We start from the raw sequence: 56,211 nt of genomic DNA, 5'->3' as shown, positions 1-56,211 counted from the left end.
GACGATGGCGCCCGGCACCGACGTAAAGCCGCCGAGGATCAGCACGGGCAGCGCTTTCAGGGCGATGAAGGTGAGGGCGAACTGCACCCCGTTGCGCGCACCCCACAGCAAGCCGGCTACCATGGCCACCAGGCCCGCCACGCCCCACACGACGGCCCAGATGCGCTGCAGCGGGATGCCCACGGCCAGCGCCGCCTGGTGGTCGTCGGCGACGGCGCGCAAGGCGCGGCCCACCTTGGTTTTCGAGAACAGCAAGGCCAGGCAGATCACCAGCAGCGCGCAGATGCCGGCCGCCACCACGTCGAACTGCGAGACGATGATATTGAAATGGTCCATCAGGAAGGGCATCGGCACGTCTTCGATGGGCAGGTCCAGCTTGTGCACCTGCGAGCCCCACATCAGCTGCGCCAGGCCTTCGATGAAAAAGGTCAGGCCGATGGTGGCCATGAACAGCGTGATTTCGGGCTGGTTGACGAGGGGCCGCAAGACGACTTTTTCAATCGCCATGCCCAGCACGATCATCGTCACCATCGTCAGCGGGATGGCCAGCCACAGCGACAGGCCGAACTTGTCCATGATGCCGACGCAGGTGAGGGCGGCGAAAAACACCATCGCTCCCTGCGCAAAATTGAACACGCCCGACGCCTTGTAGATCAGCACGAAGCCGATCGCCACCAGCGCGTACATGACGCCCGACAGCAGGCCGCCGATCAGCACTTCAAAGAAAAAATTGATATTCATGAGGGTTCCAATGGGTTGCGCGTAGCCCTGCCCGATTACGGGCAGGTCGTTTCGCCGGCCGGCAGCGTGCTGCCTGAATTCCCGGCTACACTGCCGAGATAGGCGTTGATGACATCCTGGTTGCTGCGCACCTCGTCGGGCGTGCCGTCGCCGATCTTCTTGCCGTAATCGAGCACCACCACGCGGTCGGAGATATCCATCACCACGCCCATGTCGTGCTCGATCAGCACGATGGTCGTGCCCAGCTGGTCGTTGACGTCGAGGATGAAGCGGCACATGTCCTGCTTTTCTTCCACGTTCATGCCGGCCATCGGTTCGTCCAGCAGCAAAATTTCAGGTTCGGCCACCAGCGCGCGGCCCAGTTCCACGCGCTTTTGCAAGCCGTAGGGCAGGCGCCCCACGGGCGTCTTGCGGATGGCCTGGATTTCCAGGAAGTCGATGATCTCTTCGGCCTTCTTGCGGTGCTCGATTTCCTCGCGCCGCGCCGGGCCCCAGTACAGGGCTTGCAGCAGGAAATTCGACTTCATCTTGAGGTTACGCCCCGTCATGATGTTGTCCAGGACCGTCATGCCTTTGAAGAGAGCGATGTTCTGGAAGGTGCGCGCGATGCCGGACTTGGCGGCCGCATAGCAATCCATGCCGCGCCGGTGCTCGCCCCGGTAGATGATCTCGCCCTGCTGCGGGCGGTACACGCCATTGATCACGTTCAGCATCGAGCTTTTGCCGGCGCCGTTCGGGCCGATGATGGCGCGGATTTCATGCTGCTTGACGTCGAAGGAGATGTCCGTCAGCGCTTTCACGCCGCCGAACGACAGCGAGATGTTCTTCAGGTCGAGGATCACGGGGCCCGTCTTGCGGGCCGTGCCGAAATGGGCGTCGGGTTCGTTCATTTGCATCGTGCTGTGCTCCATCATGCGGCCAGGCCCTGGGGCCGGTACGTTTTGCTGTCCCAGATCTGCAAGTCGGCGCTGGTCGAACCGGTGCGGCCATCCTCGAATTTCACCTGGGTCTCGATGTATTGCGTTGTCTTGCCTTCATACAGGGCGGAAATGAGCACCGCGTACTTTTCGGCGATGAATTTGCGGCGTACCTTGCGCGTGCGCGTCAGCTCGTCGTCGTCCGGATCGAGTTCCTTGTGCAGCACGAGGAAGCGGTGCACCTGCGTGCGGTCCATCAAGGGGTCGGCCGCCAGTTCCGCGTTGACTTGCTCGATGCAGTCGCGGATTAGGCCATAGGTTTCGGCGCGCGCCGCCAGGTCCGTGTAGCCGGAGTAGGCGATGCCGCGCCGCTCGGACCAGTTGCCCACCGCTTCGATGTCGATGTTGATGAAGGCGCACACCTGGTCGCGCGCATGGCCGAAGGCCACCACTTCCTTGATGAAGGGGAAGAACTTGAGCTTGTTTTCGATGTAGTTGGGCGCGAACATGGCGCCGCAATTCATCTTGCCCACGTCGGCCGCGCGGTCGATGATTTTCAGATGGCCTTCGCTGTCGAACACGCCCGCGTCGCCCGTATGGAAGTAGCCGTGATCGTCGATCACTTCGGCCGTGGCGTCGGGACGCTTGAAGTAGCCGCTCATGGTGGCGGGCGACTTGACCAGCACTTCGCCATTGGCCGCCAGCTTGACTTCCACGCCCGGCGCGGGCAAACCGACGCTGTCGAACTTGATATTGCCGTCCGGTTGCAGACACACATAGGCGCAGGTTTCGGTCGAGCCGTACAGCTGCTTGAGATTGACGCCGATGGAGCGGTAGAAGCGGAACAGGTCGGGGCCGATGGCGGCGCCGGCCGTGTAGGCGACGCGCACGCGCGACAGTCCCAGCACGTTTTTCAGGGGGCCGTAGACGAGCAGCTCGCCCAGCTTGTAGCTGATGCGGTCTGCCAGCGGCACGGGCTTGCCGTCCAATATCTGAGCGCCGCAGCGCTTGGCCACGTCCATGAAATGGCTGAACATGTGGCGCTTGATGCTGCTCGCGTCTTCCATGCGTATCATCACGCTGGTGAGCATGTTCTCGAACACGCGCGGCGGCGCAAAGTAGCAGGTGGGGCCGATTTCGCGCATGTCGATCATCACCGTGTCGCCCGATTCGGGGCAGTTGACGGTGAAGCCCGCCACCATGGCTTGCGCCAGCGAGAACAGGCAGTCGCCTACCCACGCCATGGGCAGGTAGGACAGGATGTCTTCATTGTCGGTGAGCTTGTCGAAGGCGACGCCGCCTTCGCCGGCTGCCAGCAGCGCCGTATGGCTCTGGCACACGCCCTTCGGCTTGCCCGTGGTGCCCGAGGTGTACAGGATCACGGCCGAGTCGCTGCCTTGGCCCGCTGCCACGGCGGCGTCGAAAAAGCCCGGATGTTCGCGGTCGTAAGCCCGGCCCAGCACCTGCAGGGCGGCAAAGGACGTCAGCTCCGGCTGGCGGTAATGGCGCATGCCCCGTTCATCGTCATAGGCGATGTGGGCGACGTGCGGATACAGGGCCTTGAGTTCGAGCAGCTTGTCGACCTGCTCCTGGTCTTCGACGATGGCGTAGCGGATTTCCGCATCCTGCAGCACGTAGGCCATGTCGGCGGCCGGCGCGTCCTGGTACAGTGGCACGGGCACGCCGCCCAGGCTTTGCGCGGCCAGCATGGCCCAGTACAGGCGGGGACGGTTGTCGCCGATGATGGCCAGGTTCATGCCGCTCTGGAAGCCGATGGCGGCCAGGCCGCAGGCCAGCGCGCGCACTTCCTCGTTCACCTCGGACCAGGTCCAGGTTTGCCAGATGCCCAGGTATTTTTCGCGAAATGCGGGCTTGTCGGATCGTACTGTCCCGTGTTGCAATAAGCGCCGCGGAAAAGTCGGCATTGCTGCTGTGGTATTCGTTTGCACCAGTGTCTCCCTGTTGCTTGTCTCAGGCCCCACCTCGTTGGATGGCGCTCTGTGTTTTTTATGTGTAAGGCGTTTGTGCAATGATAGTAGCCTGCGTTAGTTTGCCAAGTTGTCTTTTCGGGGACATTTACCCACTTTTCGATGGTGCATCGCACAATGATCAATCCTGATATCAGCCTCAAGGATGCCGTGCGCGCGGCCCACTGGGCGCAGCTGCTCGATCCCGTGCAAATGGCCCGGGTCGAGGCCGATGTGTTCGAGACTTTCGTGCCGAAAGGCGGCTTTGTCTGCCGCAAGGGCGAGCCGGTGGACAACTGGATCGGCGTCATCAGCGGCATGGTCAAGATGAATAATTTTTCCGCTTCCGGCAAGGCCATGACGTTTACGGGCTTGTCACCGGGCAGCTGGTTCGGCGAAGGTTCGCTGCTCAAGCGCGAGATGCGCAAATACGACACCATCGCCGTGCGCGATACGCGCGTGGCGCGCTTGCCTGCCACCACCTTCCACTGGCTGCTGGAAACGAGCCTGCCATTTACGCGCTTCCTGCTGATGCAGCTCAATGAGCGCCTGGGCCAGTTCATCGGCATGGTGGAAAACGAACGCCTGCTGGACCTGAACACGCGCGTGGCGCGCTGCCTGGCGTCGATGTTCCACTCGCACCTGTACCCGAGCGTGGACACCCTGGTGCAACTGTCGCAGGAAGAAATCGGCCTGCTGTCCGGTTCCTCGCGCCAGCGCGCCAACCAGGCCTTGCAGGTGCTGGAAAAAAAGGGTTTATTGCGCCTTGATTACGGCGGCATCCGCGTGCTGGACCTGGAAGGCTTGCGCCGCTACGAGGCCGATGATGCAGAATGAGGTCGCGCTGCCGGAGCACTCTGCAAGTGCCTGGCTAATCGCGGTATCATAGACACTTCCCAGCACGCACCTTCTCGCCGCCATGCAGACATCCGTTCAGAGTACTCCCGCCTCCCGTTTGACCGAGCTGCGTGCCGCCATGCGCGCGCAGCGGATCGATGCGCTGATCGTGCCATCGGCCGACCCGCATTTGTCCGAGTACCTGCCGGCGCGCTGGCAGGGTCGCGAATGGCTGTCGGGCTTTACGGGTTCCGTCGGCACCCTGGTCGTGACGCAGGATTTTGCCGGCGTGTGGACCGATGGCCGCTACTGGGAGCAGGCGGAAGAGGAACTGGCCGGCAGCGGCATCGTCCTGAAGAAAATCCCGTCCGGCGCCAGCGTGCTGTATATCGACTGGCTGGGCGAAACCATGCAGCCGGGGCAGACGGTGGCCGTCGACGGCGCCGTGCTGGGCCTGGCCAATACGCGATTGCTGCAGCAGGCGCTGGGCGGGCAAGTGACCCTGCGCACGGACACCGACGTGCTGCAAGCCGTGTGGCCGGAACGCCCGGCCATGCCGGCCGCGCCCGTGCTTGAGCATGCAGCCGCCTATCCATCGCTGTCGCGCACGCAGAAACTGGCCGCCCTGCGCGCCGGCATGGCCGCGCACGGCGCCAGCCACCACGTCATTTCCACGCTCGACGACATCGCGTATCTGTTCAACCTGCGCGGCGCCGACGTCAGTTACAACCCCGTCTTCCTCGCGCATGCGCTGGTGGGACCGGAGCGCGCCACCCTCTTCGTCGCCGACGGAAAAGTAGCCTCCGCCCTGCGCGCCACCCTGGAAAGCGAAGGCGTGGACGTGGCCGCGTATGACCGCGCGGCGGCCGCGCTGGCCGCCTTGCCTGCCGGCGCCACCTTGCTGCTCGATCCGCGCCGCATCACGTTCGGCACGCGCCAGGCCGTGGCCGAGGGCATACGGGTGGTCGAAGCCATCAACCCGACCACCCTGACCAAGTCGCGCAAGACGGACGGCGAAGCGGCGCACGTGCGCGCCGCCATGGAGCAGGACGGCGCCGCCCTGTGCGAATTTTTCAGCTGGCTGGACGCCACCCTGGCCGATCCGCAGCGCGCGCCGTTGACGGAAATTGGTATCGACGAGCACCTGACGGCCGCCCGCGCCCGCCGCGCGCACTTTGTCAGCCCCAGTTTCGGCACCATCGCCGGCTTCAATGCGCATGGCGCCATCATGCATTACCACGCGCATGCGGATACGGCAGCGACCATCGAAGGCGATGGCTTGCTGCTGATCGACTCGGGCGGCCAGTATTGGGGCGGCACGACGGACATCACGCGCGTCGTCCCCGTCGGCACGATCACTGCCGAGCACAAGCGCGATTTCACCCTGGTCTTGCGCAGCATGATCGCCCTGTCGCGCGCGCAGTTCCCGCGCGGCGTGAAGTCGCCCATGCTCGACGCGATTGCCCGCGCACCGCTGTGGGCCGAGGGTATAGACTTTGGGCATGGCACGGGCCACGGCGTGGGCTTTTTCCTCAACGTGCATGAAGGGCCACAATCGATTTCCCAGTCCGCCATGCCGGAGCCGCAGACGGCCATGGAACCGGGCATGATCACTTCCATCGAGCCGGGCATCTACCGGCCGGGACAGTGGGGCATCCGCATCGAGAACCTGGTGCTCAACGTACCCGCAGGGACGACGCAGTTCGGTGAATTCCTCCGTTTCGAAACATTGACCCTGTGCCCGATCGATACGCGCTGCGTGGAACGCTCGCTGTTGCGCGACGACGAGGCGGCCTGGCTCAACGAGTATCACGCCACCGTGCGTGCGCGCCTGGCGCCGCTGTTGTCCGGCGATGCGCTGGCGTGGCTGGAACAGCGCACGGGAGCCATCTGATGCGCTCGACCCGCGCCACGTCCGCCATCGAGCGGCTCAAGGAACGCACCGGCAACCGCCTCTACACGATGGCGCGCACGGGCGATGAACTGTTTTTCCTCACCGAAGGCCCCGGCTTGCCGCCTCTGTGCCCGCCGCTGGAACTCGACGCCTTTGTCGCCTTCGTCAATGGCCTGGGACCGCAAAAGGCGCGCCGCGTCAGCAAGCTCGATGTGGCGTTTGAAAAGCAGCTGACGAAAAAGCCCCAGGATTAAATGCCGACCATCGACTTCCTGCGCGCCTACTGGTCGCCGGCCGAGCTGGCGACGAATGGCGTGATCCTGCTGAACCTGCTTGGCGCGCTGCTGCTGGGCCTGCTGGTGGGTTACGAGCGCTCGTATCACGGGCGTGCGGCAGGCATGCGCACCTACAGCCTGGTCTGCATGGCCTCGGCCGCGCTGACGGTGCTGGGCGGCTATCCCGAGTTCTGGTACGGCGGCCATGGCGCCATCGTCGGCAGCGATCCCACGCGCGTGATCCAGGGCATCGTCACGGGCGTGGGTTTCCTTGGCGCCGGCGTCATCATGCGCGAGGGTTTCAATATCAGCGGCCTGACGACGGCCGCCTCGATCTGGGCCTCGTCCGTGATCGGCATCATGGTCGGCATCGGCTTTTATCTGTCGGCCATGGGCCTGGCCTTCCTGTGCGCAATGGCGATGATTTTTCTGTCAAAATTGGAGAACTGGCTGCCGTCGCGCCACGCGGTGGCCATCACCATGCGCTTCCGCCAGGGGTTCATTCCCCGCGAAGATGCGCTGCGGCGCATGGCCGCCAAGCGCGGCTACGACATCGCCGGCGGCTCGCTGACCATCGGCAGCAACGAAGGCATGCAGGAATGGCGCTTTGTCGCCATCGCGCATGGCAAGAACACGGGCGCCAGCCTGTCGGCCATGTCGGCCGAACTGGCCGCCTTCGAAGGCATCGCGGGCTTCCAGCTGTCGCATGCCCGCAATTAATACGGATGCCGAGAGGATGGACATGGATGCACAGGCCCAAGAGGTACTCGATTTCTGGTTTTTGCCGCCGGATCACCCTGGCCATGGCCAGTCGCGCATGGAATGGTTCCGCAAGGATGACGCTTTCGACGCGCAGATACGTGCGCGTTTCGGCGCGCTGATCGATGCCGCCATCGACGGCGGCTTGCGCGCGTGGGATGCGACGCCGCACGGCGCGCTGGCGCGCCTCATCGTGCTCGACCAGTTTACGCGCAATGTGTATCGCGGCACGCCGCGCGCCTTTGCCGGCGATGCTCAGGCGCTGGCGCTGGCCATCGCCTTGACGCAAGCGGGGCAGGACGGGCAACTGCCGCCGATGCTGCGCGCTTTTGCCTACCTGCCGTTCGAACATGCGGAAGACCTGACCATGCAGGCGCGCGCCGTCGAGCTGTTCCAACTGCTGTCGCAGGCGCAACCCGGCTTTGACGGCATGCTCGATTATGCCGAGCGTCACCAGGAAGTCATCGCCCGCTTTGGCCGCTTCCCGCACCGCAACGCCATCCTGGGCCGCGCTTCCACGCCGCAAGAGGTGGAATTCCTGCGCCAGCCGGGATCGAGTTTCTAGCCTATCGCCATGAACGTTACACTCAATATCATCGGCGCCGGCCACGTGGGCAAGGTGCTGGGCCGGCTGTTCGCCGGCGTGGAAGGTGTCGCCGTGCAGGACGTGCTGACGCGCTCGTTGGCCTCGGCGCAAGCGGCCGTGGCTTTCATCGGCGCCGGCACGCCTGTCGACAGTTATGCGGCCTTGCGCCACGCCGACGTCACCATGCTGGCCGTCTCGGACGACCAGATCGGCCCGGCCTGCGCGGCGCTGGTGGCCGAGGGACGCCAGGCGGGCGCCATCGTGTTTCACTGCAGCGGCGCGCTGGCCTCGAACGTGCTGCTGGCGGCCACGCAGGCGGGCGCGTTTGTCGCCAGCGCCCACCCGATCCGCAGCTTTGCCGACCCGGCACAGGTGGCCGCCACCTTCGACGGCACGTTTTGCGGCGTCGAAGGCGATCCGCTGGCGCTGGCCTTCCTCACGCCGGCCCTGAATGCCATCGGCGCGCGCCCCGTGCCCATCGATCCGGCCGCCAAGACCCTGTATCACGCCGCCGCCGTCTTCGCCAGCAATTACCTGGTGACGGTGCTCGACGCCGCCTTGCGCGCTTACCAGGCAGCCGGCATTCCCGAGCCGGTGGCGCGCGAACTGGCGCAGCCGCTGGTGACGGAAGCGGTGGCCAATGTATTCCGCCTGGGCGCCGCGCCCGCGCTGTCCGGTCCCATCGCCCGCGGTGATTCGGCCACCGTGCAACGCCAGCAGCTGGCCGTGCAAAGCTGGGATGCCGCCACGGGCGAGTTGTACCGGGCGCTAGTGGCGCCCACGCAGGATCTGGCCAGGCGCAAGCGCGGCGGATGACTCAGGCCGCGTGCACGCCGTTGCGGCCGTGATGCTTGGCCTGGTACAGGGCGCTGTCGGCGCGCGAAAAGAAGGCCGATTCGCTCTCCTCCGGCCGGTACTCGGCCACGCCCAGGCTGATCGTCACGGGTAGTTGCGGCGCGGGCAGGCCGAAATCGTGGCCTTCGATGGCGGCGCGCAGGTTTTCCGCCACTTCCGCCGCTTGCGCCAGGCTGCAGTTATTCAGCAGTACCAAATATTCCTCGCCGCCCCAGCGCGTGATGACGTCGCTTTCGCGCACGGTGGCGCGCGCCACGTCGGCCACGCCACGGATGACCTTGTCGCCCCACAGGTGGCCGTGCGTATCGTTGACGCGCTTGAAGAAATCGATGTCGAAGAGGATGGCGGACATCGGTTGCTCGTTGCGCCTGGACAGGAGCATGGCGCGCTGGAACAGCAATTCCAGCGATTGGCGGTTCAATAGACCGGTCAGCGCATCCGTCGAGGCGATGCGCTCGATGCGGCGCTGGTAGCGGTTCACCGTCAGCAAGGTCAGTACCAGTACCAGCAGGGTCACGCCAAAGCTGATGGCCAGGTTGAAGATGAACACGCGCTGCAGCGACTGGACTTCGTCGCTGACATTCTGCTCGACCACCAGGTACCAGCCCAGTTCGGGAATGAAACGCGAGTTGACGAGGATTTCCGCGCGGCCCAGCTGGTAAGACAGATGCGTCGGTTCGCTGCGGTGGTTGATGATCTGCCCGGCAATGGCGCTCACGCCGGGCAGGCTGCGGATGTTGCCGCGCCCGTTGCGCATGGTCTTCCCTGCCAACACCAAGGTGCCGGCGGCATCGACGAAATAGATGTTGCGGTGGAAGCGCGCCTGGTAGCGGTCGATGATGTGGCTCATGGTGTCCAGGGTCAGGCCGATGCCGGTGGCGCCGATGAACTGGCCGTCGTAGTCAACCACGCGGTGGTTGATGAAGATGGTCATGCTGTCGCGGTTGGCCATGTCGATGTCGACATTCGTTTCATAGTCGCTCTTGTCCATGGCGCGCACGCGGTAGTACCAGACGTCGCGCGTGGCCTGCGGGCTGACGGATTTCAAGGTGCCTTCCGCGTAATAATATTTGCTGCTCTTGTCCGAGACGAGAAAGCTGGTGATGGCGCCGTACTTCTTCTTGACCTCGGCCAGGTAGCGCACGATCTGTTCCGGCTTGTTTTCGCCGGCCAGTATCCAGTCGCGCACGAAGGTGTCGTGCGCCATCAGCGAGGAAATGAAGACGGGGCGCAGCATGTCTTTCTGGATTTCCGAATAAATATTGTCACCCGTCAGGGGCAGGGTCTGGTCGGCGATGCCGTGTTCAATGGCCTGGCGCGAGGCCAGGTAGCTGGCCAGGCTGGTCGCCATGAAGCCCGCACCCAGGATCAGGGTCAGGAGGATGAGTAGGCGGTATTTGATCGACAGAAGACGCATGGAGACGGGGGAGTGGCCGGCGGGAAGGCTATCGTGACGCAAGCCAAAAGTATGCAGCAGGGCGGGTATTGGCGCAATGATAACTGGCTTTATTGATAATTTACGCTGGCGAACGCGACAAGATAACCACGACTTACCAAATAAAAGTGCCGATTTGTCGACAAAGATGCCAATTAGCAATAAGATTTGACGAGGGGAATCATTGCGCACCGCCCCTGTCTTGCCGCCCGTTCAGGCACAGGATATTACGCGCAGGGAGTGTTGCATGTTATTTTTAAAGAGTACGTCCGTCAGCAAGGCCCCCGGCATCTACGAGGTCGACATCGCCGCCAAGCCGCCTGGCAAGACCTTCGGCATTTTTCTCGCCACCGATCCCGACCATCCACCATCAGCCTTGCTGGGGCAGTTGAAGGCACTGGGCTTCGAGAACACCTATAGCTCGCCCTACCTGCACAAGGATGGGGGCAAAGTGCTGGACCTGCATTTCCAGAAGGATGGCACGGATATCTTCAAGGGCTGGAAAACCGAGGAGTGCACGCACAACCTGGCAGCCATCACGGCCCTGTTCGAGGAGCATGGCATCACCATCGCCCCACGCGTGATGTCGATGGCGGAAGCTTACGCATAATTTGCTTCAACCCGTCTCCACGCCAATGTGATACAGCGCCCACGGGCAGCTGGCGAACCGTTCCGCCAGGGGCAGTGCCGCCACGGCCGCGATGCGGTCCGCATCGTGGATCGCCCATAGCGGCCCCAGCCCGCCCAGCGCCATCGCCTGCCCGTCCAGGTGGGTGGCGACAATAAAACGCTGTGCGCGCGCCTGCGCCATGGTCAGCGCCGCCGCATAACCATCCACGGCGCGCAGCAGCAGGCGAATATCACCTTCTTCGGGCGCGCCCGCCGCCTTCAAGACATCGACCAGCAACGGCCCGCGCAAGGCATGCGCCTTGCCGTCGTATTCCAGGGTGGGGTGGATGGTGCGCGCCGGCAAGTTCGCCAGCGCCGCAAAGTCGAATGCCCGCGCCCGCTCAAAACTGATCTTTTGCTTGTGCATCATCTGGTCGCGCACGGCGTCGAACGGACCCCGGTTGGGCTTGTCGATGCTGCCTGTGATGGTCAGCAAGGCCGGACCGCGCAGGCCGGCCGGCGCCGCCTGGGCGATGGCGGGCAGGGCCGCGCCAGCCATGGCGGCGGCGAGAAACTGGCGTTTATGCATGCACTTCTCCTTTTGACTGAAAATCGATAATGTTCTTAAGTCTATCTTAAGTTCGCTCAACGGTGCGTATTTTACGGTTATTGTCAGTTTGGAATGTTGGCTTACATCTTGTCACAGTTCTTACGGAATGGAGAAAGACGTAGCTTTTTTTGGCTGTTATGGTGTCCTCATCGCACTTCGCTGAACTGCGAATCCAGGCAACATTCACTAATTGAGAGAGAGAACATGATGAAGAAGAAAATCCTGTTTGCAATGATCGCTTCCGTTACCGCACTGACCGGCATGAGCGCCGCACACGCCGAGGGCGCCTATGTGGGTGCCGGTGTCACGGGCAACCGCTATAACTTCGATATTCCTGGCGCCACCAGCGCCGATAATCACAGCGGCTACAAGGCCGGCGCCAAGATATTCGCCGGTTACGATTTCGATAAGACCTGGGCGGTCGAGGGTGGCTATGCCGATTTCGGCAGCAAGGATTACAGCTATGTCACGGGCGCCGGCAACGGTTCCGTGAAAAGCGATTCGCACGGCTACTACCTGGCCGGCAAGGCCACCATGCCCGTGACCGACAAGGTCGGCGTGTTCGGTAAGCTCGGTGTGGCCAAGGTCAAGAACAGCGTGAGCGGCACGGGCCTGTCGACCGGCATCAGCGGCAACGACAAGACGGGCGTGTACGCTTCCGTCGGCGCCCAGTACGCGATCAACGAGAAAGTCTCGTTGACGGCGGAAGTGGAACACTTCGGCAAGAGCGCCGACCAGGGCCGCAAGGCTACCGGCCTGGCCCTTGGCGCACGCTACAACTTCTAATCACGTAGAAGCTTGCTGAAAAAAAAGGCAGTTACCGCGAGGTAACTGCCTTTTTGCATGGCCGGACCGAAATTACGTGGTCAAAGGCTTGTAGCGGATACGTTTTGGCTTCGCGCCTTCTTCGCCCAGGCGTTTCTTCTTGTCGGCTTCGTATTCCTGATAGTTGCCGTCAAAGAAGGTGACTTGCGAGTTGCCTTCGAATGCCAGGATGTGCGTGGCGATACGGTCGAGGAACCAGCGGTCATGGGAAATGACCATGACGCTGCCGGCAAATTCCAGCAAGGCGTCTTCCAGCGCGCGCAAGGTTTCCACGTCCAGATCGTTCGACGGTTCATCGAGCAGCAGGACGTTGCCGCCCATTAAGAGGGTTTTCGCCAGGTGCAGACGGCCGCGTTCACCGCCGGACAGGTTGCCCACTTGCTTTTGCTGGTCCGAACCCTTGAAGTTGAAGCGGCCCAGGTAGGCGCGCGACGGCATTTCAAAGCGGCCGACCGTCAGCATGTCGGCGCCGCCGGAGACGTCTTCGAACACAGATTTGTTGTCAGCGAGACTATCGCGGTTCTGGTCGACGATGGACACGCGCGCCGTCTGGCCGATGGCCACTTCGCCGCTGTCCGGTGTTTCCTTGCCGGTGATCATCTTGAACAGGGTCGACTTACCGGCGCCGTTGGGGCCGATGATGCCGACGATGGCGCCTGGCGGCACGGTGAAGCTGAGGTTGTCGATCAGCAAACGGTCGCCGAACGCTTTCGACACGTTCTTGAACTCGATGACTTCATTGCCCAGGCGTTCGGCCACGGGAATGAAGATCTCCTGCGTTTCGTTGCGCTTCTGGTATTCGTGCTCGGACAGTTCGTTGAAGCGGGCCAGGCGGGCTTTCGACTTGGCCTGGCGCGCTTTCGGGTTCTGGCGCGACCATTCCAATTCCTTCTGCAGCGCCTTCTGGCGTGCCGATTCCGTCGCCTCTTCCTGCTTCAGGCGGGCTTGCTTCTGGTCCAGCCAGGTCGAGTAGTTACCCTTCCATGGAATGCCGTGGCCGCGGTCCAGTTCCAGGATCCACTCTGCCGCGTTGTCGAGGAAGTAGCGGTCATGGGTGATGGCCACCACGGTGCCGGGGAAGCGCAGCAGGAATTGTTCCAGCCAGTCGACCGATTCCGCATCCAGATGGTTGGTCGGTTCGTCGAGCAGCAGCATGTCCGGTTTCGACAACAGCAGCTTGCACAGCGCCACGCGGCGCTTTTCACCGCCGGACAGCACGCCGATGGTGGCGTCCCATGGCGGCAGGCGCAGCGCGTCGGCGGCCATTTCCAGCTGCAGATTCAAATTGCCGCCGTCGGAAGTGGAGATGATCGCTTCCAGGCGTGCCTGTTCCGTGGCCAGGGCGTCGAAATCGGCGTCTTCCTCGGCATACGCGGCGTACACGGCTTCCAGCTTGGCTTGCGCTTCAAATACTTCGCCCAGGCCCGATTCCACTTCCTGGCGCACGGTTTTTGCCGGGTCCAGCTGCGGTTCCTGCGGCAGGTAGCCGATGTTCAGGCCTGGCATCGGCACGGCTTCGCCCTGGATGTCGGTGTCGATGCCTGCCATGATCTTCAGCAGGGTCGATTTGCCGGAGCCGTTCAGGCCCAGCACGCCGATCTTCGCGCCTGGGAAGAAGGAGAGGGAAATATCTTTCAGAATCTGGCGCTTGGGCGGGACGATTTTGCCCACGCGATTCATGGTGTAGACGTAATTTGCCATTAGAAATCTCGGGTGATATACAAAGACGGACAGGATACGGTAAACGCCCGCTTCCGGCCAGCGCTGCGCGCTGCGGAAACGGACGCCAGGGCAAGACTAGACGGCGCTGCGCGCGCGGCGGCCGCTCCACAGGCCTTCGGCCGCATACAGACCCAGCGCCGTCCAGATGACGAGGAAGCCCAGCATGCGCTCGGGCGTGAACGATTCGTGGAAGACCCACACGCCGATCAGGAGCTGGCCCGTGGGGGCGATGTATTGCAATAGCCCCAGCACGGCCAGCGGCAGGCGGCGCGCGCCGGCGGCAAACAGCAGCAGGGGAATGGCCGTGATGGGGCCGGACGCCAGCAGCAGCGCGCGCGTGGCGGTGGAATCTGTGTTGACGAAGCCGCTCTGGCCATGCCAGGCCAGCCACAGCATGTAGGCCAGCGCCAGGGGGAACAGAATCAATGTTTCAAACGACAAGCCTTCCAGCGCGCCCAGCGCGGCTGTCTTGCGCAGCAAGCCATAGCCGCCGAACGAGGCCGCCAGCAGCAGGGCGATCCACGGCACTTGACCCGCCTGCCAGGTGAGCCAGGCCACGCCGCAGGCGGCCAGGCCGATGGCCAGCCACTGCAGGCGGCGTAGGCGCTCGTGCAGCAGCAGGAAACCCAGCATGACATTGATCAGGGGCGTAATGAAGTAGCCGAGGCTGGCGTCGACCACGTGGCCGTTGTTGACGGCCCAGATATAGATGAACCAGTTGGCCGAGAGCAAAAACGCACTGGCAACAAAGCTGGCCACGACCCTGGGCTGCGCTTTCAGGCTGCCCAGCCAGCTCCACTGCCGGCGCACGGTCAGCACGATGCCGAGGAACAAGAGCGACCAGACCATGCGGTGCGCCAGGATTTCCTGCGGCGCGATCTCGCCGATGGCGTGAAAGTACAGGGGGAACAGGCCCCAGCACAGGAAGGCGAGGGAGGCGTACAACATGCCTGGATTCATGATGGGCTTCGCAGGAGAGTAGACAGTCTGTCATTATGTCTGAAAACATCGGGGGCTGCCCGGCGCCGCTGACGAGGCGTAGAATGGCAACAAATCAATGGCCGCAAGCCCGCGCAGCAAGGCGGAGTGGCACAAAATCACGACTTTGGGGTAGCCCGGAACCATGCAAAAATACTCTTGCTATTTGCTAATACCTATCATATTGTGCGATGCAACAAAACAAAAACGGGTGCAATCTTGACGTCGGAACATAAAAAAAGCGGCCTTGCCGGCATGACCCTGGCGGCCGTCGGCATCGTTTACGGCGATATCGGCACCAGTCCGCTGTACACCTTGAAGACCGTCTTCGACCCGGCCCACGGCCTGATGCTGTCGCCCGAGAACCTGCTGGGTATTGTCTCGCTGATTTTCTGGGGCCTGACCCTGATCGTCTCGCTCAAGTACGTGACCCTGGTGCTGCGCGCCGATAACCGCGGCGAGGGCGGCATCATGGCCCTGATGGCGCTGGTGCTGTCGTCCGTCAGCCGCCTGTCGCGCTGGCATTTCCCGCTGATGGTGATCGGCGTCTTCGGCGCCACCCTGTTCTATGGCGACAGCGTGATTACGCCGGCCATTTCCGTGCTGTCGGCGATCGAGGGCCTGGAAGTGGCCACGCCCGCCTTCAGTCCGTATGTGGTGCCGCTGACGATGGTGGTGCTGGTGGCGCTGTATTCGGTACAGTCGCACGGCACGGCCGGCATCGGCCGCTATTTTGCCCCCATCATGGTGCTGTGGTTTGCCGCGCTGGCCGGCATGGGCGTGGTCAACATCATCAAGTCGCCAGCCATCCTGGCCGCGCTCAATCCGCTGCACGCGGCGACCTTCCTGATGAATAACGGCTTCGTTGCCTTCGTTGCCCTGGGCGCCGTGGTGCTGGCGCTGACGGGCGCCGAGGCGCTGTACGCCGACATGGGCCACTTCGGCAAGAAGCCGATTCGCCTGGCCTGGTTCCTGATCGCCTTTCCCGCGCTGGCGCTGAACTACCTGGGCCAGGGCGGTCTGCTGCTGGCCCATCCGGAAGCCGTCACGAATCCGTTTTACCAGCAGCTGGGCGCGTGGAGCGTGTACCCGCTGGTGATCCTGTCGACCATGGCCACCGTGATCGCCTCGCAGGCGACCATTTCCGGCACCTTCTCGATGACCAAGCAGGCCATCGCGCTGGGCTTCTTGCCGCGCATGCGCGTGCGCCACACGTCGGAAAGCGAAATCGGGCAAATCTACATTCCCGCCGTGAACTGGCTGCAACTGGCCGTGGTGCTGCTGGCCGTCATCGGCTTCGGTTCCTCGGAAAACCTGGCCGCCGCCTACGGTATCGCCGTGACGGCCACCATGCTGTCGACCACGATCCTGACCTTCTTCGTCATCCGCTACCGCTGGAAGATGAACCTGGCCCTGTGCTGGGCCGCCACGGGCTTTTTCCTGATCATCGACGTCAACCTGGTGTCGGCCACTGCCCTGAAACTGTTCCATGGCGGCTGGTTCCCGCTGCTGCTGGGCTCGATTCTGTTCATCGTCATGCTGACCTGGAAGCGCGGTCGCCAGCTGGTGTTCCAGAACCTGGAAAAGCATGCGATCCCGCTCGACGACTTCCTCTCGTCGCTGTTCATCGCACCGCCGCTGCGTGTACCGGGCACGGCCATCTTCCTGCGCGGCGAAACGGATGGCGTGCCGCATGCGCTGCTGCATAACTTGCTGCACAACAAGGTGTTGCATGAGCGCGTCATTTTCCTCACCGTCTTCATGCATGAAGAGCCGTGGGTGGCGCCATCGGAGCGCGTGCGCGTGGTGGACCTGGGCCACCAGTGCTACCAGGTCAATGTGCATTACGGCTTCAAGGATGAACCGGACATTCCGGCCGCGCTGGCGCAATGTGCCCAGCAGGGACTGGATTTCGAGATGATGGAAACGTCGTTCTTCATTGCGCGCCAGACCATTATCTCGACGCCGGGCGCTGGCATGATGCCGTGGCGCGAGCACCTGTTCGTCACCATGTCGCGCAATGCGCGCACGGCGGCCGACTACTATCAGATCCCGAGCAACCGGGTGATCGAACTGGGCACGCAGGTGGAAATCTAGATGATGTGGCCATTTTGGCAATGTTGTATCGGTGCGCAATTTATCGCCGTGCTTACGTCTGCTTACAAATTGGCTGCGCGACTCCTGTTAAACTGCTGCTCGCACCGGTCCGCACCGTACGGGCTGAGCCACACACCAATATTTAAAGGGAAACCATGAAATCGGTATTTCAAATGATCGCCACCCTCGCTTGCGCCGTGGCCCTGACCGCCTGCGGTGCTGCTGCCAACACCGAGAAGCCGGTCGTGCTCGACCCGAATACGCAAGTGAAAGAACTGACCATTACCGATACGGTGGTCGGCACCGGCACGGCAGCGGCGGCGGGCGACACCCTGCTGGTGACCTATACGGGCTGGCTGTATGACGCGAGCAAGCCGGGCAACAAAGGCACGCAATTCGATGCGAGCCCGGACGGCGCCGGTTTTACCTTCGCTCTGGGTATCGGCCGTGTCATCCTGGGCTGGGACCGCGGCCTGGTCGGCATGAAGGTCGGCGGCACGCGCACCCTGGCCATCCCGTATGACCTCGGCTATGGCAAGGCGGGCAGCGCGCCGAAGATTCCTGGCTACGCCGGCTTGCTGTTCGAGATCAAGCTGGTGAGCGTGACGAAAAAGTAAGCACGCGCAGGGCAGCAAATAAAAGGGCGATTCCACGGAATCGCCCTTTTTGCTTTGGCGGCCCCCTTACGCCTCGGGCGGGGCCAGCTCCTGGAAGTAATACGTGGCGCCGCCCAAGTTGGCAGGCGCGTCGTATTGCAGCACTTGCGTGCGGCGCAGCGCCACCGGTGCGCTGAAGGCGGGGCCGTCGTAGACGAAGGTGTGGAATTCGCCGTTTTCGCCGCAGGCGTCGACGCCGGGCGGCAGGTCGGCCAGGAAGGACGCATCGAACTCGCGCCCGCAAAATGCGCGCGGCAAGTGCTGGCCATTGATGCACACGACGATGGCCTTGAAGCCGGCGGCGAGAAATTCGTCGACCAGCGCGCGGCGGTCCCCGCCCCACAGGGGCAGGTGGGCCGTCAGGCCGGCCGCGGCGCAGACTTTTTCTTCCCAGTCGCGGTGCGGCTGCAAGTCGATGTCGCCAAACAGCGCATGATCGATGCCCTCGGCCTTGGCCGCGCGCAGCATGGCGATGAATTGCTCTTCATAGCTGGCCCAGCTGGCGTGATAGCGCTGCAGGCGCGCGCCCAGGCTGGCCGCCTGCGCGGCGAGCAGCTCGGGCGGCACGCCGTGCGAGCGCGACTTGCGGCCATCTTCATCCATGGCCGTGATCAACAGGGGAACGGCCATGCCGGCGTTGCGCGCGCGCCACAGGGCCAGGCAGGAATCCTTGCCGCCGCTCCAGGAAATCAGGGCCGTCGTCACGCCGCAGCTCCCGGCGCCGCGCGCAGCATGTCGACGTGCTGTATCCCATCTTCATCGTAGGGCGCGCTGACGGTGACAAAACCGAAGGACTGATAGAAACGCTCCAGGTACTGCTGCGCGCCGATGCGGACGGCGTGGCCGGGGTGCTGGCGTTCAGCGCGGGCGATGCCTTCCGTTAATAGCTGTTTGCCGGCGCCCGTGGTGCGCGCCTCGGGCGCCGTCAGCACGCGGCCCAGCGACATTTCCACATACTTGGCGCCCGGCGCCAGCACGCGCAGGTAGGCGCCCAGCCGGCGCTGGCCATCGACCGTTTGCCAGCCCAGCAAATGCATGGCTTGTTGGTCATGGCCGTCCAGGTCCGGATAAATGCACTGCTGTTCGATGACGAACACGCGCTGGCGCAAGGCCAGCACCTGGTACAAATCGTGGGGGCCGAGTTCGTCGAACGTGTTCCATTGCCAGCTGATCATGGGTCATCCTTGATTGAGAGTGGCGTGATTTTACCGGCTTCACGCGGCCGGCGTGGGATAGCGCTGCGCATACCACTGCTTCAGGTGCTCGATGCAGCGCGTCACGCGGGGCGCCACCAGCTGACGCGACGGATAGATGGCAAACAGCGCCAGGCTGGGGCGCTCGATGTCCGGAAACAGCTCGACCAGGGCGCCGCTGGCCAGTTCCTCGCGGCAGACAAAGGTGGGCAGGATGCCGATGCCCAGGCCGCGCAGGATCAGGCTGCGCATGAACAGGGTGTTGTTCGTGCGGACCCAGTTCGGCACTTCGATGTCGCTGTGCGGTCCCGCATGGCGCAGCGGCCAGCGGCTGCCGAACAGCGCGTGGCTGTAGATGAAGCAGCGCTGGCGCGTCAGGTCCGTGGGTTCGCGCAGGGGGCCGTGACGTTCCAGGTAGGCGGGGGCGCAGCAGATGTGCAGGCGGTAGTCGTGGATGTGGCGCGCCACGTAGCTCGAATCGTTGAGCGCGGTGGTGACGCGAAAGCCCAGGTCGTAGTTGGCCGCCGCCAGGTCGACATATTCATCCTTCAGGTCGACGTCCAGGCGCAGCGCGGGCCAGTCGGCCATGAAATCGGCCAGGCCTTCGGCCAGCTCGCCCACGCCCAAGGTCAGCGGCGCGTTGATGCGCAGACGGCCCGTCACGTGCGCCGTCGAATGGGCCACCATGTCTTCCGCCTGCGCCAGCTCGTCGAGCAGCTTGCGGCAGTGCTCGAGATAGGCGGCGCCCGTTTCCGTCAGGGCCAGCTGGCGCGTGGTGCGCGTCATCAGGCGCCCGCCCAGCTCCTGCTCCAGCTGGCCGATGCGCCGGCTCACATACGAGGCCGACAAGTCCAGTTCGTCGGCCGCGCGGCGAAAGCTGCCCAGCTCGGCCACGCGGCGAAACAGCTGCATTGCCTGCAATTTATCCATGTGTTGCCTTATTCGGTCGTATTACGCATCAGTGCTGTGCATTATTCATCATTTTTCCCCATTTTGATTCGGAATATGCTGGTGACCTCTCTACAGAAAGGCCACACCATGAAAAAATTACTGATCAGCAGCCTGTTGCTCGCCGCCTTTTCCACCGCCCAGGCGGCCGACGTCCTCGTCGTGCTGTCGGACGCCAATCACCTCGAGCTGCGCGACGGCAAGGTCTTTTCGACGGGTTTTTATCTGAATGAATTGATGCAGCCCGTGAAAAAGCTGCTCGACGCGGGCCACACGGTGACGTTCGCCACGCCGCAGGGCCAGGCGCCCACCCTGGACGCCAGCTCGGATACGGTCGATTACTTTGGCGGCGACGCGGCCGCGCACGCGGCGCACAAGGCGCTGCTGGACCAGCTGGCGCTGACGGTGCCGGGCCGCTCGCCCGTGATCAGCCTGAAACGGGTGGCGCAAATCGGTTACGGACACTACGCGGCCGTGCTGGTGCCGGGCGGCCACGCGCCGATGCAGGATCTGTTGAAGGACGCCGGCCTGGGCGCCTTGCTGCGTCAGTTCCACGCGGACAGCAAGCCGACGGCGCTGCTGTGCCACGGCCCCATCGCCCTGCTGTCGGCCTTGCCGCAGGCGGCAGCGTTTGCGGCCGCGCTGGAAGCGGGACGCACGCCGCCCATGCCAGCGGACTGGATCTACAGCGGCTACCGCATGACGGTCATCAGCAATCAGGAAGAGCTGGCGGCGCAAGGCGCGCTGAAGGGCGGAACGATGAAGTTCTATCCGCAATCGGGCTTGCAGGCAGCTGGCGCGCGCTATGTGCAGAACCAGGCGCCATGGACCAGCAACGTGGTGGTCGACCGCGAACTGATCACGGGACAGAATCCCGCCTCGGCGCCGGCCCTGGCGGACAGGCTGCTGCAGGCGCTGCAGGTGTTGCGTTAACGCAAAAAATCCCCGGCGGCGCCAGGGCGCGGCCGGGGAGGTACAGTGCGTGCAGCGGGGATTAGACGATCGTCAGGGTGACGTCGATGTTGCCGCGCGTGGCGTTCGAGTACGGGCAGACGATGTGGGCGGCGGCGACCAGTGCTTCGGCGGCGGCGCGCTCCATGCCTGGCAGCGAGATTTTCAGTTCCACTTCGATGCCGAAGCCCGTTTCGATGGCGCCGATGCCGACGTTGCCTTCGATGGACAGGTCCGCTGGCAGGGCGATCTTGTCGCGGCCGCCAACGAATTTCATGGCGCCGATGAAGCAGGCCGAGTAGCCGGCGGCAAACAGTTGTTCCGGATTGGTGCCGACGGCGCCATTGCCGCCCAGTTCTTTTGGCGTGGTCAGCTTGACGTCCAGCACGTTGTCGGACGACACGGCACGGCCTTCGCGGCCTCCGGTGGCGGTGGCTTGAGCGCGGTACAGGACTTGTTTGATCGACATGATGGTTTCCTTTAGGTAGATAAATAGGTGGCTACTAAATAGTGTGCTACTTGTTTCATGGGCTGTCGCCCCAGGATCTCCGTCTGCAGAAGCACTTGCCGGCGTCCATGTACACAATATATATCGCGCACTATTTAATTGCAAGCGATTTTATTTCGGGGCGGCGCGGATTGATGCTTTATTTTGCAGCCTTTGTCGCCACTACGGGCCTTCCATCGCATAATGGCCACCGCCGCGCGCACCGATGGTTATGCTTGGCCCACTTCAAACCCCAAGGAAAAATCATGACTAGCCTCTTCTTTATCCTGCGCATCACCTTGGCCACGATGGTCACGTACATCATCGCCACGGCGATCCTGGTGGAGAATTTCCTGCGCCATATTTTCGGGCATACGGAAGGCTTCTTTGTCATCGTCGGCGCGCTGCTGGCCAGCGCCGTCATCACGAATGCGTTTTCGCACGTGCGGCGCGTGCGCCTGATCGCCGGCGCCGTCAATGCCGGCACCCTGTCGAGCCGTCAGCGGCGCCAGATCGAGATTCCGTTCGAGGCGGGCGAAGCGTTCGACATGATCGACGCGGCCATCCGCGAATTGCCGGGCAGCGAAGTGGTGGAAAGCGCGCGCGACAGCCTGCAGGTGCAGGCTAGAGTGCGCCGTGCCGCGCCCTACACGCACACGGGCTTGCCCCGCATGCGCGTGCTGGGTTTCCTCGAGCCGCGGCCGAACCAGATCCTCGCCACCGTCACGCCGAATGGCGAGGCGGGCAGCGTGACCCTGATCTGCGAGCCGGGGCGCAATGCCTGGACGGACTGGTTCCTCGTCGACCATGGCAGCAACCTGGAAAACGCGGAAGCGGTGACGCGGGCGATGACGCGCCGCGTGGCGCAGCGCCGGCGCGGCGAGCAGGCCGAGGCGCGCCAGACGGTGACGGAAAAGGAACTCACGGTGGCCAAACTGAGCCTGCTGCACGCGCAGGTGGAGCCGCACTTCCTGTACAACACCCTGGCCAGCGCGCAGCTGCTCACGCGCAGCGACCCCGTGCGCGCCGATGAAATGCTGGGCAACCTGATCCTGTACCTGCGCCACTCGCTGCCGCGCACGGAGCAAGCCATGTCGACCCTGGGCACGGAGCTGGAACGGGCGCGCGCCTACCTCGATATTTTGAAAATCCGCATGGGCGGGCGTTTGAACCTGCAGATCGAAGTGCCGCAATACCTGCGCCAGGTGGAACTGCCGCCGATGATGCTGCAAACCCTGGTGGAAAACGCCATCAAGCATGGCCTGGAGCCGAAAAGCGGCGGCGGCACCATCTGGATCATGGCGCGCAGCGGCAATGGCACGGTGATCGTCACGGTGGCCGACGACGGCAAGGGCTTCAGCGACGATGGCGCCGGCACGGGCATCGGCCTGCGCAATGTGCGCGAACGCCTGCGCCTGACCTACGGCAATGCCGCCGCGTTTGCCATTGTCGCCAATTTCCCCGATGGCGTGACGGCTACCATCACGGTGCCCGACAGTACGGCGCAAGGAGTGTCGTATGCATCAGCCTGAGATGACTTGCGTCATCGCCGAAGATGAAACCCTGCTGCGCGACGCGCTCGTGGCCCTGCTGGCCGAAGAGTGGCCGGCACTGCGCATCGCCGCCGCCTGCGACGACGGCGGTACGGCGCTCGAGGCCATCGCCACGCACAAGCCCGACGTCGCCTTCCTCGACATCCGCATGCCGGGCCTGACGGGGCTGGAAGTGGCGGCCGGCGCGCTCGAAGCGAGTCCCGCCACGCAGGTGGTATTTGTCACGGCCTACGACCAGTACGCGATCGACGCTTTCGACAAGGGCGCCGTCGATTATCTGTTGAAACCGATCGCCCGCGAGCGCCTGCAAGCGACCCTGCAGCGCGTGCGGGCGCGGGCCGGCAAGGCCCGGGCGGGCGATGGCGCGCTGGCCGGCTTGCTGCAGCAATTGAGTAGTGCCTTGCCGGCCGCCGCCAAATCGCCGCCGCTGGTGTGGCTGACGGCCAGCAGCGGCAAGGATACGCGGCTGATCATGGTGGAAGACATCGCCTATTTTCAGTCCGACACCAAGTACACGGCCGTCATGACGGCGGACGGCGAGGCGCTGCTGCGCAAGCCGATCCGCGAACTGCTCGACGTGCTCGACCCGGCCATCTTCAAGCAGATCCACCGCTCCACCATCGTCAACATGAAGATGGTGGCGTCCGTCACGCGCGACGAGGTGGGACGTGGTGTCTTGCGCCTGAAGACGCGGCCGGAAACCCTGGCCGTGAGCCAGCCGTTCATGAGTCTGTTCCGGAATATGTAGCGCTGCTAAAGCCGGGGTCAGACCCTCAACACTGCTAACGCCAGGCTCACCGTCAACGTGGACGGGGGGCTGACCCCAGAATTACTCCGCGGTTTCAAAACCTTCGAGCACATTGACGACATTGATGCCGATTTCCTTCACTGCATAGCCGCCCTCGAGGATGAAGGCGGTGGGCAGGTTCAGGTGCGCGAGGCGTTCGCCCACGCGCAGGTAGTCGCCGCTTTGCAGGGCGAAGTGCGACAGCGGGTCGCCGGCGAAGGTGTCGACACCGAGCGAGACCACCAGCGCGTCGGGTGCGTACATATTGATGCGCAGGCAGGCCGTTTCCAGCGCGGCGAACCAGCTGGCCGTGGTGCTGCCGGCCGGCAGCGGCAGGTTGACGTTGTAACCGAGTCCCGCGCCGCTGCCCGTCTCGTCGGCATGGCCCAGATAAAACGGATACTCATTGCGTGGGTCGGCGTGGATCGAGGCAAACAGCACGTCGTCGCGCTGGTAAAAGATGCTTTGGGTGCCGTTGCCGTGGTGGTAGTCGATATCGAGGATGGCGACCTTGCGGGCGCCGTCGTCGAGCAGATGCTGTGCGGCCAGGGCCGCGTTGTTCAGGAAACAGTAGCCGCCAAAGAAATCGCTGCCCGCGTGGTGGCCCGGCGGGCGCGTGAGGGCAAACGTGGCCCGCTCGCCCAGGCGCAGCGCGTGGGCCGCGTTGACGGCGCAGTCGGCGCCCGTCTTGGCCGCCGTCCACGTGCCGGCCGTCAGCGGCGTGCCATTGTCCATCGAGTACAGCCCCAGCTTGGCCGTGAAGTCGTCCGGTTCGATATCGCTGCGCAAGGTGCGCACGGGCCACACGGATGGCAGCGCATCCTTGCCCGCATTATCCGGGTCGAGCGCCAGCCAGTCGTGCCAGGCGTGGCGCAAAAAATGCAGGTAGCGGGGCGTGTGGATGCGCTCGAGCGACGTCAGCGGCACGCCGTGCGGCGTGACGATGCGGCCCAGGTTGCGCCGGCCCAGCTCGGCCACCACCATGTCAGCCCGTTCGGGCGTCTCGAAGCAGGGCACCATGGTGCCGCGAAACATCTCGAAGCGGCCCCGGTGCTGGCCGTGCAATTCATTGTAGAAGGTCAGCATGGGGCGCCAGGCAAAAAGTCGGGCAGGATCAGGTGTGCGAGCACAGGGTGCTGGCGCGGTAGGCGGCGACGAAATCGTCGAAGCTGCCGGCTGGCGCCGCTTCTTCCATGGCGCGCTGCTCGGCCAGCGAGCTGGCGGCCATCGCGTCGAAATATGCGCTTTGCTCGGCCGTGGGCGGATGCGCGCGGAAAAACGCCGCATGGCGTTCGCTTTGCCGCAGGCCGAAGGCGGCAAACGAGCCGCCGTTGGCGCGCAGCTCCGCCAGAACCTTCGCCGATGGCGTCGCGTCCGGGTTGGCCAGTTTGACGGCTTGCGCCGCCAGGCTGTCCGCGTGCTGCGTGCCGCCATGGCGAGAGTCGAGCAGCGCTGCCACGGGGGCGATGCGTGCCAGCAATTCCTCGCCCCAGGCCTGCAAGCCGATGTCCTCGCCATCGCGGCGCAGGCTCAAGCCCGGCTTGCGGCCTTCCTTGACGGTGCGGGCGAAATTGTTCGTGTAGCAGGCGCTTTGCTCGGCCGAGATGGGACCGCTGTCGTCGAGCGCGCAGAACAGCAAAAACGCGTCGAGGAAGCGGCCCGTTTCCAAGCTGATGCCGACCGGTTCGAAGGGGTCGACATCCATGCAGCGCACTTCGATGTATTGCACGCCGCGCAGGCACAGGGCTTGTATCGGCCGCTCGCCCGTGCGGATCACGCGCTTTGGGCGGATGGTCGAATAGTATTCATTTTCGATCTGCAACACGTTGGTGGACAATTGTATCCACTCGCCATCCTTCTTTGTACCCAGCGCCGCATACGGCGGATACGGGTCGTTGACGGCGTGCGTGAGCGCGTTGACGTAGTCGTCCAGGCTGTTTTCGTGCGGGCGCAGGCCCGACTGGGCGTCGTTCTGGTAGCCGAGGTCGCTCATGCGCAGGCTGGTGGCGTACGGCAGGAAGAGGGTATCGTCGGACAAGGTATCGAGCTTGTGCGCGCGGCCGCGCAGGAAACCGGCGGACAGGGCCGGCGAAGCGCCGAACAGGTACATCAGCAGCCAGCTGTAGCGGCGGAAGTTGCGGATCGTCGCCAGATAGCTTTCCGACTGCACGTCTTTCGGCGTGGCTGCCGCCTGCGTGGCGCTGGCGCTGGTGTCCGGATTGCTGGCCAGCACTTGCCACAGCTGCTCGTCGAGCGAGTAGTTGTAATGGATGCCGGCGATGCATTGCATGGCTTTGCCGTAGCGCAAGGCCAGGCCGCGCCGGTAGACGTGCTTGAGCATGCCCATGTTCGAGCTGCCGTAGTTGGCGATCTCGATCTCCGCTTCGGGCGGCAACTGGCATGGCATCGACTGGCTCCACAGCAACTCGGCGCCGAGGCGGCTGTAGGCGTGGCGGTGCACGGTGTCGAGCTTGTCGAGCGTGACGCCGATGTCCGCTTCGGCCGGCGTGATGAATTCAAGCAGCGCTTCGGCGTAATCGGTGGTGATTTCAGGGTGCGTCAGCGCCGAACCCAGGGCGGCGGGGTGGGGCGTGGAAGCCAGATGGCCGGCGTGGTCGACGCGCAGGGTTTCACGCTCGATGCCGCGCAAGCCGCCCAGCAGCGCGCGGTTGGCATCTTCGGTCAGCAATGCCAGGCGGCGAGTCAACAGGTTGGGCAATTTGAGCTTCCTTTCTTGTGCAGCATATAAATAATTTGTGCTGAGATTAACCGAATTTTGGCAAATGCGTCGGCGCCGGCCCAAAAAACGCCGCGTCGCCAGCGTCCGCCCCGGGCAACGGGGACGGCGCTTCGGTCAGGAATTCGCTTGATATTTTAACAAACTGCGGGGGATCTGGCGCGCTGCCGGGTCAAGCTTTGCGCAGGTGGCGGCCGTCAGCCCAGGCGGGCGCCGCTGACTCGTTCGATGCCGGCCAGGTCGCGCCAGCTTTGCACTTTATTGTAGCCGGCGTCGGTCAGCAAGCTGCGCACGGATGCCGCCTGGTCGTAGCCGTGCTCCATCAGGAGCCAGGCGCCCGTCGCCAGGTGGCGCGCGGCGCCGGAGACGATGGTGCGCAGGTCCGACAGGCCATCGGCATGGTCGGTCAGCGCGTCCGCTGGCTCGAAGCGCAAATCGCCTTCGGCCAGATGGCGGTCGCCGCTGGCGATGTAGGGGGGATTGGAGACGATCAGGTCGAATTTTTCCGTACCCAGCGCTTCGAACCAGTCGCTGGCCATGAAGGTGATGTTGACGCCGTTGGCGCTGGCGTTGCGGCGCGCCACGGCCAGCGCCGCGCTGCTCACGTCCAGGGCCGTGACGACGGCGTCGGGGCGCGTGTGCGCCAGCGCAACGGCGATGGCGCCGCTGCCCGTGCCCATGTCGAGCACCCGTCCGCCGGGCGGCAGTCGATCGAGCGCCAGTTCCACCAGCACTTCCGTGTCGGGGCGGGGGATCAGCACGGCGTCGTTCACTTCGAACGGCAGGCCGAAAAATTCGCGCTGGCCGACGATGTAGGCGATCGGCTCGCCCTGCAGGCGGCGCGCCAGCAAGCTCGACAGCCGTTCCGTTTCGTTGGGAGTGAGCACGCGCTCCGATTGCGTGATCAGCGACACGCGCGACAGGCCCAGCGCGTGGCCCAGCAGGATGCGGTTATCGAGCGGATCGAGCAGTGGACGGATTTGCAGGGCGCCGACAGTGCTGCCGGCGGGAATCAAGGTTTCTGGCATGGTGCTTTCGATTATTTCTGACGGCGCAGCAAAGTCCACAGCATGGCGATGGCGAAGATGGCGAACCAGGCGAATGCCCATTGCGGGATCGACAGGCCGAAAAACGGTTCGCCGGCGTTTTCGCAGGCGCCGTACGATTCAAACATGAAGGGCATGAGTTCGGCCGTGAAGACCTTGTTCAGCGCCGTTTCCACCGGGTCGATGCCGCACGAGAAGCCGGGGTTGGCCAGCACGTACAAATGCTTGGCGCCCACGCCCAGGCCGCCCAGGGCCGCCAGCAAGCCGACGCTGGCGCCGATTTTCGGTTTGTTTGCCACCGCGCCAGCCAGGCAGGCGATGCCAATGGCGAGGAACAGGTAGCGCTGGATCACGCACAGCGGGCACGGCGCCATGTTCATGGCGTGCTGCAAATACATGGCCACGCCCAGCATCAGGAAACACAGGGCGGCGGTCAACAGGAGGACGGTGCGTGAATTTTTCATGGGCGACACGGTGAGGTGGATGGAATCGAGCTGGTCATTTTCGCACAAGGCTAGATTTTTATTGCTTAGCCGCTACTTAAAGCTGTCGGCTTACGCGCTGCGCGCCAAGCCGACCTACAAATTGTGGCGTAGGTCGGCTTAGCGCAGCGTAAGCCGACGCAACGGCGTCAGCGTTTAGTCGCCCAGCGCCGCCAATAGCTCCGCCTGATGTTCTGCCGCCAGCGCATTCGTCAACTCCGTCAAATCCCCATCCATGATGAAGTCCAGCTTATATAACGTCAGGTTGATGCGGTGGTCCGTCAGGCGGCCTTGCGGGAAATTGTAAGTGCGGATGCGCTCGCTGCGGTCGCCCGAGCCGATCAGGCTCTTGCGCGTGGCCGCTTCCTTCGACTGCTGTTCGCGCAACTGCACGTCCTTGATGCGCGCGGCCAGCACCTTCATCGCCTGCGCCTTGTTCTTGTGCTGGCTGCGGTCATCCTGGCATTCGACCACAATGCCGGTCGGCAAGTGGGTGATGCGCACGGCCGAATCCGTCTTGTTGATGTGCTGTCCGCCGGCACCCGAGGCGCGGTAGGTGTCGATGCGCAAGTCGGCCGGGTTGATGTTGACGTCTTCGACTTCATCGGCTTCCGGCATCACGGCCACCGTGCAGGCCGACGTGTGGATGCGGCCCTGCGTTTCCGTGGCCGGCACGCGCTGCACGCGGTGGCCGCCCGATTCGAATTTCAGTTTCGAATACGCGCCATTGCCCACCACGCGCACGATCACTTCGCGGTAGCCGCCCAGGTCGGAGTCGGACGAGGACACGAGTTCCACCTGCCAGCGGTTGCGCTCGGCAAAGCGCGTGTACATGCGTAATAAATCGCCGGCGAACAGCGCCGACTCATCGCCGCCCGTGCCGGCGCGAATTTCCAGGAAGATGTTGCGCTCGTCGTTGACGTCCTTCGGCAGCAACATGGTCTGCAGTTCGCGTTCGAGCCGCGTCATGGTGGCTTTCGCTGCCTCGATTTCTTCCTGGGCGAATTCCTTCATGTCCGGATCGCCCAGCATCTCTTGCGCCGTCGTAATATCGTTGCCCGCTTCCTGGTAGGAACGGTACAGGGCCACGAGCGGGCCCAGTTCGGCGTGCTCGCGCGTCATCTTGCGGTAGCTGTCCATGTTTGACGTGGCGTCCGGATGCATCAGCAGTTCGTCGAGTTCGACCAGGCGGTTCGCCAGTTGATCGAGTTTGGCCAGCATGGATGGTTTCATAGCGATTCGCGGTAAAAGAGTGTAGGGATGATGCAAGCCCGGCAGGCGGGCAAGGGTGGCCGCGCGCGGGCGGCCAGCGGGGCTGCGCTAACGGCGGGGGCGGAACAGTTTCGGCAGCAGGGTGACCAGCTGTTTGCGCTCGTCGCCTTGCGCGTGGTGCAGCGCCTGCTGCGGGCCGTGCAGGAACTTGGCCGTCAAGCCTTTCGACAGCGCTTCCAGGACGGCGTCGATATCGGCGCCCTTGGCCAGCATCTTGCGCGCCCGTTCCACTTCCATCAGGCGCAACGATTCGCTGTTTTCATGCAAATGCTGGATGACGGGCACCATGGCGCGGTCGTCGACCCAGCTCATGAACGACTGCACGCGCGTCTCGATGATGGCTTCGGCTTGCGCCACGGCCGCTTGCCGGCTTTCCAGGCCCGTCTGCACGACCTTGCCCAGGTCGTCGACCGTGTACAGGAAGACGTCGTTCAAACGGCCTACTTCCGCTTCGATATCGCGCGGCACGGCCAGGTCGACCATGAACATGGGCTTGTGGCGGCGTGCCTTGATGGCGCGCTCGACCAGGCCCAGGCCCAGCAGCGGCAACGATGACGCCGTGCACGAGATGACGATGTCGAACTGGTGCAGCTGCTCCGGCAAGTCCGCCAGGCGGATGGCCTTGCCGTTGAAGCGGTGCGCCAGTTCCTCGCCCCGCTCCATGGTGCGGTTGGCAATGGTGATGCTTTTCGGGTTTTGCGCCGCAAAGTGCGTGGCGCACAATTCGATCATTTCGCCGGCGCCGATGAACAGCACGTTCTGCTCGGCGATCTTGTCGAAGATGCGCTGCGACAGGCGCACGGCGGCGGCCGCCATGGACACGCTGTGGGCGCCGATTTCCGTGCTGCTGCGCACTTCCTTGGCCACGGAAAAGCTGCGCTGGAACAACTGGTGCAGATACGTGCCCAGGCCGCCCGCCTCGTCGGCCGTGCGGATGGCGTCCTTGATCTGCCCCAGGATCTGCGTTTCGCCCAGCACCATCGAATCGAGCCCGGAGGCGACGCGGAAGGTGTGGCGCACGGCATCGTGCTGCGGCAGCATATACAAGTGGGGGCGCAGCTCGCTGTAGTTGAGCTTGTGATAATCGGCCAGGAAATGCGCGCCCGCGTCGAGCGGATTGGGCACGTGGCTGGCCGCATACAGCTCGGTGCGGTTGCACGTCGACAGGATGGCCGCTTCATCGTTGTCGCGCAAGTCGATGCGCTGGAACCAGGTGCGCGCCGCCATCACCGCCGAACCCAAGTGCTCAGGCGCAAACGCCAGCTGTTCGCGGAGCGACACTGGGGCGGTGGTATGGTTGAGACCGACGGCGAGCAGTTGCATTTCAGGGCTGTTGGGGTGACTTATGCCGACATTATAGCGCTTTGTGCCCGCGCTTTGAGCAGGTCAGCCGTTTGCCGCCATTCAGCCGCCCAGTTTTTCCAGGCGATAACCATAGCTGTAGACGGGCACGAGCCGGTAGCCGTGTTCCGGTTTCAGCTGCAGCTTGTTGCGCACGCGCGAGACGTGGGTATCCATGGTGCGCGAAGGCAGGGCCGTGTCGCGCTGCCACACGGCTTCGTGGATGTAGGCGCGCGACAGGGGCCGGCCCAGGTTGCGGAAAAACAGCAGCGCCAGGGCGAATTCCTTGTGCGTTACGTCCAGTACTTCGCCATCGCGCAGCAGGCGGCCGGGGCGGGTTTCAAACGTGTAATGACCGAATTGCAAGTACTCGGCGCCATTCTGGGCCGGATACGCCACGCGCAGCAGCGCCTGGGTGCGCAAGGTCAGTTCGCTGCGCCGCAGGGGCTTGATCATGTAGTCGTCGGCACCTGCCGTCATGCCCGCCACCACGTCGTCTTCACCGGAACTGTTGGTCATAAACAACACGGGCGCCTTCGGCGCCAGTTTTTCCCGGGCACGGCGCAAGACTTCCGCACCGTCCAGATCGCTCACATGCCAGTCGAGGATGAGCATGTCGCAACTGTCCTTGCGCAGTTGCCCCAGCATTTCCTTGCCACTCTGAAACTCGTGGCAAGCGTGGCCGGCGGCGGTGAGCACCTGGCAGATCAGTTCTGCCTGGCTATGGTCGCTATCGAGTACGGCAATTCGCATAATTGGCTGGAGTGTGTAGCAACAAACAGACGGTCTGCTCTGCTTATCGTAATGTTAAGGAATGCTCAAGTGAAATATAACAGAGATTGCAACTGTGTCCAGTGAAATCGGAGGGCAGACCCTTTACGTTACACTTGTTCATCTACCCCCTACTGTGGAGAAACGGCCATGTCAGACAAGAGCACTACCGATTGGACACTGATACCGGCCAGTCGTGCGGAAATCGAGCAAGTGCGCGAGCGTTGCCGGCGCCTGGTGCAGCGGCGCGCCATGATGTCGGCGGGCGCCTCGGCCATTCCCATTCCCGGCATCGACCTGATGTCCGACGTGGGCCTGTTTTCCATGCTGATCAACGATATCAACCACGAATTCGGCCTCACGCCCGAGCAGATCGAGCGCCTGAACCCGCAGTTCAAGATGATGGCCTACCGCGCGGCGGTGGGCATGGGCGGCATGCTGGTTGGGAAGCTGGTGTCGCGCGAACTGATCCTTCACCTGCTCAAGCGCAGTGGCATCAAGATAGCCACCAAGCAGGTGGCGCGCTTCGTGCCGTTTGCCGGCCAGGCGGTGGCGGCGGCCATCGGCTACGCCGTGTTCCGCCAGATCGGCAACCAGCACGTGAACGCCTGCGCCGCGGTGGCGCAGGAATTGCTCACGGTCAGGCCGGATTAACTATTACGCGTCCGGCAGCACCACGTTGACGTCGAGCACCTCCAGGTTGCCCTGGCGGTCCAGCGAAATCTTGATGTCGTCGGCATTCACCTTGGTGTACTTGGAAATGACGGCGATCAATTCCTTGTGCAGGGCGGGCAGGAAGTCCGGACCATCGCGTCCGCTGCGTTCGCGGGCGATGATGATCTGCAGGCGTTCCTTGGCCGCGGTGGCCGTCTTCGGCTTGGGGGGGAAGAGGAAAGAAAGCAAGGCCATATCACTTCGCCCCAAAAATGCGCTGGAGTAATCCAGGCTTTTCATAGTTGGTAAAGCGCAACTCGACTTCTTCGCCGAGGAAACGCGAGACCACGTCTTCATAGGCTTGCGCCACGTCCGTGCCCGTGAAATGGATGGCCGGATTGCCCTGGTTCGAGGCGGCCAGTACTTGCTCCGACTCCGGAATGATGCCCACCAGCGGGATGCGCAGGATTTCCTGCACGTCCTGGTAGGACAGCATTTCATCCGATTCCACGCGTTTCGGCGAGTAGCGGGTGATCAGCAAATGTTCCTTGACCGGCTCGCCGCCCGTCTGCGCGCGGCGCGATTTGGCTTGCAGGATGCCGAGGATGCGGTCCGAATCGCGCACCGACGACACTTCCGGGTTGGTGACGATGATGGCTTCGTCGGCGAACGTCAGCGCCATCAGCGCGCCATGCTCGATGCCGGCCGGCGAATCGCAGATGATGAACTCGAAACCCATGTTGATCAGGTCGTTCAACACGCGTTCCACGCCTTCTTCCGACAAGGCATCCTTGTCGCGCGTTTGCGACGCGGGCAGGATGAACAGGTTGTCGCAGTGCTTGTCCTTGATCAGGGCCTGGTTCAGGGTGGCCTCTTTGTTGATCACATTGATCAGGTCGTAGACGACGCGGCGCTCGCAACCCATGATCAGGTCGAGGTTACGCAGGCCCACGTCGAAGTCGAGCACGGCTGTCTTGTGGCCGCGCATGGCCAGGCCAGTGGAAAAACTGGCGCTAGAGGTCGTCTTGCCGACACCGCCCTTGCCGGACGTCACAACAATAATTCTTGCCACAAATAATCCTTTTCAGATATCTCTTGAATTGTGCAGCTTAAGAGCGGTTCACGGGAGTGACCGGATTGACAGAGTGTATATCGATTCTGTCTCCAGCCAAACGAATTTGCGCGGGTCCGCGCGCCATTTCCGCAGGGAAACCATCCTCGAACGTGCGGTACACGCCGGCGATCGAGACCAGTTCCGGTTCCATGGCCAGCGCGAAGATGCGCGCCTGGGCATTGCCCGAGGCGCCGGCCAGCGCGCGGCCGTACAGCGAGGAATACACATGGATGCTGCCGTCGGCGATGATTTCGGCGCCATTGTTGACGACAGCGGTAATGATCAGGTCGCAGCCGCGCGCATAAATGCGCTGGCCGGCCCGCACGGGCGTGTCGATGACCATCACCTGGGCGTCGGCGCCCGCCTGGGCGGCCGCCGTGGGCGTATCCTTGGCGCCATCCTTGGGCGGCGCATCGTCGCGCGTCTTGCCGCTGTCGAGGCTCAAGCCTTGCGCCAGGATGGCGTCATGCATGTCGGCCGGCGCATTGCGCACGGCCACGGCATTCAAACGGTATTTTTTCAGCAGGGCGACCAAAGCGGCCCAGTCGATGGGCACGCTGCCGGGCGGCAAGGCTGCCACGTCCAGCACGGCCAGGTCGTCCTCGAAAAAGTCGGCCACGCCGCCCGTCATGTCGCGCAAGGCGGCATCGAGTGCCTGCGTATCGGCGCTATGCATGATGGCGGAGACAGCAACGACGGTGGAAATCTTGATTTCGATAGGCTTCTGCGACGGGCTTTTGGACATAAACATTTATCAAAGTGAAACTGCGGCAGGCCAGATGTTCCGTGCGGCAACAATGGGAGCAGTAAATTTCTTGCATTCTACTGCAAAAAAATCGGCGTCAGGGGCCTGGCGCGTGCTATTCCGCAGGGCAACACCCACTTCATGTCAAAAAAAACGGGCGGCGCCCCGGAAAACCGGTGCGCCACCCCGAAAGCCGCCGAGAATGCGCCTTGGCGGCGCAGTCCTGGATCAAGCCGCGCGCATCTGCCGCGCCGCCGCCACCATGTTTTTCAACGCCGCCTCCGTTTCCACCCAGCCCCGCGTCTTCAAGCCGCAATCCGGGTTGACCCATAAATGGGCCGGTGGAATCACGGCGCTGGCTTTTTGCAGCAATGTCACCATGTCGGGCGTCGAGGGGATGCGCGGCGAGTGGATGTCGTACACGCCGGGGCCGATTTCGTTCGGATACTGGAACTGGCCAAAGCCTGTCAGCAGTTCCATGCCGGAGCGGCTCGTCTCGATCGTGATGACGTCGGCATCCATGGCGGCGATCTGCGGCAGGATGTCGTTGAACTCGGCATAGCACATGTGGGTGTGGATCTGCGTCGCGTCGCTGACGACGGACGCGGCGATACGGAAGGCGCGCGTGGCCCAGTCCAGGTAGGCGTCCCACTGGCCGCGGCGCAGCGGCAAGCCTTCGCGGATGGCCGGTTCGTCGATCTGGATGATGCCGATGCCGGCCGTTTCCAGGTCTGCCACTTCGTCGCGGATGGCCAGAGCCAGCTGCAGCGTCGTGGTGGCGCGCGGCTGGTCGTCGCGCACGAACGACCATTGCAGGATCGTCACCGGTCCCGTCAGCATGCCCTTCACCGGTTTATGCGTCAGGCTTTGCGCGTGTACCGTCCAAGCCACCGTCATGGCGGCCGGGCGCTGCACGTCGCCGTAGATGACGGGCGGCTTGACGCAGCGCGAGCCGTACGATTGCACCCAGCCGTGGCGGGTAAACATAAAACCGTCCAGCTGCTCGCCGAAGTATTCGACCATGTCGTTGCGTTCCGCTTCGCCATGCACGAGCACGTCCAGGCCCAGCGCCTCCTGGCGCCCCACGGCGTGGGCGATTTCGGCGCGCATCTGTGCTTCATACTCGGCGCCCCCAAGTTCGCCTTGCTTGAAACTGGCGCGCGCGGCGCGGATGGCCGTCGTCTGGGGGAAGGAACCGATGGTCGTCGTCGGGAAGTCGGGCAACTGGAAACGCGCGCGCTGCACGGCCTGGCGCAGCGGGAAGCTGGAATCGCGGCGGTCCACGGTGGGCGTGAGCGCTTGCAGGCGCTGCGCCACTTGCGGACGGTGCACACGGGGGCTGGCGCGGCGCCCGGCGATGGCCTGGCGAGAAATGGCCAAGGCGGCCAGCGCAGCGTCATCGGGATGGCCCGCGAGCGCCTCCTTGAGGACAGCGATTTCTGCCAGTTTTTCCGTGGCAAACGCCAGCCAGGTCCGGATTTCACCGTCGAGTTCCGTTTCCGCTTCCAGGCTGAACGGCACGTGCAGCAGTGAGCACGACGGCGCCAGCCACAGGTGGCCGTTGCGCTTGGCCGCCAGCGGCTGCAGCACGGCCAGGGCCGCGTCGAGGTCGGTACGCCAGATATTGCGGCCATCGACGATGCCGATCGACAAGACTTTATGCGCGGGCAGCCAGTCCGTGACACTGATCAGTTCATGCGGCGCGCGGATGCCGTCCACGTGCAGGCCGGCCACGGGCAGGCGGCAGGCCAGGCTGAGGTTTTCTTCCAGCGGCGAGAAATACGTGGCCAGCAATATATTCACGCCTGCCTGGTTCAACTGCCAATAGGTGCTCTCGAAAGCGCTGCGCCACGCGCTGGGCAAGTCCAGGCCCAGGATCGGTTCGTCGACCTGTACCCATGTCACGCCTTGCTGCTTGAGGCGGTCGAGCAGGGCGCCGTAGACGGGCAGCAATTGTTCCAGCAGGGCCAGGCGGTCGAAGCTCGACTCGCCTGGCGTCTTTTCCTTGCCCAGCCACAGGAAGGTGAGGGGGCCGATCAGGGCCGCCTTGACCTGGTGGCCCAGCGCCTGCGCTTCGGCCACTTCCGCCAGCAGGCGCTCGCAAGCGAGAGAAAATTGGGTCTGCGGCGACAATTCGGGCACCAGATAATGGTAATTGGTGTCAAACCACTTGGTCATTTCCAGCGCGGCAGTGCCTGCGGCGTGTGCATGGTGCGCGTGGCCGCAGCCCGCGTGCTCCGCATGCGTTTCTTCACCGCGCGCCATCGCGAAATAGCGCGACAGGGGCGATTGCTCTGGCGCAAAGTCAAAACGCGCCGGTTCGCAGCCCAGCAGCTGGATATGGTTGGCGACCTGGTCGTAAAAGGCGAAGTCGCCCACGGTGACGTAATCGAGCCCGGCGTCCCTTTGCAATGCCCAGTGGCGCGCGCGCAGTTGCTGGCCCGTCGCTTCCAGCGCTGTTTCGGACAGCTCGCCGCGCCAGTGGCTTTCCAGCGCCAATTTCAGTTCACGCGCGGCGCCGATACGGGGAAAGCCAAGGATGTGGGTACGAATGGTCATGATGTCATCGAGATTTAATGTGAATGCGCTAGAGTGTGCGGCAACTTGATCTATAATCAAAACGAAACATTTTGCCGAATAACATGAAAATAATTCACGTACAGATCCCACTTTTCCGATGCTAGAAATCCGCCACCTGCGCACCCTGAGTGCCCTGCGTTCGTCCGGCAGCCTGGTGCGCGCCGCGCAACTGCTCAACCTGACCCAGTCGGCCCTGTCGCACCAGATCCGTTTGCTCGAAGAGCGCTACAAGGCGCCCTTGTTCGAGCGCAAGTCGATGCCGATCGCCTTTACGGCCACGGGCAGCCGGCTGCTGGAGCTGGCCGACAAGCTGCTGCCCGAGATCGAGCTGGCCGAGCGCGACGTGGCGCGCCTGTCGCAGGGAGATCAGGGACAGCTGCGGGTGGCGCTCGAATGCCATACCTGTTTCGACTGGCTCATGCCCGTGATGGATGCATTCCGCCAGCGCTGGCCGGAAGTGGAGATCGATCTTGTCTCCGGCTTTCACAGCGAACCGGCGGACTTGCTGCGTTCGGGCGAGGCCGATCTCGTGATCGGTTCGCCGTATGGTCCCGACTTCACCGTGTTTCCCCTGTTCCGCTTTGAAATGCTGGTGGTGATGGCGCAGAAGCACCGGCTGCAGGCGCAGCGCCGGCTGATGGCGGCCGATTTTACGGGCGAGACCTTGATTACCTATCCCGTGCCGGAAGAGCGCATCGACCTGATCCGCGAAGTGCTGCGGCCGGCCGGCATCCAGTTTGAGCGTCGCACGGCCGAATTGACGGTCGCCGTGCTGCAATTGGTGGCGAGCCGGCGCGGCATTGCCGCCTTGCCGAACTGGGCCATCAAGAATTACGTCGATTACGATTATGTGGTGGCGCGCCCGGTGGGCGAGCATGGCTTGTGGAGCGATTTGTATGTCTCCGTGCCAGACCATCTGCAGGACAAGGCGTACGTGCGTGATTTCGTCAGCGTGATACGCGAGCAGTGCGCGGCCTCGCTCGATGGTATCAAGTTGTTGTCTTGATCAACGTTGAGTTGGAAACAAACCAACAGCAAAGCTTGAGATATATCAAGGTTCAGTAATGAACCACCGCTTACAGTTGAGCACTGTGCGGCGCAACATGGCGCCGTCTACTCTTTGGGGAGAAACGACATGTTTTCATTTTCCGAACAATGGGCACTGGCCGGCAAGGCCGTGGTGGAAGCGCAATTGATCAGCGCGCAAGCGTATGCCCAGGCCGCCGTCGACAGCGGCGCCAGCGTGCTGGACTTGCAACTCGATGCGGCCCGCTCGGCGCTGGCCGCCGCTACGGTGGCGGGCAATCAGCTGCTGTCCGTGAAGGATACGCAAGCGCTGCTGCAGCTGTCGCGCGCGCAGTCGCAACTGGCCATCGAACGTATCGGTGCGTATGGCCGCCAGGCAAAGGATGTTGCCCAAGAAACCCAGGAGAAATTCGAGACTGTGACAAAGGGTGAGTTTGCTGCATCGCGTCAAAAATTTGGCGAGCTGTTGCAAGTAGTAAAGCAAACCCCCGTACCTCTGATTATTCCCTTCAATAATTTTCTAAAAACCACTTTCGGCGGCGCCGATGAAGGGTATGATAAAAATAAAAACACGCGTCCTGTTCGCCAGGCGTAAGCGTGTTGCGGCCCGGCAGCGGCTATCCGCCGCGCCAGTCCGCCCGTTGCCACCGCAAGCAGGCTGTCATCGCCGCCGCCTGCGGTGCGGCGCTGGAACTGCGGCGCATGCCGCGCTAGAATGAAACGCAGCTTGCTGTGTCTTCCCCGGATTCTCATTGGATTCTATTAGTACCTTGACCTTGGCCCTCGTGGCCTGCATATCGGAGAAATAAATGGATGATGTCGTAATCGTGGCCGCCGGCCGTACCGCAGTCGGCAAATTCGGTGGCAGTCTGGCCAAGATTCCTGCGTCCGAACTGGGCGCGCATGTAATCAAGGGCTTGCTGGCACAAACCGGCATCGACCCGAACCTGATCGGCGAAGCGATCCTGGGCCAGGTGCTGACGGCCGCCGTCGGCCAGAACGCCGCGCGCCAGGCCGTCATCAAGGCTGGCCTGCCCAGCTCGATCCCGGCATTTACCATCAACAAGGTTTGCGGCAGCGGCCTGAAGGCCACGCACCTGGCGGCGCAAGCGATCAAGTGCGGCGACGCCAACATCATCATCGCCGGCGGCCAGGAAAACATGAGCGCTTCGCCGCACGCGATGAACGGTTCGCGCGACGGTTTCCGCATGGGCGACTTCAAGATGATCGACACCATGATCGTCGACGGCCTGTGGGACGTGTACAACCAGTACCACATGGGCATCACGGCGGAAAACGTTGCCAAGAAATACGAAGTGACGCGCGCCGAGCAGGATGAATTCGCGCTGCAGTCGCAGCTGAAAGCGGAAGCGGCGCAAAAAGCGGGCAAGTTCAAGGATGAGATCCTGCCGCTGGAAATCGCCAACAAAAAAGGCACCGTCGTCTTCGACAGCGATGAATACATCAAGCCAGGTTCGACCCTGGAATCGCTGTCCGGCCTGCGCCCCGCGTTCGCCAAGGACGGCACTGTTACCGCCGGCAATGCGTCGGGCCTGAACGACGGCGCCGCCGCCGTCATCATGATGTCCGCTTCGCAAGCGAAAGAACTGGGCTTGAAGCCGCTGGCGCGCATCAAGGCTTACGCCTCGTCGGGCCTGGACCCGGCCGTCATGGGCATGGGTCCCGTCTCCGCATCGCGTTTGTGCCTGAAAAAAGCCGGCTGGACGCATGAAGAGCTGGACCTGATGGAAATCAATGAAGCGTTTGCCGCGCAAGCGATTGCCGTCAACAAGGAAATGGGCTGGGATACCAGCAAGATCAACGTGAACGGCGGCGCGATCGCCATCGGCCACCCGATCGGCGCGTCCGGCGCGCGCATTTTGGTCACCCTGATCCACGAAATGATACGCCGCGACGCCAAGAAAGGCTTGGCAGCCTTGTGCATCGGCGGCGGCATGGGTGTTGCTCTAGCGATCGAACGGGACTAATGGTGGACATCGAACCTAACCTACTGCGCGTCGCGATTTGCGGCCTGCGATGCTCACCGTGCTAACGCACGGTTGCGCTTCTTAGCCACAACTCGCTGCCGCTCGCTACGGTCAGGTTCGATGTAATCCGCCGCTGGATTGGACCGGTGGGACAGTATAGCTTTAAGCAAATTATTAACTTTTTAGCAATAGAACGACACTGAGGGGATGAAAATGGCAAGAGTTGCATTGGTAACTGGTGGCATGGGCGGTCTGGGCGAAGCGGTGTGTTTCAAGCTGGCGGCCCTCGGCTATCGCGTGGTGACCACATATTCCCCAGGCAATCCGAAGGTCGCGGAATGGCTGGCGACGACGAAGGACATGGGCTATGACTTCAAGGCGTACCCGTGCGACGTGGCCGACTACGATTCGGCGGCTGCCTGCGTGGCTGCCGTGGAAGCGGAAATCGGTCCTGTCGACGTGCTGGTGAATAACGCCGGCATCACGCGCGACATGACGTTCAAGAAGATGGACAAGCCGAATTGGGACGCCGTGATGGGCACCAACCTTGATTCCGTCTTCAACATGACCAAGCCCGTCTGCGACGGCATGGTGGAACGCGGCTGGGGCCGCATCATCAATATCTCGTCCGTGAACGGCCAGAAGGGCGCCTTCGGCCAGACCAACTATTCGGCCGCGAAAGCCGGCATGCATGGTTTCACCAAGTCGCTGGCGCTGGAAGTGGCGCGCAAGAACGTCACCGTCAACACCATCTCGCCAGGCTACATCGGCACCAAGATGGTCATGGCAATTCCGCAGGAAGTGCTCGACAGCAAAATCATCCCGCAAATTCCGATGGCGCGCCTGGGCAAGCCGGAAGAAGTGGCCGGCCTGGTCGCCTACCTGGCTTCCGATGAAGCGGCGTTCGTCACGGGCGCCAACATTTCCATCAACGGCGGCCAGCACATGTCGTAATCGTTGTTGAGGTAAAACAGAAAGACAGCTTCGGCTGTCTTTTTTTATGCTTGCCAGCAAAACAAGGGGACGGCCGGATTTGTCTTAGAATCAGCATTTCCCCACTGCATCATCTCCATGACCCTAGTTCCTGCCTTGCGCCGCGCCAGCGTGGCCGCCATCCTTTTCCTGGGCGCCGGCGCGGCCCAGGCCAGCGTCGCGTTCCACGTCACGGTGACGACCGAACGCGTCAACCAGCCCGGCGTGAAAACCAGCTTGCCCGCGCGCACTACGCAGGAAAGCGATGTCGTGTTGGGCCCCCATTACCTGAGCGTACGCGATGGCAAGGCCTTGTCCGTGTTGGACTTTGCCACGCGCCGTCGCCACGTCATCGATATGGCGGCGTCCACCTACGACACGTATTCGCTGTTCGACGTGGCGGGTTTTCGCGTCTTCGAGCTGCGCCACCGGCAGGGGATTGTCGGCATATTGAAGGCGGGCGGCCTTGAACAGCACGCAACGCTGCCCGTGTATGAGGAGCAAGCTTTGTCGGTGCTGGACAACAAGCGGCGCGGCGCGCTGGCGCCGCAAGTGCTCGACGGCGCCGTGCTGTGGTCGCTCGACAAGCAGCCCCTGCTGCGCTTGGGAACAGCCGGCAGTCCCGCCAGCGGCGACGATGCGACGGCGTTTGCCCAGTACTTGCGCTACACCTGGGGCGGTCATCCGCTGGTGCTGAAGCTGCTGGCCGACGGCAAGCGCATCCCCGCCGACTTCACCTTGCACTACCAGGAAGTGGGCGGCACGGTGACGCGGCATTTCCGCGTCAGCGCCATGACGGCGGGTGCGCCCGCCACGCATTCCCTGGCCGCCTACCGGCCACGTCCGCTGGCGGCCGATGCGCCGCTGCTCGAACGGGCGCTGGCGCAGGCGGCGCTGTTGCCGCCGCCGGGACCGCAAGCCCATCCCGCGCTGCGCGCCGAAGCGGAAAAGCTCTTTGCGGCCGACAAACCCTTCGAGGCTTTCTTGACCATGCTGGAAGACCATTTTTCCACGGGTGCGCTGGTCGAAAAACTGTCGCTTCAGCAGCAGCGGGCCATGCAGGAATGCCAGCCCATCCACGACTTGACGCGGGGATTGCAGGCCAAGGACAAGGAGGGCATCGCGGACGCGCTGGCCACCGTGCAGGAATTGAGGAAGCAAACGGGGATGGCGCAGCCCATCCTGGCCTTGTTCGAGGGGAATTTGCGCGCCAAGCTGGGGCAATGGCCGCAAGCGACAGCCTTGTATCTGCAAGTGCTGCAGCTAAAACCACAGATGGCGGCCGTGTACCAGGATCTGGGCGACGCCCTGCTGGCGCAATTCGATGCGCCGAATGCCTGGCGCAGCTGGGATGCGGGGCGGGCCATGGCGCCGTCGCTGCGGCAATTTCGCAAGGTCAACGACCTTGAGCGCAGCCTGCTGAACGATTACCCCGCCTTTTTTGCCGACGCTAAAGCAGTTCAGCCCAGCACCAGCCGTCCGGCCAGCAGCACGAAGACCGAGGGCAGCACGAACTTGCCGTAAGGCGAAGGCTTGCCGCGCAGGCGGCGCGCCAGGCGTGCGGCCAGCACGGCGTAGATGGCGTCGAACAGCAGGCCCATCAGCACCAGAACAGCGCCCAGGCGCAGGTATTGCATGCCGACCTGCTCGCTGCCGGCGACAAATTGCGGCAGGAACATACTGCAAAACAGCAGTGCCTTCGGATTGAGCAGATTCGTCAGGAAGCCGCGCACCAGGCTGGCGCGGGCGCTGTGCGCCGTGGCGGGGGCGGCTTCGTCCGGCGCCGTTTTGCTCGACAGGGCCGACTGCAGCAGGCGCAGCGCCAGGTACAGCAGGTAGGCGGCGCCCGCCCATTTGACCCACTGCAAGGCTTGCGGATGCGTCACCATCAACGCCGCCAGGCCCGCGCCCGACAGCGCCACGTGGACGGCGCGCGCGCCGGCGATGCCCACGGCCGTCACCAGCGCCGTGGCCACGCCGCGCGCGGCGCCCGTCGCCAGCACCAGCGCCATATCGGGACCCGGTAATAAAAAGGCGCCGGCCAGTGCCAGCAGGTACATCAGGAAGGTAGAATCGGACATGGGCCAGTCGAAAAGAATAGCGGGAGCATGCGCACGGTGCAGCCTGCTCGCCGGGTTCCATTATGTTCTTGCAGCGATGAAATGTGCTTGCTTTTCCTGCCCTGCATGCCCTAGTATTCGGGTAGATTCCACTCGTATAAAAACAAAAAATAGATGAAAATTTCAGAAGTTAGCCTCGACGCCACCGATTTACAGATACTCAGGCTGTTGCAGGATGAAGGAAGGCTGTCGAATGCGCGCTTGGCCGAGCGCTTGAAACTGAGCGAAACTCCCGTCTGGCGCCGTTTGCGCCGCCTGGAAGAGGAAGGTTTTATTACCGGCTACCAGGCTTTGCTCAACCGCAAGAAGCTGGGCATCGGCTTGGTCGCGTTTGTCCGGGTCGTGTTCGCCAACCATGGCGGCGAGCAACCGTCGCAGTTCGAACAAGCCATCGCGACGATTCCCGAAATTCTGTCGTGCCACAACGTGGCGGGCGAAGCCGATTATTTCCTGCAAGTGGTGGCGCGCGACCTGGAAGCGTATGGAGAATTCGTCTCGACTGTGCTGCGCCGCCTGCCTGGCGTGGCGGAAATCCAGTCCAGCCTGTCGATGCGCGAAATCAAGTCGTCGAACCGCCTGCCCTTGTTGCTGGCCTGAGGCGCCGGCGGCGCACTATAATTGGAACAGTTGCCAGGACTCGCGCCTGGCGCCCTGACCGCCACTCGAAGGACCGCCATGCCAGATACCCTGTCGCCGTTATTTCCCGCCCTGTCGCCGAACCGGCACGGCATGCTGGCGGTCGATGACATCCACACCATTTATTGGGAAGAGTGCGGCAACCCCGACGGCATTCCCGTGCTGTTCCTGCATGGCGGCCCCGGCGCGGGCCTGTCGCCGCAGCACCGCCGCTTCTTTGATCCACAGCGCTACCGCGTGATCCTGTTCGACCAGCGCGGCGCCGGCAAGTCCACGCCGCTGGGCGAATGGCGCAACAACACGACGCAGCTGCTGATCGAAGACATCGAACGCTTGCGCGCCCAGTTCGGCATCGCCCAATGGCTGGTGTTTGGCGGCTCGTGGGGCTCGACCCTGGCGCTGGCGTATGGCCAGGCGCATCCCGCAGCCTGCCTCGGTTTCGTGCTGCGCGGCATTTTCCTGTGCACGCAGGCGGAAATCGACTGGTTCATCGACGGCGTGCGCTGGTTCTATCCGGAACTGTACGCGGAATTCGCCGCGCCGATTCCGCCGGAAGAACGGGGCGACTTGCTGGCGGCCTATGTGCAACGCATCCTCAGCAGCGATCCAAACGTGTACTGGCCGGCCGCGCGTGCCTGGAGCCGCTTCGAAGGCCGTCGGGTCTACCTGATGCCGCAACCGGAAGATGCGCCGAACGATGCGCTCGACCTGGGCGTGGGCCGGCTCGAATCGCATTACATGGCCAATCTCGGTTTCTTCGAGGAAGACCAGCTGATCCGCAATATGGGACGCATCGCGCATTTACCGGCCGTCATCGTGCAAGGACGCTACGACGCCATCTGCCCGCCGCTGTCGGCCTACCGCCTGCAGCAAGCCTGGCCCGGCGCGCAGCTGGAAATGATCCCGGACGCGGGCCATGGCGCGCTCGAGCACGGCATCGCTTCGGCGCTGGTGCGCGCCACCGAGCGCTTCGTGCCGGGGCGCGGCTTCGCATGAGCCGTGAACATGCCGGTTGGCAAAGCGGCCAGCCGGCATGCGCCACCTGCTACACTATGGCCTGTGCTGGCGCCAAGGTCGGGCGCCGGTGTGAACCCACGACTTTTTATCCATGAACATACAGATCGGCGACATCGGCCATATCATCCAGCTGGCGATTGCGCCGGTTTTCCTGCTGACCGGCATCGGCACCATGCTGGTGGTGCTGACCAACCGCCTGGGCCGCATCATCGACCGCACGCGCGTGCTGGAAGACCGGCTCGACATCGGCTACAACGATTTCTATATGGATGAGCTAGATACCCTGTATCGGCGTACCCATCTGATCAATTACTCGATTTCGCTGAGCACGGCGTGCGGTTTCTTCGTCTGCGTCATCATCGCCATGCTGTTTTTGGGCGATATTCTGAACCTGACCCTGGACAAATACATCGCGGCCTTCTTTGTGCTGGCCGTGATTTGCCTGATCGGCTGTTTTATTTATTTACTGCGCGAAATTTATCTGGCCGCGACGGCCCAGCGCATCCGGCGCCATATCCGCCCGCCACGCTAAGCGGCGCGCCGGTTTACCCTACTATTGAAGAACGAGTCCAGCATGCACGATTACAAACGTCCCCCCACCCTGCACCGCTACGGCCAGCGCAGTGAACTCGAGATGGCGCTGAGCCTGGGCCAGTTCCGCCTGGCGCCAGCGGGCAATTGTTTGACCCTGAGCTTTTCGCAAGTGTGGGACAAGCAACTGTTCGACCTGTTCGCCCCGGCCGACGCCTGTTTGATCATCCACAATACGGAAGAATTCGGCGAACGCCTGCACCGCGCCGTGCAGCGCACCTTGCCCAGCTGGGCAGGCATCGATGGCCTGGTCGAATATGGCCAGCGCGCCTCCCTGGGCGCCGCCTTCACCAAGACGCGCGCCGAAGCGCCCGAGCAGGAATGGCTGTTCGCCTGGCGTTCGATGCAGCCGCAGGCCAGCCTGAATCCCGTCACGGTGAAGCTGGGCAGCCTGGAAAATTTCGCGGAAATCCGCGACCGCGACACCTACCTGGCGTAATTTAGCTGGATTTGTCGGCGTACTGGCTGTCGATGCGGGCCAGCACGGCCGCCATCATGCGCTCGATATCGCCGCGTATCATGGTCGTGCCCAGCATGCCGGGCACATAGAAGCCCGGCATCAGCCGGCTGGAAAAGACGATGCGCGTGCCGCCCGTCTCGGGCACGGGATACAGATTCCAGCGCGATTCGTAATGCCGCATGTCGCCGGAGATCAGGGCGATGTCGATGGATGTCAACGGCGTTTCCGTGGCCCGCACCACCAGATGGATGGGGTGGTTCATGAACAGGAAGCGCGCCATGCCCTGCTGCTCGATGATGACTTCATTGCCGTTGCGCGACAGTACGCGGCAGGAGCTGAGGTCGGGCACGAATTCATTCATGCGCTCGTAGGTGGTCAGGGTCTTCCAGACGGACGCCGGCGGCGCCTGCACGCTGGCGCTGGCATCGACTTCATACATGCGCTGTCCATCGACCTCGATGCGCTTGACCTCGACCTTGAGCTTGTCCAGGCGTATCGCCTGTGCCAGCGCGGTAGCGGGGACGGCGCACAGCATCAGCAGGCAGAGGAAGAGTCGCTTCATGCCACCTAGCCTACGGGAAAGTACCGCCCGGCACAAGCTGTACGCATCGCCGGCCGGCGCGCCGGGCGATTTAGAACTCCCGGTCTAGAGAAAGTCGCTGCGGCGATCGGCAATGCTTGCTACCGTACGGCCTGCAACCACCTTACCGGACCGATCACCATGACTGCCTATCCCCATCTGCTGGCCCCGCTCGACCTGGGTTTTACCACCTTGCGCAATAGAGTCATCATGGGGTCCATGCACACGGGCCTGGAAGACCGTTTTTATCATTACGGCAAGCTCGCCGCGTTTTACCGCGAACGGGCGCGCGGCGGCGTGGGACTGATCGTCACGGGCGGCATCTCGCCGAACCGCCAGGGTTGGCTGCTGCCGTTCGGCGGGACCTTGAATTTCCTCGGCGACGTGCCGAACCACCGCAAGGTGACGCGCGCCGTGCACGAGGAGGGCGGCAAGATCGTCATGCAGATCCTGCATGCGGGCCGCTATGGCTATCAGCCGTTCGTCGTCTCGGCGTCGGCCAGGAAATCGCCGATCTCGCCCTTCCGTCCCCGCCCCTTGAGCGAGCGGGGCATCGAGCGCACGATCTGCGACTACGTGCGCTGCGCGCGCCTGGCGCAAAAGGCGGGCTACGACGGCATCGAAGTGATGGGCAGCGAAGGATATTTATTGAACCAGTTCCTGTGCGCGCGCACGAATCTGCGCCAGGACCGCTGGGGCGGCAGCATCGAAAACCGCATGCGCCTGCCCGTGGAGATCGTGCGCCGCATCCGCGCCGCCGTCGGTCCCAACTTCATCATCATGTACCGTCATTCCTTGCTCGACCTGGTCGAGGGCGGCAATACCTGGGACGACGTGGTGGCGGTGGCCAAGGCGCTCGAGCACGCGGGCGTGACGATTTTGAATACGGGCTTCGGCTGGCACGAGGCGAGAGTGCCCACCATCGTCACCTCGGTGCCGCGCGCCGCCTTCGCTTCCGTGGCGGGCCGCCTGCGCCGTGAAGTGGCCATTCCCGTGGTGGCGTCGAACCGCATCAATATGCCGCACGAGGCCAACGCCATCCTCGAGCGGGGCGACTGCGACCTCGTGTCGATGGCGCGCCCCTTCCTGGCTGACCCTGACTTTGTCGCCAAGGCGGCCTCGGGACGCGCCGACGAGATCAACACCTGCATCGGCTGCAACCAGGCTTGTCTCGACCACACGTTCGCCAACAAGCGCGCCAGCTGCCTCGTCAACCCGCGCGCCTGCCATGAAACGGAACTCGTGTACGCGAAAAAGGCCGTGCCGCGCCGGGTGGCCGTCGTCGGCGCCGGGCCGGCCGGCTTGTCGGCCGCCTGCGTGGCGGCCGAATGCGGGCACGCGGTGACCCTCTTCGACAGCAGCGACAGCGTGGGCGGCCAGTTCAAGGTAGCCATGCAGATACCAGGCAAGGAGGAATTCACGGAAACCATCCGCTATTTTGCGCGTCGGCTGGCGCTGCTGGACGTCAAGCTGCGCCTGGGCCAGCGCGTGACGCGCGAGCAATTGCTGGCCGGCGGCTACGACGACGTCATCGTCGCCACCGGCATCAAGGTGCGCCTGCCGGCCATTCCCGGCATCGACCATCCGAAGGTGCTGTCGTATCTGGATGTACTGCAAGCCAAGAAGCCGGTGGGCGCGCGCGTTGCCATCATCGGCGCGGGCGGCATCGGTTTTGACGTGGGCGAGTATTTGCTGCACGACCCGGCGCACCCGCTGCCGCAACCCGTGGCGACCTGGGCGGGCGAGTGGGGCGTGGACTTGAACGCGGCCACCGGTGGCGGCCTGGTGCCGCCCGTGGCGCCCCATCCCGTGCGGCAAATCTTCCTGTTGCAGCGCAAGACGTCGAAAGTGGGCGCGGGGCTGGGCAAGACGTCGGGCTGGGTGCACCGCGCGGCGCTGGCGAGAAACGGCGTGGCCATGCTGGCCGGCGTGAGCTACGACAAGATCGACGAGCAGGGCTTGCACATCACCGTGGGCGGCGAGCAGCGCCTGCTGGCGGTGGACAACGTGGTCATCTGCGCGGGCCAGGACAGCTTGACGGAACTCATGCCGGAAACGGACAAGGATGGCAAGCCGCTGGCGTCGGGCGGCCCCCGTTTCCACAAGATCGGCGGCGCCGCGCTGGCGGCCGAGCTCGATGCCAAGCGGGCGATACGGGAAGGGGCGGAGTTGGCCGCCAGCCTGTAAAAAGAAAGCCTGCCGGCTGGGTAGCGGGCAGGCCTGTGGATGAAAAGGGCGCTGGCTTAGTGCCCGCCATGCCCCTTCTTCGCCGTCTCAAAACTCTGCAGCACGTGCTCGGCCATGCCATTGGCCAGCTCGTGTTCGCCAATGAAGACTTTGCCCGCGTTTTCCGCGCGCAGCAATTCCGCCTCTTCCTCGCTGTGCGTGCGTACCACCGTCAGGATGGCGGGGTTCAGGGCGCGCGCCGTTTCGATCATGGCGCGCACGTGGAAGGTGTCCGGCGTGGCGATGACGAGCATGGTGGCGTGCGTGATGTGCGCCTGGATCAGCACGGCCGGTTCTCCCGCATTGCCGGCCACGGCCGGGATGCCCTGCTTGCGCAGCTGGTCGACGATTTCGCGGTTTTCCTCGGCCACGACAAAGTGGATGCCCCGTTCCATCAGGGCGGCGGCGATGCGCCGGCCCACGCGGCCATAGCCGACCAGAACGATCTGGCCCGACAGTTTTTCCTGCGGCACCGTCATCGGCAGCTCGGCCAGCGGGTCCGTCGTGCGTTCGAACTTGCGGGCGAAATCGCTGTTGCTCATCACGCGCAGCAGCGGCTTGGCCATGCTGAAGACGAGCGGGTTGAGGGCGATCGACAGGATGGCGCCAGCCAGGATCAGGCTTTGGCCTTCCTGCGGCATCAGGCCCAGGGAGAGGCCCAGCGCGGCCAGGATGAACGAGAACTCGCCGATCTGCGCCAGGCTGGCCGAGACGATGATGGCTGTTTTTGGCGGATAGCGCAGCGCCATCACGAGCAGGAAGGCGGCGATCGACTTGCCGAAGATAATGATGGCGCACACGGCCAGCACTTGCAGGGGTTTCTCGATGAGGATGTTCGGCTCGAACAGCATGCCGACGGAAACGAAGAACAGCACGGCGAACGCGTCGCGCAGGGGTAGGGACTCTTCCGCGGCACGGTGACTCAGTTCGGATTCGCGCAGCACCATGCCGGCGAAGAAGGCGCCCAGCGCGAACGACACGCCGAACAGCTTGGTGGACGCATAGGCGATGCCGACGGCGGCGGCGATCACGCACAGGGTAAACAGTTCGCGCGAACCGGTGCGCGCCACTTGCCACAGGATCCACGGGAACAGCTTGCGACCGACGACCAGCATGAAGACGATGAAGCCGGCCACTTGTCCCAAGGTAATGGCCAGGGTTTGCCACAGACTGACGGCCTCGGCATCCGGCGCGACCTTGCCGCCCAGCACGCCGGCAAACGCCGGCAGCAGCACGAGGACCAATACGGTGACGAGGTCTTCCACCACCAGCCAGCCGACGGCGATGCGGCCATTGAGGGAATCGAGGATGCCCCGTTCTTCCAGCGCGCGCAGCAGCACCACGGTGCTGGCCACGGACAGGGCCAGGCCAAAGATCAGCCCGCCACCGAGGGTCCAGCCCCACCAGTGGGCCAGGCCCATGCCCATCGCCGTGGCGACGCCGATCTGCAGGATGGCGCCGGGCAGCGCGATCTTGCGCACGTCCCATAAATCTTCGATGGAAAAGTGCAGGCCGACACCGAACATCATCAGCATCACCCCGATTTCCGCCAATTGTCCCGCTATTTCCGCATCCGCCACAAAACCGGGCGTGGCCGGTCCGATGATGATGCCGGCGGCCAGGTAGCCGACCAGTGCCGGCAGCTTCAGGCGCGCGGCGATGAAGCCGAAGATGAGGCCGAACCCGAGGGCGGCGGCGATGGTGGTGATCAGGCTGATGTCATGGGGCATGCGTGGTGGGTTCCTTATGAGGACGTGCGGATGGAAAAAGATGTTGCTCAGCGGCTAAGTATAAACGCATCAAAGCCCCTGCCGGAAAATTTCCTGCGGCTTTATTGCAAAAAACCTGTGCTATATCTTCGTCCAGGTGGTCACGAACGCATGCCTATCCACCTCGAACATCGCCTAATTCCAGGAATCAAACGATGTTACACCCATGTGCTCAGAGCTTGCGCACGACCACGCAGCCGATGGAATAGCCGGCGCCGAACGAGCAGATGACGCCGGTGCTGCCGGCCGCCATGTCATCCTGATATTTATGGAAGGCGATGATGGAACCGGCCGACGAGGTGTTGGCGTAGGTGTCGAGGATCACGGGTGCTTCATTGGCTTGCGCGTCGCGGCCCAGGATCAGACGCGCGATCAGCAAATTCATGTTCAGGTTGGCCTGGTGCAGCCAGTAGCGGGAGACTTGCGCCACTTCCACGCCGGCCTTGGCCAGAGTCGCCTTGATCATCTCGGCGGCCATCGGGCACACTTCCTTGAAGACCTTGCGGCCTTGCTGGCGGAACAGTTTATCGGCCTGGCCCACGCCGGATTCGTCAAAACGGTTGAGGAAGCCGAAATTGTTGCGGATGGCGTTAGAGAAGCGCGTTTTGAGTTCCGTGCCGATGATTTCGAACTGGTGCTGGGACACGGCCGTGTCCTTCGCTTCGACGATGATGGCGGTGCACGCGTCGCCGAAAATGAAATGGCTGTCGCGGTCGCGCCAGTTCAGGTGGCCGCTGGTGATTTCGGGATTCAGGACCAGCACGGCGCGCGCCTGGCCGCTTTGCACGGCGGCCACGGCTTGCTGGATGCCGAAGGTGGCGGACGAACACGCCACGTTCATGTCAAAGCCATAACCATCGATGCCCAGCGCATCCTGCACTTCCACGGCCATGGCCGGGTAGGCGCGCTGCATATTGCTGCAGGCCACCAGCACCATGTCGATGTCGGCCGGCGTGCGGCCGGCGCGGGCCAGCGCGTCGCGCGCGGCGGCAACCGCCATTTCCGCCTGCAAGGACAGTTCGTCATCGCCCCGTTCCGGGATGCGCGAGACCATGCGCGCCGGATCGAGGATGCCTTCCTTTTCCATCACGAAGCGCGACTTGATGCCGGACGCCTTTTCGATGAAGGCCACGCTCGACAGGTCCAGCGCTGTCACCGTGCCCGCGTCGATCGCGTCGGCGTTATCGGCATTGAACTTTTCCGCGTAGGCATTGAAGCAGGTGACCAGCTCTTCGTTGGAGATCGAAAATGGCGGCGTGTACAGTCCGGTACCGCTGATGACGACTTGTTTCATGGTTAAACTTTCAAATTTGGCAATCGACGTGGCGCCGATAAGTGAAGCAAATTTTACACAAACAGGCTCGACTGTAGAGAGTTTCGTGTTGCGGGGCAGGGAGATGTGTGGCGGAAGATTGATTTTTGTCGCGTGGACGGCTGACCGGGGGGCATGGTGCCCCCCGGGCTGTGCTGCTTACTTCTTCTGTTCTTTCTTGACGTCGGCTTGCACCACCACCGGCTCGGCCTTGGCCAGTTGCACCGGCAAGCCCTTCAGGTGATTGAGCGCCTGGTGCAATTGGAAATCGTCCTTGCTGCCAAATTCCAGCGGCTTGCGGGTCTTTTCCAGGGCGATGATGCGCAATTGCTCTTCCATCTCGTCGTTGACGGGGGCCGCTTTGGCGCTTTCTTGGTCGCGGTCGTTGCTCAGATGCTTGGTCAGGTCCGCTTCGCGGATGCGCAAGCCGTTCAAGCCGTCGCCGTCCGCGTTTTCATCGACCAGCAGGTCGGGCACGATGCCCTTGGCCTGGATCGAGCGGCCGTTTGGCGTGTAGTAGCGGGCCGTCGTCAGCTTGACGGCGGTGTCGGCCGTCAATTGACGGATGGTTTGCACGGAACCCTTGCCGAAGGTTTGCGTGCCGATGATGGTGGCGCGCTTGTAATCCTGCAGGGCGCCGGCGACGATTTCCGAGGCCGAGGCCGACCCCGTGTTGACGAGCACCACCAGCGGCACTTTCTTGATGGCGGCGGGCAATTTCGCCAAGGCGTCGCCTTCCGAGCGGAAAGTATAGTATTCAGCGCGGCCGTAGAACACCTGTTTCGAGTCCGGCAGCTGGCCGTTGGTCGAGACGATGGCCGCGTCCTTCGGCAGGAAGGCGGCCGAGACGCCGATGGCGCCTTGCAGCACGCCGCCAGGATCGTTGCGCAGGTCGAGCACCATGCCCTTGATGTTCGGATCTTGCTTATATAGCGCCGTGATCTGTGCGGCCATGTCGTCGACGGTCGGTTCCTGGAATTGCGACACGCGCAGCCAGGCATAGCCGGGCTCGACCATCTTCGCCTTCACGCTCTTTTGGTGGATTTCCTCGCGCGTGATGGTGAAGGCCAGCGGCTGCGGTTCATCCTTGCGGGCAATGGTCAGCGACACCTTGGTGCCCGGTTCGCCGCGCATGCGCTTGACGTTGTCGTCCAGGCTGACGCCTTTCACGGGCTGGCCGTCGAGGCGGGTAATCAGATCGCCAGCCTTGATGCCGGCGCGGTAGGCGGGCGAATCCTCGATGGGCGAGACGATCTTGATGTAGCCGTCTTCGCTGAGGCCAATTTCAATGCCCAGGCCGACGAACTTGCCCTCGGAGCCTTCGCGCAGTTCGGCGTAGGCTTTCTTGTCGAGGTAGGCGGAATGGGGGTCGAGCGAGGCGACCATGCCTGAAATGGCGTCTTCCAGCAGTTTCTTGTCTTCCACCGGCTCGACGTAATCAGACTTGATCAGGCCAAACACATCGGCCAGCTGGCGCAACTCTTCCAGCGGCAGGGGCGGCTCGACGGTTTTTTGCGCCATGGCGGAAAATTGCAGCGACACGGCGACGCCGGCCACCACGCCCAGGCCGATCAAGCCGGTATTTTTGAGTTTGCCCATCATTGCACCTTTGCAGCTAGCGTGTCTTGCACAAGCGCCAGTCCCCGTGGAGCGGCGCTTTGTTGAAAGTATAGACCTGAATCTCTGCCGGCGTGGGCCGGCCATGGAAAAAGCGTGCCTGGGCTCAGTCTACGCGCGAAAACGGGGCCGTCAGCTTGCCATATGTTGCGGTTTTGTATGCGATGTATAGGGAGTCTTGAGGGGAGTAAGCATTTGTAAGAGTCGAAAAAAAGCGTGTGCGGCGGCCCTATAGTGGACTCGCATTCTCGACCCGAAGTGGTTTTGCCTGCGTCCGCGGACGCAGGCTTTTTTTTATCCGGAGCCCGCATGAGCATGGGTAGCTGAGGGGCGATTCCGGGGGCAAGGATGGTCAAATGGCATGCTCGCGTGCTACATTCCTGCAGCGCCTGGCGCGGCAGGCTATCCGCCCTAAGCCATCCGCCCGGTCTTTTTTGACATGCCCCATAAGGACAATCCGTGAATCGCTATCTCTTGAGCAGTCTGACCCTGACCCTGTTGGCTGCGTTTGCCCATGCCGCCGAACCCGTATCCGCCGCTGCCGCCCCGACCGTGGCACCAAGCGCCACACCTGCCGCCGCTGGCGTCGTTTCCGGCATCGATGTGCAGTACATCGACCCCGCCGTGCGCGTGCAGGACGACTTCTTCACCCATTTGAACGGCAAGTGGCTGGCCACGGCCGAGATTCCTGCCGACAAGTCGAGCTGGGGTTCGTTCGCCAAGCTGCGCGATGACACGACGCCGCAATTGCGCGGCATCATCGTCGCCACGCAACAGGACAAAAACAAGAAAGCCGGTTCCGAAGCGCAGAAAATCAGCGACCTGTACGCCAGTTACATGGATGAAGCCAAGCTCGATGCGCTGGGCACGAAGCCGCTGGCAGGCGAACTGAACCGCATCCGCTCGCTGCGCGACAAGAAGGGCGTGCCGGCCCTGATCGCCCATCTGAGCCAGACGGGCGTGTCGACCCCGTACGCCGTCTACGTGGGCCAGGATGCGCGTGCCTCGACGAAATATGCGGCTTACGTGAGCCAAAGCGGCCTGGGCATGCCCGACCGCGATTACTACCTGGAAGCCAAGCAGGCTGGCGTCAAGGAAAAATACCAGGCGCACGTGGAAAAAATGCTGGCCATGGCCGGCGACAAGAACGCCGCCGCGCGCGCCAAGGCTGTTGTTGCGCTGGAAACGGCCTTGGCCGAAGTGCAATGGACCAAGGTCGAGAACCGCGACCCCGTCAAACGCTACAACAAGACCGACATCAATCAACTGAACGACCTGACCCCGGGCTACGACCTGAAGTCCGGCCTGGCCGCCCTGGGTATCGCCAACAAGGTCGATTACGTCATCGTCAACCAGCCGAGCTACCTGGCCGGCTACAACAAGGTGCTCGCGTCCGCCGACCTGGACACCGTGAAAGCGTATTTTGAATGGCAATTGCTGCGCAGCTATGCCAGCTACCTGTCGAAAAACTTCGTCGATGAAAGCTTTGCCTTTTACGGCACGGTGCTCAGTGGCGTGAAGGAAAACCAGCCGCGCTGGAAGCGTGGCGTGGGCGCCGTTGAAGGCGTGCTGGGCGAAGCCGTCGGCAAGTTGTACGTGGCGCAATATTTCCCGGCAGAGCGCAAGGCGCACATGCAGGAACTGGTGAAAAACGTGCTGGCCGCCTACAAGGACAGCATCGACACCCTGGACTGGATGAGCCCGGAAACCAAGAAGGAAGCGCAAGCCAAGCTGGCCAAGTTCACGCCGAAAATCGCGTATCCGAACAAATGGCGCGATTACACGAAGCTGCAAATCGTCCAGGGCGACCTGGTGGGCAACATGATGCGCGCCGCCAACTTTAGTTCCGCACGCCAGGTGGCCAAGCTGGGCAAACCGATCGACCGCGAAGAGTGGGGCATGACGCCGCAAACGGTAAACGCCTATTACAGCTCGACGATGAATGAAATCGTCTTCCCCGCCTCGATCCTGCAGCCGCCGTTCTTTGACGCCAACGCGGACGACGCCGTCAACTATGGCGCCATCGGCGCCGTCATCGGCCATGAAATCAGCCACGGCTTCGACGACAAGGGCAGCCAGTCCGATGGCGACGGCAACCTGCGCGACTGGTGGACCCCGGCCGACCGCAAGAATTTTGCGGCCAAGGCCGACGCGCTGACCAAGCAATACGATGGCTACAGCCCATTGCCGGGCTACCACGTCAACGGCGCGCTGACCCTGGGCGAAAACATCGCCGACAACTCGGGCGTGGCGATCGCCTATAAAGCCTATAAAATCTCGCTGGGCGGCAAGCCGGCGCCCGTGCTGGATGGTTTGACGGGCGACCAGCGCTTCTACATGGGCTTTGGCCAGGTGTGGCGCAGCAAGATGCGCGAAGCGCAGCAAATCGTGCAGATCAAGACCGACCCCCATTCGCCGGGCCAGTACCGCGCCAATGGCACCATGGTCAACCAGCCTGGCTTCTATGAAGCGTTTGGCGTGAAACCGGGCGACAAGATGTATGTTGCGCCGGAAAACCGCGTGATCATCTGGTAAACATCGTATCCATGTAAACGTTATCTTGTCACAACAAAAAAGACCACTTGCGTGGTCTTTTTTGCATTCTGGCCAAAGTTCTTTCTGTCATTTCAGCCGGTATGCTACAGTCAAAAACCGGGCCAGAAGCCCTGGGCCTTCTGACCCTTATATTCCACACAATACAATATAGAGGACAACCGTGAATCGTTATTTGTTAAGTGCATTGACCCTGAGTTTGCTGGCCGGCGTGTCCGGCATGGCTGGCGCCGCTGATACGGCCAAGAAAGCCGCCGCCGCTCCCGCCACGGCCGTCGCTGCCGCGGCGCTGACGTCCGGCATCGCCGTCGAATACGTCGACCCTGCCGTGCGCGCGCAGGACGATCTGTTCCAGCACCTGAATGGTAAATGGCTGGCGGAAACCGTGATTCCTGCCGACAAGTCGAGCTGGGGCAGCTTTGCCAAGCTGGCCGACGATACGCAAACGCAGCTGCGCGGCATCGTCGAAGGCGCGGCCGCCGACAAGGCCCGTGCGGCCGGTTCGAATGCCCAGAAAATCGGTGATTTTTATAACAGCTTCATGGATGAAGCCAAGCTGGAAAGCCTGGGCCTGACCCCCTTGAACGCGGAGCTGGCGAAAATCGCCGCGCTGCAGGACAAGGCGGAATTGCCGGCCGTGATCGCCCATTTCAGCAAACTGGGCGTGACCTCGCCTTACGACTTCGGCATCCACCAGGACGCCAAGGATTCCACCAAATACGTGGTCGACATCGTGCAAAGCGGCCTGGGCTTGCCTGACCGCGATTACTACCTGGAAGCAGGCAAGGCCGATACGCGCGCCAAGTACCTGGCTCACGTGGAAAAAATGCTCAGTTTGGCTGGCGACGCGAACGCTGCCGCCAATGCCAAGGCCATCCTGGCGCTGGAAACGGAACTGGCCAAGGCGCAATGGAGCAATG

General features: G+C 63.1%; 53 protein-coding genes (2 of these 53 running past the window's edge). 26 read left to right on the top strand and 27 right to left on the bottom strand.

Annotated features, from left to right (window positions below; all coding sequences use genetic code 11):
- The 3 genes in view from ASN89_RS11310 to ASN89_RS11300 are tightly spaced (at most 41 nt apart) and all read right to left on the bottom strand, a layout consistent with a single transcriptional unit that may run on beyond the window.
- Positions 1-735, bottom strand: partial view of a branched-chain amino acid ABC transporter permease gene (locus ASN89_RS11310; protein ID WP_185982135.1) — the 5' portion only. 162 nt of this gene lie to the left of the window's left edge; 735 of the gene's 897 nt are visible here — the first part of the coding sequence; its start codon is at positions 733-735; its stop codon lies off the left edge, out of view.
- A gap of 41 nt (positions 736-776) precedes the next feature.
- Positions 777-1,637, bottom strand: a complete 861-nt coding sequence (locus tag ASN89_RS11305) for an ABC transporter ATP-binding protein (RefSeq protein WP_058049361.1) — start codon at positions 1,635-1,637, stop codon at positions 777-779.
- Between the two features lie 14 nt (positions 1,638-1,651).
- Positions 1,652-3,583, bottom strand: coding sequence for an AMP-binding protein (locus ASN89_RS11300; protein WP_058049337.1), 1,932 nt, complete (start codon positions 3,581-3,583; stop codon positions 1,652-1,654).
- Positions 3,584-3,763: 180 nt separating this feature from the next.
- Between ASN89_RS11300 and ASN89_RS11295 the strand changes: the two genes are divergently transcribed.
- From ASN89_RS11295 to ASN89_RS11270, 6 genes are all read left to right on the top strand, one after another.
- Positions 3,764-4,462, top strand: a complete 699-nt coding sequence (locus tag ASN89_RS11295; protein WP_046681887.1) for a Crp/Fnr family transcriptional regulator — start codon at positions 3,764-3,766, stop codon at positions 4,460-4,462.
- Between the two features lie 82 nt (positions 4,463-4,544).
- Complete coding sequence (locus ASN89_RS11290; protein WP_058049336.1) at positions 4,545-6,356, top strand: aminopeptidase P family protein; 1,812 nt, start codon at positions 4,545-4,547, stop codon at positions 6,354-6,356.
- On the top strand, positions 6,356-6,610 hold the full coding sequence (locus tag ASN89_RS11285; RefSeq protein WP_046681889.1) for a hypothetical protein: 255 nt from the start codon (positions 6,356-6,358) through the stop codon (positions 6,608-6,610). The genes ASN89_RS11290 and ASN89_RS11285 overlap by 1 nt, the downstream gene beginning before the upstream one ends.
- Positions 6,611-7,351 carry an MgtC/SapB family protein gene (locus ASN89_RS11280; protein ID WP_046681890.1) on the top strand — a complete coding sequence of 247 codons (741 nt, stop codon included), beginning with the start codon at positions 6,611-6,613 and terminating at the stop codon, positions 7,349-7,351.
- Positions 7,352-7,367: 16 nt separating this feature from the next.
- Positions 7,368-7,955 carry a DUF924 family protein gene (locus ASN89_RS11275; protein ID WP_058049335.1) on the top strand — a complete coding sequence of 196 codons (588 nt, stop codon included), beginning with the start codon at positions 7,368-7,370 and terminating at the stop codon, positions 7,953-7,955.
- Positions 7,956-7,964: 9 nt separating this feature from the next.
- Complete coding sequence (locus ASN89_RS11270; protein WP_058049334.1) at positions 7,965-8,792, top strand: Rossmann-like and DUF2520 domain-containing protein; 828 nt, start codon at positions 7,965-7,967, stop codon at positions 8,790-8,792.
- A 1-nt stretch (position 8,793) separates the two neighbouring features.
- Here ASN89_RS11270 and ASN89_RS11265 read toward each other — a convergent pair whose 3' ends face one another.
- The gene (locus tag ASN89_RS11265; protein WP_235501944.1) at positions 8,794-10,290 is read right to left on the bottom strand and encodes a sensor domain-containing diguanylate cyclase; all 1,497 of its coding nucleotides are present in this window, start codon (positions 10,288-10,290) and stop codon (positions 8,794-8,796) included.
- Positions 10,291-10,513: 223 nt separating this feature from the next.
- Between ASN89_RS11265 and ASN89_RS11260 the strand changes: the two genes are divergently transcribed.
- Positions 10,514-10,876, top strand: a complete 363-nt coding sequence (locus tag ASN89_RS11260) for a hypothetical protein (RefSeq protein WP_058049332.1) — start codon at positions 10,514-10,516, stop codon at positions 10,874-10,876.
- Positions 10,877-10,882: 6 nt separating this feature from the next.
- Here the strand turns inward: ASN89_RS11260 and ASN89_RS11255 are convergent, their stop codons facing one another.
- Positions 10,883-11,464, bottom strand: a complete 582-nt coding sequence (locus tag ASN89_RS11255; protein WP_046681895.1) for a molybdopterin-dependent oxidoreductase — start codon at positions 11,462-11,464, stop codon at positions 10,883-10,885.
- A gap of 225 nt (positions 11,465-11,689) precedes the next feature.
- On the opposite strand from ASN89_RS11255, the gene ASN89_RS11250 reads away from it, so the two are divergent.
- Positions 11,690-12,271 (top strand): porin family protein, encoded by a 582-nt coding sequence (locus tag ASN89_RS11250; protein ID WP_046681896.1) that lies wholly within the window; start codon positions 11,690-11,692, stop codon positions 12,269-12,271.
- 72 nt (positions 12,272-12,343) lie between these two features.
- Here ASN89_RS11250 and ettA read toward each other — a convergent pair whose 3' ends face one another.
- Positions 12,344-14,011 carry an energy-dependent translational throttle protein EttA gene (gene ettA / locus ASN89_RS11245; protein ID WP_034752850.1) on the bottom strand — a complete coding sequence of 556 codons (1,668 nt, stop codon included), beginning with the start codon at positions 14,009-14,011 and terminating at the stop codon, positions 12,344-12,346.
- Positions 14,012-14,107: 96 nt separating this feature from the next.
- The gene (gene rarD, locus ASN89_RS11240) at positions 14,108-14,992 is read right to left on the bottom strand and encodes an EamA family transporter RarD (protein WP_046681897.1); all 885 of its coding nucleotides are present in this window, start codon (positions 14,990-14,992) and stop codon (positions 14,108-14,110) included.
- 237 nt (positions 14,993-15,229) lie between these two features.
- Between rarD and ASN89_RS11235 the strand changes: the two genes are divergently transcribed.
- Together ASN89_RS11235 and ASN89_RS11230 are read left to right on the top strand one after the other, a co-directional pair.
- Entirely contained in the window at positions 15,230-17,107 is a 1,878-nt protein-coding gene (locus tag ASN89_RS11235) for a potassium transporter Kup (RefSeq protein ID WP_046681898.1), read from the top strand.
- Between the two features lie 155 nt (positions 17,108-17,262).
- Positions 17,263-17,724 (top strand): FKBP-type peptidyl-prolyl cis-trans isomerase, encoded by a 462-nt coding sequence (locus ASN89_RS11230; protein WP_138828949.1) that lies wholly within the window; start codon positions 17,263-17,265, stop codon positions 17,722-17,724.
- Positions 17,725-17,790: 66 nt separating this feature from the next.
- Here ASN89_RS11230 and ASN89_RS11225 read toward each other — a convergent pair whose 3' ends face one another.
- Genes ASN89_RS11225 through ASN89_RS11215 form a run of 3 tightly spaced genes read right to left on the bottom strand, consistent with a single transcriptional unit; the run spans position 17,791 to position 19,886 of the window.
- The gene (locus ASN89_RS11225; RefSeq protein ID WP_058049331.1) at positions 17,791-18,468 is read right to left on the bottom strand and encodes a diphthine--ammonia ligase; all 678 of its coding nucleotides are present in this window, start codon (positions 18,466-18,468) and stop codon (positions 17,791-17,793) included.
- Positions 18,465-18,938 carry a GNAT family N-acetyltransferase gene (locus tag ASN89_RS11220; RefSeq protein WP_058049330.1) on the bottom strand — a complete coding sequence of 158 codons (474 nt, stop codon included), beginning with the start codon at positions 18,936-18,938 and terminating at the stop codon, positions 18,465-18,467. The genes ASN89_RS11225 and ASN89_RS11220 overlap by 4 nt, the downstream gene beginning before the upstream one ends.
- A 39-nt stretch (positions 18,939-18,977) precedes the next feature.
- Positions 18,978-19,886, bottom strand: coding sequence for a LysR family transcriptional regulator (locus ASN89_RS11215; protein WP_058049329.1), 909 nt, complete (start codon positions 19,884-19,886; stop codon positions 18,978-18,980).
- A 108-nt stretch (positions 19,887-19,994) separates the two neighbouring features.
- Between ASN89_RS11215 and ASN89_RS11210 the strand changes: the two genes are divergently transcribed.
- Entirely contained in the window at positions 19,995-20,837 is an 843-nt protein-coding gene (locus tag ASN89_RS11210) for a type 1 glutamine amidotransferase domain-containing protein (RefSeq protein WP_058049328.1), read from the top strand.
- A 61-nt stretch (positions 20,838-20,898) separates the two neighbouring features.
- On the opposite strand, the gene ASN89_RS11205 is transcribed toward ASN89_RS11210, so the two are convergent.
- Entirely contained in the window at positions 20,899-21,324 is a 426-nt protein-coding gene (locus tag ASN89_RS11205) for an organic hydroperoxide resistance protein (protein WP_034783746.1), read from the bottom strand.
- A gap of 284 nt (positions 21,325-21,608) precedes the next feature.
- Here ASN89_RS11205 and ASN89_RS11200 point away from each other — a divergent pair, with 284 nt between their 5' ends.
- Positions 21,609-22,874 (top strand): histidine kinase, encoded by a 1,266-nt coding sequence (locus ASN89_RS11200; RefSeq protein ID WP_046681903.1) that lies wholly within the window; start codon positions 21,609-21,611, stop codon positions 22,872-22,874.
- Positions 22,861-23,643: a LytR/AlgR family response regulator transcription factor gene (locus tag ASN89_RS11195; RefSeq protein ID WP_152988539.1), complete on the top strand. Its 783-nt coding sequence runs from the start codon at positions 22,861-22,863 to the stop codon at positions 23,641-23,643. Before ASN89_RS11200 ends, ASN89_RS11195 begins: the two co-directional genes overlap by 14 nt.
- Before the next feature lie 81 nt (positions 23,644-23,724).
- On the opposite strand, the gene ASN89_RS11190 is transcribed toward ASN89_RS11195, so the two are convergent.
- From ASN89_RS11190 to ASN89_RS11160, 7 genes are all read right to left on the bottom strand, one after another.
- Positions 23,725-24,768: a histone deacetylase family protein gene (locus ASN89_RS11190; RefSeq protein ID WP_058049326.1), complete on the bottom strand. Its 1,044-nt coding sequence runs from the start codon at positions 24,766-24,768 to the stop codon at positions 23,725-23,727.
- Between the two features lie 28 nt (positions 24,769-24,796).
- A complete protein-coding gene (gshA, locus tag ASN89_RS11185; RefSeq protein ID WP_058049325.1) occupies positions 24,797-26,401 on the bottom strand; it encodes a glutamate--cysteine ligase in 1,605 nt (534 codons plus the stop codon).
- 215 nt (positions 26,402-26,616) lie between these two features.
- Positions 26,617-27,447, bottom strand: a complete 831-nt coding sequence (prmC, locus tag ASN89_RS11180; protein WP_058049324.1) for a peptide chain release factor N(5)-glutamine methyltransferase — start codon at positions 27,445-27,447, stop codon at positions 26,617-26,619.
- An 11-nt stretch (positions 27,448-27,458) separates the two neighbouring features.
- Positions 27,459-27,929 carry a disulfide bond formation protein B gene (locus tag ASN89_RS11175; RefSeq protein ID WP_058049360.1) on the bottom strand — a complete coding sequence of 157 codons (471 nt, stop codon included), beginning with the start codon at positions 27,927-27,929 and terminating at the stop codon, positions 27,459-27,461.
- Between the two features lie 174 nt (positions 27,930-28,103).
- Positions 28,104-29,180: a peptide chain release factor 1 gene (gene prfA, locus ASN89_RS11170; protein ID WP_046681908.1), complete on the bottom strand. Its 1,077-nt coding sequence runs from the start codon at positions 29,178-29,180 to the stop codon at positions 28,104-28,106.
- A gap of 87 nt (positions 29,181-29,267) precedes the next feature.
- Positions 29,268-30,542 carry a glutamyl-tRNA reductase gene (hemA, locus tag ASN89_RS11165; RefSeq protein WP_046681909.1) on the bottom strand — a complete coding sequence of 425 codons (1,275 nt, stop codon included), beginning with the start codon at positions 30,540-30,542 and terminating at the stop codon, positions 29,268-29,270.
- Positions 30,543-30,623: 81 nt separating this feature from the next.
- On the bottom strand, positions 30,624-31,313 hold the full coding sequence (locus ASN89_RS11160; protein ID WP_046681910.1) for a response regulator transcription factor: 690 nt from the start codon (positions 31,311-31,313) through the stop codon (positions 30,624-30,626).
- A 168-nt stretch (positions 31,314-31,481) separates the two neighbouring features.
- On the opposite strand from ASN89_RS11160, the gene ASN89_RS11155 reads away from it, so the two are divergent.
- Positions 31,482-31,985 (top strand): hypothetical protein, encoded by a 504-nt coding sequence (locus ASN89_RS11155; protein WP_058049323.1) that lies wholly within the window; start codon positions 31,482-31,484, stop codon positions 31,983-31,985.
- A 3-nt stretch (positions 31,986-31,988) separates the two neighbouring features.
- On the opposite strand, the gene minE is transcribed toward ASN89_RS11155, so the two are convergent.
- The 4 genes from minE to metE all read right to left on the bottom strand — a co-directional run bounded on the left by minE (position 31,989) and on the right by metE (position 36,403).
- Complete coding sequence (gene minE, locus ASN89_RS11150) at positions 31,989-32,240, bottom strand: cell division topological specificity factor MinE (RefSeq protein ID WP_034752886.1); 252 nt, start codon at positions 32,238-32,240, stop codon at positions 31,989-31,991.
- 1 nt (position 32,241) lies between these two features.
- A complete protein-coding gene (minD, locus tag ASN89_RS11145) occupies positions 32,242-33,057 on the bottom strand; it encodes a septum site-determining protein MinD (RefSeq protein WP_034752889.1) in 816 nt (271 codons plus the stop codon).
- Between the two features lie 37 nt (positions 33,058-33,094).
- The gene (gene minC / locus ASN89_RS11140; RefSeq protein WP_058049322.1) at positions 33,095-33,844 is read right to left on the bottom strand and encodes a septum site-determining protein MinC; all 750 of its coding nucleotides are present in this window, start codon (positions 33,842-33,844) and stop codon (positions 33,095-33,097) included.
- Positions 33,845-34,072: 228 nt separating this feature from the next.
- Positions 34,073-36,403 (bottom strand): 5-methyltetrahydropteroyltriglutamate--homocysteine S-methyltransferase, encoded by a 2,331-nt coding sequence (gene metE, locus ASN89_RS11135; protein WP_058049321.1) that lies wholly within the window; start codon positions 36,401-36,403, stop codon positions 34,073-34,075.
- Between the two features lie 118 nt (positions 36,404-36,521).
- Between metE and ASN89_RS11130 the strand changes: the two genes are divergently transcribed.
- The 5 genes from ASN89_RS11130 to ASN89_RS11110 all read left to right on the top strand — a co-directional run bounded on the left by ASN89_RS11130 (position 36,522) and on the right by ASN89_RS11110 (position 41,934).
- Complete coding sequence (locus tag ASN89_RS11130; RefSeq protein ID WP_046681913.1) at positions 36,522-37,430, top strand: LysR family transcriptional regulator; 909 nt, start codon at positions 36,522-36,524, stop codon at positions 37,428-37,430.
- A gap of 129 nt (positions 37,431-37,559) precedes the next feature.
- Positions 37,560-38,045 carry a phasin family protein gene (locus ASN89_RS11125; RefSeq protein ID WP_052755456.1) on the top strand — a complete coding sequence of 162 codons (486 nt, stop codon included), beginning with the start codon at positions 37,560-37,562 and terminating at the stop codon, positions 38,043-38,045.
- 214 nt (positions 38,046-38,259) lie between these two features.
- Entirely contained in the window at positions 38,260-39,438 is a 1,179-nt protein-coding gene (locus ASN89_RS11120; RefSeq protein WP_035823614.1) for an acetyl-CoA C-acetyltransferase, read from the top strand.
- Between the two features lie 213 nt (positions 39,439-39,651).
- Positions 39,652-40,392 carry an acetoacetyl-CoA reductase gene (gene phbB, locus ASN89_RS11115; RefSeq protein WP_035823615.1) on the top strand — a complete coding sequence of 247 codons (741 nt, stop codon included), beginning with the start codon at positions 39,652-39,654 and terminating at the stop codon, positions 40,390-40,392.
- A 117-nt stretch (positions 40,393-40,509) separates the two neighbouring features.
- Complete coding sequence (locus tag ASN89_RS11110; protein WP_152988538.1) at positions 40,510-41,934, top strand: hypothetical protein; 1,425 nt, start codon at positions 40,510-40,512, stop codon at positions 41,932-41,934.
- On the opposite strand, the gene ASN89_RS11105 is transcribed toward ASN89_RS11110, so the two are convergent.
- Entirely contained in the window at positions 41,871-42,491 is a 621-nt protein-coding gene (locus ASN89_RS11105) for a LysE family translocator (protein WP_235501942.1), read from the bottom strand. The two genes, ASN89_RS11110 and ASN89_RS11105, sit on opposite strands and share 64 nt — an antisense overlap.
- Before the next feature lie 153 nt (positions 42,492-42,644).
- On the opposite strand from ASN89_RS11105, the gene ASN89_RS11100 reads away from it, so the two are divergent.
- From ASN89_RS11100 to ASN89_RS11085, 4 genes are all read left to right on the top strand, one after another.
- Complete coding sequence (locus ASN89_RS11100) at positions 42,645-43,127, top strand: Lrp/AsnC family transcriptional regulator (RefSeq protein ID WP_034752896.1); 483 nt, start codon at positions 42,645-42,647, stop codon at positions 43,125-43,127.
- A gap of 78 nt (positions 43,128-43,205) precedes the next feature.
- Entirely contained in the window at positions 43,206-44,162 is a 957-nt protein-coding gene (gene pip / locus ASN89_RS11095) for a prolyl aminopeptidase (RefSeq protein WP_058049319.1), read from the top strand.
- Between the two features lie 112 nt (positions 44,163-44,274).
- Entirely contained in the window at positions 44,275-44,715 is a 441-nt protein-coding gene (locus tag ASN89_RS11090) for a DUF2721 domain-containing protein (protein ID WP_034783716.1), read from the top strand.
- A gap of 42 nt (positions 44,716-44,757) precedes the next feature.
- The gene (locus ASN89_RS11085; RefSeq protein ID WP_058049318.1) at positions 44,758-45,213 is read left to right on the top strand and encodes a hypothetical protein; all 456 of its coding nucleotides are present in this window, start codon (positions 44,758-44,760) and stop codon (positions 45,211-45,213) included.
- A 1-nt stretch (position 45,214) separates the two neighbouring features.
- Here ASN89_RS11085 and ASN89_RS11080 read toward each other — a convergent pair whose 3' ends face one another.
- A complete protein-coding gene (locus tag ASN89_RS11080) occupies positions 45,215-45,796 on the bottom strand; it encodes an SRPBCC family protein (protein WP_235501940.1) in 582 nt (193 codons plus the stop codon).
- 159 nt (positions 45,797-45,955) lie between these two features.
- Here ASN89_RS11080 and ASN89_RS11075 point away from each other — a divergent pair, with 159 nt between their 5' ends.
- Positions 45,956-48,001: an NADPH-dependent 2,4-dienoyl-CoA reductase gene (locus ASN89_RS11075; RefSeq protein ID WP_058049317.1), complete on the top strand. Its 2,046-nt coding sequence runs from the start codon at positions 45,956-45,958 to the stop codon at positions 47,999-48,001.
- A gap of 56 nt (positions 48,002-48,057) precedes the next feature.
- Here the strand turns inward: ASN89_RS11075 and ybaL are convergent, their stop codons facing one another.
- The 3 genes from ybaL to ASN89_RS11060 form a co-directional block, all read right to left on the bottom strand.
- Positions 48,058-49,770 (bottom strand): YbaL family putative K(+) efflux transporter, encoded by a 1,713-nt coding sequence (gene ybaL, locus ASN89_RS11070; protein ID WP_058049316.1) that lies wholly within the window; start codon positions 49,768-49,770, stop codon positions 48,058-48,060.
- Positions 49,771-49,981: 211 nt separating this feature from the next.
- Complete coding sequence (locus ASN89_RS11065; RefSeq protein WP_058049315.1) at positions 49,982-51,103, bottom strand: beta-ketoacyl-ACP synthase III; 1,122 nt, start codon at positions 51,101-51,103, stop codon at positions 49,982-49,984.
- A 177-nt stretch (positions 51,104-51,280) separates the two neighbouring features.
- Complete coding sequence (locus tag ASN89_RS11060; RefSeq protein ID WP_046681921.1) at positions 51,281-52,723, bottom strand: S41 family peptidase; 1,443 nt, start codon at positions 52,721-52,723, stop codon at positions 51,281-51,283.
- A 474-nt stretch (positions 52,724-53,197) separates the two neighbouring features.
- On the opposite strand from ASN89_RS11060, the gene ASN89_RS11055 reads away from it, so the two are divergent.
- Both ASN89_RS11055 and ASN89_RS11050 read left to right on the top strand, forming a co-directional pair.
- Positions 53,198-55,273 carry a M13 family metallopeptidase gene (locus ASN89_RS11055; RefSeq protein WP_058049314.1) on the top strand — a complete coding sequence of 692 codons (2,076 nt, stop codon included), beginning with the start codon at positions 53,198-53,200 and terminating at the stop codon, positions 55,271-55,273.
- A 181-nt stretch (positions 55,274-55,454) separates the two neighbouring features.
- Positions 55,455-56,211, top strand: the 5' end (the start) of a protein-coding gene (locus tag ASN89_RS11050; RefSeq protein ID WP_058049313.1) for a M13 family metallopeptidase. The gene runs 1,319 nt beyond the window's last position; only the first 757 of its 2,076 coding nucleotides appear in the window; the start codon lies at positions 55,455-55,457; its stop codon lies beyond the right edge, outside the window.

Source organism: Janthinobacterium sp. Ant5-2-1 (assembly GCF_001445815.1).
GTDB classification, from domain to species: domain Bacteria; phylum Pseudomonadota; class Gammaproteobacteria; order Burkholderiales; family Burkholderiaceae_D; genus Janthinobacterium; species Janthinobacterium lividum_E.
This window is presented reverse-complemented; position numbering and strand designations above follow the sequence as displayed.

What these genes read in the sequence shown, in the direction of transcription:
- prmC (WP_058049324.1), bottom strand. Translation starts at nt 27,447, where the DNA reads ATGCCAGAAACCTTGATTCCCGCCGGCAGCACTGTCGGCGCCCTGCAA.
- ASN89_RS11260 (WP_058049332.1), top strand. Translation starts at nt 10,514, where the DNA reads ATGTTATTTTTAAAGAGTACGTCCGTCAGCAAGGCCCCCGGCATCTAC.
- ASN89_RS11255 (WP_046681895.1), bottom strand. Translation starts at nt 11,464, where the DNA reads ATGCATAAACGCCAGTTTCTCGCCGCCGCCATGGCTGGCGCGGCCCTG.
- ASN89_RS11105 (WP_235501942.1), bottom strand. Translation starts at nt 42,491, where the DNA reads ATGTCCGATTCTACCTTCCTGATGTACCTGCTGGCACTGGCCGGCGCC.
- ASN89_RS11280 (WP_046681890.1), top strand. Translation starts at nt 6,611, where the DNA reads ATGCCGACCATCGACTTCCTGCGCGCCTACTGGTCGCCGGCCGAGCTG.
- ASN89_RS11195 (WP_152988539.1), top strand. Translation starts at nt 22,861, where the DNA reads ATGCATCAGCCTGAGATGACTTGCGTCATCGCCGAAGATGAAACCCTG.
- ybaL (WP_058049316.1), bottom strand. Translation starts at nt 49,770, where the DNA reads ATGCCCCATGACATCAGCCTGATCACCACCATCGCCGCCGCCCTCGGG.
- ASN89_RS11285 (WP_046681889.1), top strand. Translation starts at nt 6,356, where the DNA reads ATGCGCTCGACCCGCGCCACGTCCGCCATCGAGCGGCTCAAGGAACGC.
- ASN89_RS11305 (WP_058049361.1), bottom strand. Translation starts at nt 1,637, where the DNA reads ATGCAAATGAACGAACCCGACGCCCATTTCGGCACGGCCCGCAAGACG.
- ASN89_RS11075 (WP_058049317.1), top strand. Translation starts at nt 45,956, where the DNA reads ATGACTGCCTATCCCCATCTGCTGGCCCCGCTCGACCTGGGTTTTACC.
- hemA (WP_046681909.1), bottom strand. Translation starts at nt 30,542, where the DNA reads ATGCAACTGCTCGCCGTCGGTCTCAACCATACCACCGCCCCAGTGTCG.
- ASN89_RS11300 (WP_058049337.1), bottom strand. Translation starts at nt 3,583, where the DNA reads ATGCCGACTTTTCCGCGGCGCTTATTGCAACACGGGACAGTACGATCC.
- pip (WP_058049319.1), top strand. Translation starts at nt 43,206, where the DNA reads ATGCCAGATACCCTGTCGCCGTTATTTCCCGCCCTGTCGCCGAACCGG.
- minC (WP_058049322.1), bottom strand. Translation starts at nt 33,844, where the DNA reads ATGTCCAAAAGCCCGTCGCAGAAGCCTATCGAAATCAAGATTTCCACC.
- rarD (WP_046681897.1), bottom strand. Translation starts at nt 14,992, where the DNA reads ATGAATCCAGGCATGTTGTACGCCTCCCTCGCCTTCCTGTGCTGGGGC.
- ASN89_RS11250 (WP_046681896.1), top strand. Translation starts at nt 11,690, where the DNA reads ATGATGAAGAAGAAAATCCTGTTTGCAATGATCGCTTCCGTTACCGCA.
- ASN89_RS11100 (WP_034752896.1), top strand. Translation starts at nt 42,645, where the DNA reads ATGAAAATTTCAGAAGTTAGCCTCGACGCCACCGATTTACAGATACTC.
- ASN89_RS11080 (WP_235501940.1), bottom strand. Translation starts at nt 45,796, where the DNA reads ATGAAGCGACTCTTCCTCTGCCTGCTGATGCTGTGCGCCGTCCCCGCT.
- ASN89_RS11205 (WP_034783746.1), bottom strand. Translation starts at nt 21,324, where the DNA reads ATGTCGATCAAACAAGTCCTGTACCGCGCTCAAGCCACCGCCACCGGA.
- ASN89_RS11200 (WP_046681903.1), top strand. Translation starts at nt 21,609, where the DNA reads ATGACTAGCCTCTTCTTTATCCTGCGCATCACCTTGGCCACGATGGTC.
- ASN89_RS11120 (WP_035823614.1), top strand. Translation starts at nt 38,260, where the DNA reads ATGGATGATGTCGTAATCGTGGCCGCCGGCCGTACCGCAGTCGGCAAA.
- ASN89_RS11085 (WP_058049318.1), top strand. Translation starts at nt 44,758, where the DNA reads ATGCACGATTACAAACGTCCCCCCACCCTGCACCGCTACGGCCAGCGC.
- ASN89_RS11290 (WP_058049336.1), top strand. Translation starts at nt 4,545, where the DNA reads ATGCAGACATCCGTTCAGAGTACTCCCGCCTCCCGTTTGACCGAGCTG.
- ASN89_RS11160 (WP_046681910.1), bottom strand. Translation starts at nt 31,313, where the DNA reads ATGCGAATTGCCGTACTCGATAGCGACCATAGCCAGGCAGAACTGATC.
- ASN89_RS11275 (WP_058049335.1), top strand. Translation starts at nt 7,368, where the DNA reads ATGGACATGGATGCACAGGCCCAAGAGGTACTCGATTTCTGGTTTTTG.
- ASN89_RS11175 (WP_058049360.1), bottom strand. Translation starts at nt 27,929, where the DNA reads ATGAAAAATTCACGCACCGTCCTCCTGTTGACCGCCGCCCTGTGTTTC.
- phbB (WP_035823615.1), top strand. Translation starts at nt 39,652, where the DNA reads ATGGCAAGAGTTGCATTGGTAACTGGTGGCATGGGCGGTCTGGGCGAA.
- ASN89_RS11210 (WP_058049328.1), top strand. Translation starts at nt 19,995, where the DNA reads ATGAAAAAATTACTGATCAGCAGCCTGTTGCTCGCCGCCTTTTCCACC.
- ASN89_RS11190 (WP_058049326.1), bottom strand. Translation starts at nt 24,768, where the DNA reads ATGCTGACCTTCTACAATGAATTGCACGGCCAGCACCGGGGCCGCTTC.
- ettA (WP_034752850.1), bottom strand. Translation starts at nt 14,011, where the DNA reads ATGGCAAATTACGTCTACACCATGAATCGCGTGGGCAAAATCGTCCCG.
- ASN89_RS11230 (WP_138828949.1), top strand. Translation starts at nt 17,263, where the DNA reads ATGAAATCGGTATTTCAAATGATCGCCACCCTCGCTTGCGCCGTGGCC.
- ASN89_RS11270 (WP_058049334.1), top strand. Translation starts at nt 7,965, where the DNA reads ATGAACGTTACACTCAATATCATCGGCGCCGGCCACGTGGGCAAGGTG.
- minE (WP_034752886.1), bottom strand. Translation starts at nt 32,240, where the DNA reads ATGGCCTTGCTTTCTTTCCTCTTCCCCCCCAAGCCGAAGACGGCCACC.
- ASN89_RS11125 (WP_052755456.1), top strand. Translation starts at nt 37,560, where the DNA reads ATGTTTTCATTTTCCGAACAATGGGCACTGGCCGGCAAGGCCGTGGTG.
- ASN89_RS11110 (WP_152988538.1), top strand. Translation starts at nt 40,510, where the DNA reads ATGACCCTAGTTCCTGCCTTGCGCCGCGCCAGCGTGGCCGCCATCCTT.
- ASN89_RS11215 (WP_058049329.1), bottom strand. Translation starts at nt 19,886, where the DNA reads ATGGATAAATTGCAGGCAATGCAGCTGTTTCGCCGCGTGGCCGAGCTG.
- ASN89_RS11295 (WP_046681887.1), top strand. Translation starts at nt 3,764, where the DNA reads ATGATCAATCCTGATATCAGCCTCAAGGATGCCGTGCGCGCGGCCCAC.
- ASN89_RS11060 (WP_046681921.1), bottom strand. Translation starts at nt 52,723, where the DNA reads ATGATGGGCAAACTCAAAAATACCGGCTTGATCGGCCTGGGCGTGGTG.
- ASN89_RS11155 (WP_058049323.1), top strand. Translation starts at nt 31,482, where the DNA reads ATGTCAGACAAGAGCACTACCGATTGGACACTGATACCGGCCAGTCGT.
- prfA (WP_046681908.1), bottom strand. Translation starts at nt 29,180, where the DNA reads ATGAAACCATCCATGCTGGCCAAACTCGATCAACTGGCGAACCGCCTG.
- ASN89_RS11065 (WP_058049315.1), bottom strand. Translation starts at nt 51,103, where the DNA reads ATGAAACAAGTCGTCATCAGCGGTACCGGACTGTACACGCCGCCATTT.
- metE (WP_058049321.1), bottom strand. Translation starts at nt 36,403, where the DNA reads ATGACCATTCGTACCCACATCCTTGGCTTTCCCCGTATCGGCGCCGCG.
- ASN89_RS11090 (WP_034783716.1), top strand. Translation starts at nt 44,275, where the DNA reads ATGAACATACAGATCGGCGACATCGGCCATATCATCCAGCTGGCGATT.
- ASN89_RS11130 (WP_046681913.1), top strand. Translation starts at nt 36,522, where the DNA reads ATGCTAGAAATCCGCCACCTGCGCACCCTGAGTGCCCTGCGTTCGTCC.
- ASN89_RS11220 (WP_058049330.1), bottom strand. Translation starts at nt 18,938, where the DNA reads ATGATCAGCTGGCAATGGAACACGTTCGACGAACTCGGCCCCCACGAT.